The organism is Streptomyces dangxiongensis, from assembly GCF_003675325.1.
Lineage (GTDB): Bacteria > Actinomycetota > Actinomycetes > Streptomycetales > Streptomycetaceae > Streptomyces > Streptomyces dangxiongensis.
This window is the reverse complement of the sequence record NZ_CP033073.1, coordinates 5571565-5628008: the sequence shown is the minus strand read 5'-3', so window position 1 is coordinate 5628008 and position 56444 is coordinate 5571565. Positions and strand designations below refer to the sequence as shown.

53 protein-coding genes and 5 pseudogenes (1 of these 58 running past the window's edge) are annotated in these 56444 nt (G+C 70.7%); 31 read left to right on the top strand and 27 right to left on the bottom strand.

Annotated elements, in window-relative coordinates; translation table 11 throughout:
* Window positions 1–564: the final stretch of a cytochrome P450 gene (locus tag D9753_RS25370; RefSeq protein WP_121789090.1), read on the top strand. The gene continues 651 nt to the left of window position 1, outside the view; the window shows 564 of its 1215 coding nt (coding positions 652–1215); its start codon lies off the left edge, out of view; its stop codon occupies window positions 562–564.
* Window positions 565–1063: 499 nt separating this feature from the next.
* Here D9753_RS25370 and D9753_RS25360 read toward each other — a convergent pair whose 3' ends face one another.
* The 4 genes from D9753_RS25360 to D9753_RS25345 form a co-directional block, all read right to left on the bottom strand.
* Entirely contained in the window at window positions 1064–2278 is a 1215-nt protein-coding gene (locus D9753_RS25360) for an MFS transporter (protein WP_121789089.1), read from the bottom strand.
* A gap of 141 nt (window positions 2279–2419) precedes the next feature.
* Window positions 2420–3457, bottom strand: coding sequence for an endonuclease/exonuclease/phosphatase family protein (locus tag D9753_RS25355; RefSeq protein ID WP_121789088.1), 1038 nt, complete (start codon window positions 3455–3457; stop codon window positions 2420–2422).
* 182 nt (window positions 3458–3639) lie between these two features.
* Window positions 3640–4275 carry a TetR/AcrR family transcriptional regulator gene (locus D9753_RS25350; RefSeq protein ID WP_121789087.1) on the bottom strand — a complete coding sequence of 212 codons (636 nt, stop codon included), beginning with the start codon at window positions 4273–4275 and terminating at the stop codon, window positions 3640–3642.
* Between the two features lie 76 nt (window positions 4276–4351).
* On the bottom strand, window positions 4352–5938 hold the full coding sequence (locus D9753_RS25345; protein ID WP_205614256.1) for an MFS transporter: 1587 nt from the start codon (window positions 5936–5938) through the stop codon (window positions 4352–4354).
* A 169-nt stretch (window positions 5939–6107) separates the two neighbouring features.
* Between D9753_RS25345 and panB the strand changes: the two genes are divergently transcribed.
* From panB to D9753_RS25315, 6 genes are all read left to right on the top strand, one after another.
* On the top strand, window positions 6108–6974 hold the full coding sequence (panB, locus tag D9753_RS25340) for a 3-methyl-2-oxobutanoate hydroxymethyltransferase (RefSeq protein WP_121789085.1): 867 nt from the start codon (window positions 6108–6110) through the stop codon (window positions 6972–6974).
* Between the two features lie 225 nt (window positions 6975–7199).
* A complete protein-coding gene (locus tag D9753_RS25335) occupies window positions 7200–8735 on the top strand; it encodes a zinc ribbon domain-containing protein (protein ID WP_121789084.1) in 1536 nt (511 codons plus the stop codon).
* 37 nt (window positions 8736–8772) lie between these two features.
* Window positions 8773–9156: a hypothetical protein gene (locus tag D9753_RS25330; protein WP_121789083.1), complete on the top strand. Its 384-nt coding sequence runs from the start codon at window positions 8773–8775 to the stop codon at window positions 9154–9156.
* Between the two features lie 15 nt (window positions 9157–9171).
* On the top strand, window positions 9172–9876 hold the full coding sequence (locus D9753_RS25325) for a hypothetical protein (protein ID WP_121789082.1): 705 nt from the start codon (window positions 9172–9174) through the stop codon (window positions 9874–9876).
* Between the two features lie 167 nt (window positions 9877–10043).
* Complete coding sequence (locus D9753_RS25320; protein ID WP_163010787.1) at window positions 10044–11069, top strand: ATP-binding cassette domain-containing protein; 1026 nt, start codon at window positions 10044–10046, stop codon at window positions 11067–11069.
* Entirely contained in the window at window positions 11066–11887 is an 822-nt protein-coding gene (locus D9753_RS25315; RefSeq protein WP_121789080.1) for an ABC transporter permease, read from the top strand. Before D9753_RS25320 ends, D9753_RS25315 begins: the two co-directional genes overlap by 4 nt.
* 13 nt (window positions 11888–11900) lie before the next feature.
* Here the strand turns inward: D9753_RS25315 and D9753_RS25310 are convergent.
* Window positions 11901–15195, bottom strand: a pseudogene (locus D9753_RS25310) (BTAD domain-containing putative transcriptional regulator).
* The gene (locus tag D9753_RS25305) at window positions 15182–15706 is read right to left on the bottom strand and encodes a DUF6578 domain-containing protein (RefSeq protein ID WP_205614255.1); all 525 of its coding nucleotides are present in this window, start codon (window positions 15704–15706) and stop codon (window positions 15182–15184) included. Before D9753_RS25305 ends, D9753_RS25310 begins: the two are co-directional and overlap by 14 nt.
* Window positions 15707–15813: 107 nt before the next feature.
* Between D9753_RS25305 and D9753_RS25300 the strand changes: the two genes are divergently transcribed.
* Entirely contained in the window at window positions 15814–16614 is an 801-nt protein-coding gene (locus D9753_RS25300; protein ID WP_121789079.1) for a site-2 protease family protein, read from the top strand.
* Here the strand turns inward: D9753_RS25300 and D9753_RS25295 are convergent.
* The 3 genes from D9753_RS25295 to D9753_RS25285 form a co-directional block, all read right to left on the bottom strand.
* A complete protein-coding gene (locus D9753_RS25295; RefSeq protein WP_121789078.1) occupies window positions 16604–16822 on the bottom strand; it encodes a hypothetical protein in 219 nt (72 codons plus the stop codon). The genes D9753_RS25300 and D9753_RS25295 overlap by 11 nt on opposite strands.
* Window positions 16823–16886: 64 nt before the next feature.
* A complete protein-coding gene (gene npdG / locus D9753_RS25290; protein WP_121789077.1) occupies window positions 16887–17591 on the bottom strand; it encodes an NADPH-dependent F420 reductase in 705 nt (234 codons plus the stop codon).
* A gap of 37 nt (window positions 17592–17628) precedes the next feature.
* Window positions 17629–18702 carry a sialidase family protein gene (locus tag D9753_RS25285; protein ID WP_121789076.1) on the bottom strand — a complete coding sequence of 358 codons (1074 nt, stop codon included), beginning with the start codon at window positions 18700–18702 and terminating at the stop codon, window positions 17629–17631.
* A 108-nt stretch (window positions 18703–18810) separates the two neighbouring features.
* Between D9753_RS25285 and D9753_RS25280 the strand changes: the two genes are divergently transcribed.
* Window positions 18811–19413, top strand: coding sequence for a hypothetical protein (locus tag D9753_RS25280; RefSeq protein WP_121789075.1), 603 nt, complete (start codon window positions 18811–18813; stop codon window positions 19411–19413).
* Between the two features lie 139 nt (window positions 19414–19552).
* Here the strand turns inward: D9753_RS25280 and D9753_RS25275 are convergent, their stop codons facing one another.
* A complete protein-coding gene (locus D9753_RS25275; RefSeq protein ID WP_121789074.1) occupies window positions 19553–19786 on the bottom strand; it encodes a hypothetical protein in 234 nt (77 codons plus the stop codon).
* Between the two features lie 58 nt (window positions 19787–19844).
* Here D9753_RS25275 and map point away from each other — a divergent pair, with 58 nt between their 5' ends.
* Entirely contained in the window at window positions 19845–20702 is an 858-nt protein-coding gene (map, locus tag D9753_RS25270; RefSeq protein ID WP_121789073.1) for a type I methionyl aminopeptidase, read from the top strand.
* A 17-nt stretch (window positions 20703–20719) separates the two neighbouring features.
* Here map and D9753_RS25265 read toward each other — a convergent pair whose 3' ends face one another.
* Window positions 20720–21367, bottom strand: a complete 648-nt coding sequence (locus tag D9753_RS25265; protein ID WP_121789072.1) for a PhzF family phenazine biosynthesis protein — start codon at window positions 21365–21367, stop codon at window positions 20720–20722.
* 220 nt (window positions 21368–21587) lie between these two features.
* Between D9753_RS25265 and efeO the strand changes: the two genes are divergently transcribed.
* Genes efeO through D9753_RS25245 form a run of 4 tightly spaced genes read left to right on the top strand, consistent with a single transcriptional unit; the run spans window position 21588 to window position 25837 of the window.
* Window positions 21588–22733 carry an iron uptake system protein EfeO gene (efeO, locus tag D9753_RS25260; RefSeq protein ID WP_121789071.1) on the top strand — a complete coding sequence of 382 codons (1146 nt, stop codon included), beginning with the start codon at window positions 21588–21590 and terminating at the stop codon, window positions 22731–22733.
* Window positions 22734–22749: 16 nt separating this feature from the next.
* Complete coding sequence (efeB, locus tag D9753_RS25255) at window positions 22750–24009, top strand: iron uptake transporter deferrochelatase/peroxidase subunit (protein WP_121789070.1); 1260 nt, start codon at window positions 22750–22752, stop codon at window positions 24007–24009.
* A 3-nt stretch (window positions 24010–24012) separates the two neighbouring features.
* A complete protein-coding gene (gene efeU / locus D9753_RS25250; RefSeq protein ID WP_121789069.1) occupies window positions 24013–24885 on the top strand; it encodes an iron uptake transporter permease EfeU in 873 nt (290 codons plus the stop codon).
* Window positions 24845–25837, top strand: a complete 993-nt coding sequence (locus tag D9753_RS25245) for a hypothetical protein (RefSeq protein ID WP_121789068.1) — start codon at window positions 24845–24847, stop codon at window positions 25835–25837. Before efeU ends, D9753_RS25245 begins: the two co-directional genes overlap by 41 nt.
* Window positions 25838–25864: 27 nt before the next feature.
* Here D9753_RS25245 and D9753_RS25240 read toward each other — a convergent pair whose 3' ends face one another.
* The 5 genes from D9753_RS25240 to D9753_RS25220 form a co-directional block, all read right to left on the bottom strand.
* Window positions 25865–26602, bottom strand: coding sequence for a bifunctional DNA primase/polymerase (locus D9753_RS25240; protein WP_121791278.1), 738 nt, complete (start codon window positions 26600–26602; stop codon window positions 25865–25867).
* A gap of 203 nt (window positions 26603–26805) precedes the next feature.
* Window positions 26806–27420: a TetR/AcrR family transcriptional regulator gene (locus D9753_RS25235; protein ID WP_121789067.1), complete on the bottom strand. Its 615-nt coding sequence runs from the start codon at window positions 27418–27420 to the stop codon at window positions 26806–26808.
* 31 nt (window positions 27421–27451) lie between these two features.
* On the bottom strand, window positions 27452–28453 hold the full coding sequence (locus D9753_RS25230) for a small ribosomal subunit Rsm22 family protein (protein ID WP_121789066.1): 1002 nt from the start codon (window positions 28451–28453) through the stop codon (window positions 27452–27454).
* 23 nt (window positions 28454–28476) lie between these two features.
* Entirely contained in the window at window positions 28477–29646 is a 1170-nt protein-coding gene (locus tag D9753_RS25225; RefSeq protein ID WP_205614254.1) for a serine hydrolase domain-containing protein, read from the bottom strand.
* Window positions 29598–30887: a multidrug effflux MFS transporter gene (locus D9753_RS25220; RefSeq protein ID WP_121789065.1), complete on the bottom strand. Its 1290-nt coding sequence runs from the start codon at window positions 30885–30887 to the stop codon at window positions 29598–29600. Before D9753_RS25220 ends, D9753_RS25225 begins: the two co-directional genes overlap by 49 nt.
* Window positions 30888–30974: 87 nt before the next feature.
* Between D9753_RS25220 and D9753_RS25215 the strand changes: the two genes are divergently transcribed.
* Both D9753_RS25215 and D9753_RS25210 read left to right on the top strand, forming a co-directional pair.
* Window positions 30975–32030 (top strand): Gfo/Idh/MocA family protein, encoded by a 1056-nt coding sequence (locus D9753_RS25215; RefSeq protein WP_205614423.1) that lies wholly within the window; start codon window positions 30975–30977, stop codon window positions 32028–32030.
* Window positions 32031–32143: 113 nt separating this feature from the next.
* Entirely contained in the window at window positions 32144–32905 is a 762-nt protein-coding gene (locus D9753_RS25210; protein ID WP_121789064.1) for an SDR family oxidoreductase, read from the top strand.
* Window positions 32906–33034: 129 nt separating this feature from the next.
* Here D9753_RS25210 and D9753_RS25205 read toward each other — a convergent pair whose 3' ends face one another.
* Window positions 33035–34288, bottom strand: a complete 1254-nt coding sequence (locus tag D9753_RS25205) for a D-alanyl-D-alanine carboxypeptidase family protein (protein WP_205614253.1) — start codon at window positions 34286–34288, stop codon at window positions 33035–33037.
* 120 nt (window positions 34289–34408) lie between these two features.
* The gene (locus D9753_RS25200) at window positions 34409–34735 is read right to left on the bottom strand and encodes a nuclear transport factor 2 family protein (protein WP_121789062.1); all 327 of its coding nucleotides are present in this window, start codon (window positions 34733–34735) and stop codon (window positions 34409–34411) included.
* Window positions 34736–34865: 130 nt separating this feature from the next.
* Here D9753_RS25200 and D9753_RS25195 point away from each other — a divergent pair, with 130 nt between their 5' ends.
* The 4 genes and pseudogenes from D9753_RS25195 (at window position 34866) to D9753_RS25180 (ending at window position 38067) form a co-directional block, all read left to right on the top strand.
* On the top strand, window positions 34866–35411 hold the full coding sequence (locus D9753_RS25195; RefSeq protein WP_121791275.1) for a DoxX family protein: 546 nt from the start codon (window positions 34866–34868) through the stop codon (window positions 35409–35411).
* 53 nt (window positions 35412–35464) lie between these two features.
* Window positions 35465–35802 (top strand): annotated as a pseudogene (locus tag D9753_RS25190) (MazG-like family protein).
* A gap of 222 nt (window positions 35803–36024) precedes the next feature.
* Window positions 36025–37023, top strand: coding sequence for a hypothetical protein (locus D9753_RS25185; RefSeq protein WP_121789061.1), 999 nt, complete (start codon window positions 36025–36027; stop codon window positions 37021–37023).
* 204 nt (window positions 37024–37227) lie between these two features.
* A complete protein-coding gene (locus D9753_RS25180) occupies window positions 37228–38067 on the top strand; it encodes an SDR family NAD(P)-dependent oxidoreductase (protein ID WP_121789060.1) in 840 nt (279 codons plus the stop codon).
* A 13-nt stretch (window positions 38068–38080) separates the two neighbouring features.
* Here the strand turns inward: D9753_RS25180 and D9753_RS25175 are convergent, their stop codons facing one another.
* Window positions 38081–39274, bottom strand: a complete 1194-nt coding sequence (locus D9753_RS25175; RefSeq protein ID WP_240468284.1) for a M23 family metallopeptidase — start codon at window positions 39272–39274, stop codon at window positions 38081–38083.
* Between the two features lie 268 nt (window positions 39275–39542).
* On the opposite strand from D9753_RS25175, the gene D9753_RS25170 reads away from it, so the two are divergent.
* From D9753_RS25170 to D9753_RS25145, 5 genes and pseudogenes are all read left to right on the top strand, one after another.
* Window positions 39543–39689, top strand: a complete 147-nt coding sequence (locus tag D9753_RS25170; RefSeq protein ID WP_240468283.1) for a hypothetical protein — start codon at window positions 39543–39545, stop codon at window positions 39687–39689.
* Between the two features lie 18 nt (window positions 39690–39707).
* Entirely contained in the window at window positions 39708–40004 is a 297-nt protein-coding gene (locus tag D9753_RS38205) for a DUF6087 family protein (protein WP_121789059.1), read from the top strand.
* A gap of 662 nt (window positions 40005–40666) precedes the next feature.
* Window positions 40667–41465, top strand: a pseudogene (locus D9753_RS25155) (transposase).
* Window positions 41466–41536: 71 nt separating this feature from the next.
* Window positions 41537–41926, top strand: a pseudogene (locus D9753_RS25150) (pyridoxamine 5'-phosphate oxidase family protein); the annotation flags it as partial.
* 85 nt (window positions 41927–42011) lie between these two features.
* Complete coding sequence (locus D9753_RS25145) at window positions 42012–42641, top strand: DUF6082 family protein (protein WP_121789057.1); 630 nt, start codon at window positions 42012–42014, stop codon at window positions 42639–42641.
* Between the two features lie 449 nt (window positions 42642–43090).
* Here the strand turns inward: D9753_RS25145 and D9753_RS25140 are convergent, their stop codons facing one another.
* The 3 genes from D9753_RS25140 to D9753_RS25130 all read right to left on the bottom strand — a co-directional run bounded on the left by D9753_RS25140 (window position 43091) and on the right by D9753_RS25130 (window position 44568).
* Window positions 43091–43525 carry a hypothetical protein gene (locus D9753_RS25140; protein WP_121789056.1) on the bottom strand — a complete coding sequence of 145 codons (435 nt, stop codon included), beginning with the start codon at window positions 43523–43525 and terminating at the stop codon, window positions 43091–43093.
* A 165-nt stretch (window positions 43526–43690) separates the two neighbouring features.
* Complete coding sequence (locus tag D9753_RS25135) at window positions 43691–43996, bottom strand: hypothetical protein (RefSeq protein WP_163010786.1); 306 nt, start codon at window positions 43994–43996, stop codon at window positions 43691–43693.
* Window positions 43997–44076: 80 nt separating this feature from the next.
* A complete protein-coding gene (locus D9753_RS25130; protein ID WP_121789054.1) occupies window positions 44077–44568 on the bottom strand; it encodes a hypothetical protein in 492 nt (163 codons plus the stop codon).
* Between the two features lie 523 nt (window positions 44569–45091).
* Between D9753_RS25130 and D9753_RS25125 the strand changes: the two genes are divergently transcribed.
* From D9753_RS25125 to D9753_RS25110, 4 genes and pseudogenes are all read left to right on the top strand, one after another.
* Window positions 45092–46000 carry an ABC transporter ATP-binding protein gene (locus D9753_RS25125; protein WP_121789053.1) on the top strand — a complete coding sequence of 303 codons (909 nt, stop codon included), beginning with the start codon at window positions 45092–45094 and terminating at the stop codon, window positions 45998–46000.
* Window positions 45997–46866 (top strand): hypothetical protein, encoded by an 870-nt coding sequence (locus tag D9753_RS25120; protein ID WP_121789052.1) that lies wholly within the window; start codon window positions 45997–45999, stop codon window positions 46864–46866. The genes D9753_RS25125 and D9753_RS25120 overlap by 4 nt, the downstream gene beginning before the upstream one ends.
* A gap of 218 nt (window positions 46867–47084) precedes the next feature.
* Window positions 47085–47270 (top strand): transposase, encoded by a 186-nt coding sequence (locus D9753_RS39425; protein ID WP_205614252.1) that lies wholly within the window; start codon window positions 47085–47087, stop codon window positions 47268–47270.
* A gap of 245 nt (window positions 47271–47515) precedes the next feature.
* A pseudogene (locus D9753_RS25110) lies at window positions 47516–47979 on the top strand (transposase); the annotation flags it as partial.
* Window positions 47980–48197: 218 nt separating this feature from the next.
* Here D9753_RS25110 and D9753_RS25105 read toward each other — a convergent pair.
* A complete protein-coding gene (locus D9753_RS25105) occupies window positions 48198–48494 on the bottom strand; it encodes a helix-turn-helix domain-containing protein (RefSeq protein WP_121789050.1) in 297 nt (98 codons plus the stop codon).
* A gap of 468 nt (window positions 48495–48962) precedes the next feature.
* On the opposite strand from D9753_RS25105, the gene D9753_RS25100 reads away from it, so the two are divergent.
* Window positions 48963–49697, top strand: coding sequence for a hypothetical protein (locus D9753_RS25100; protein ID WP_121789049.1), 735 nt, complete (start codon window positions 48963–48965; stop codon window positions 49695–49697).
* 803 nt (window positions 49698–50500) lie between these two features.
* On the opposite strand, the gene D9753_RS25095 is transcribed toward D9753_RS25100, so the two are convergent.
* Both D9753_RS25095 and D9753_RS36690 read right to left on the bottom strand, forming a co-directional pair.
* Window positions 50501–51409 (bottom strand): squalene/phytoene synthase family protein, encoded by a 909-nt coding sequence (locus D9753_RS25095; RefSeq protein ID WP_121789048.1) that lies wholly within the window; start codon window positions 51407–51409, stop codon window positions 50501–50503.
* A gap of 77 nt (window positions 51410–51486) precedes the next feature.
* Window positions 51487–51819, bottom strand: a complete 333-nt coding sequence (locus tag D9753_RS36690; protein WP_163010784.1) for a hypothetical protein — start codon at window positions 51817–51819, stop codon at window positions 51487–51489.
* A 603-nt stretch (window positions 51820–52422) separates the two neighbouring features.
* Between D9753_RS36690 and D9753_RS25090 the strand changes: the two genes are divergently transcribed.
* Window positions 52423–53163: a helix-turn-helix domain-containing protein gene (locus D9753_RS25090; RefSeq protein WP_121789047.1), complete on the top strand. Its 741-nt coding sequence runs from the start codon at window positions 52423–52425 to the stop codon at window positions 53161–53163.
* Between the two features lie 315 nt (window positions 53164–53478).
* Here D9753_RS25090 and D9753_RS25085 read toward each other — a convergent pair whose 3' ends face one another.
* Together D9753_RS25085 and D9753_RS36685 are read right to left on the bottom strand one after the other, a co-directional pair.
* Window positions 53479–54798: an NAD(P)/FAD-dependent oxidoreductase gene (locus D9753_RS25085; protein ID WP_121789046.1), complete on the bottom strand. Its 1320-nt coding sequence runs from the start codon at window positions 54796–54798 to the stop codon at window positions 53479–53481.
* A gap of 159 nt (window positions 54799–54957) precedes the next feature.
* Window positions 54958–56244 (bottom strand): MAB_1171c family putative transporter, encoded by a 1287-nt coding sequence (locus tag D9753_RS36685; RefSeq protein ID WP_163010783.1) that lies wholly within the window; start codon window positions 56242–56244, stop codon window positions 54958–54960.
* Between the last annotated feature and the right edge of the window lie 200 nt (window positions 56245–56444).

Here is a 56444-nt window from a genome sequence, read left to right as displayed (position 1 = left end):
CCGGTGGCGCCGGGCGAGGAGCCGCTGACGGACGACGAGTTGGCGGTCATGGCCGTGACGCTCATCCTCAGCGGCAACGACACCGCGACCTGCCAGATCAGCAACATCGTCTACCTGCTGCTGACCCGGTCCGAGGAGCGTGCCGCGCTGGCGGGCGACGCCGGCCGGTTCCCCGGCGCGCTGGAGGAGCTGCTGCGGTTCATCCCCTTCCGCAAGGGCGTGGGCATCCCGCGGATCGCCCTGGAGGACGCGGAGGTCGAGGGGACCGCCATCGAGGCCGGCGACTACGTGCACGTGTCCTACCTGGCGGCCAACCGTGATCCGGCCGTCTTCCCCGATCCGCACACGCTGGACCTCGAACGGCCGGTGCGCCCGCACATGACGTTCGGGTGGGGCGGGCACCACTGCCTCGCCGCGCCGCTCGCGCGGGCGGAGCTGGAGAGCGCGGTCACCGGCCTGCTGACCCGCTTCCCCCACCTGCGCCTCGCCGTCGCGCCTGAGGACCTCGAGTGGGACACCGGCACCATCCGCCGCTTCCCGGTACGGCTGCCGGTCACCTGGTGAAGCCGGGGCGGCTCGCGGGTCGGTGCACCGGCCCGCGCCGGCGGTCGAGGAGGAGGACCAGGACGCCGGCGGCGAACAGCAGCACGCCGCCGGCCAGGAAGGGCACCCGGGGCGTACTCGTCGGCGCAGGTCTGTGCGACGGCCGTCGTGCGGCACCCGGTGCCCGGGCCGCCCCGGTCGGAGTAGGCGGGGCGGAAGAGCGGCAGCGCCGGACCGGCGAGGCTCCCGGCGACGGCGGTCCGGTGCCCCTGACGGAGCAGGAACACGGCGGCCACCACGGCCAGGACGAGCAGGACCACGCCGACCGACAGCAGGGCGGCCAGGCCGAGGGCGAAAGACGCGCCGACCGCCGGCCAGGCCAGGAACCAGCCCCACCGCGCATCCGGCCGGTCCTCGGCCGGGACCGTCGTCCGTTGCACCGTGCCTCCCGTGGAGGGTGAGCCCCGCGCGGACCCCGGGTGTGGAGCCGGGGCCCGTCCAGGGTAGCGCCGGAGGGTAATCAGCGGTGCAACGCGCCGGACTCCTCCGGCACATGGGAGGTGATCACGCGGCCCGCCGACGGGGTCGCCCGGCGCCGGTCCACCACGTGGGCGGCGCCCGCGACGCCCAGGCCCAGTACGGCCAGGGCCGCGCCGGCCAGCGCCGGGGACGTCGCGCCGAAGCCGGCCGCGAGGGCCAGGCCGCCGATCCAGGCGCCGCCGGCGTTGGCCAGGTTGAAGGCGGCCTGGTTGGCGGAAGAGGCGAGGGAGGGGGCCGCCGAGGCCTTCTCCATGACCATGAGCTGGAGCGGGGAGCCGGTGACGAACGCCGCCGCGCCGAGCAGGGTCACGGCGAGGGCCGCGCTCCACTCCGCGCGCATCAGCAGCGGGAACAGTCCGAGCACCACGGCCAGGGAGACCAGGCCGGCGAAGAGGGTGCCCCGCAGGGAGTGGTCGGCGAGCCGGCCGCCGAGGAGGTTGCCGGCGGTGGCGCCGACGCCGAAGAGGGCGAGGAGCAGGGTGACGTTCGTCTCGGCGAAGCCCGCGGTGTCCGTGAGCATCGGGGTGACGTAGCTGTAGGCGGCGAACAGCGCGCCGAAGCCGGCCACCGTGGTGCCGAGGGCCAGCCAGACCGGCAGGGACTTCAGTGCCGCCAGTTCGCCGCGCAGGCCGGTCCCGGAGGCGTGGGTGTGGTCGCGCGGGATCAGCAGGGCGAGCGAGGCTATGGCGACCAGGCCGATCGCGCTGACGCCGAGGAACGTGGCCCGCCAGCCGAGGTGCTGGCCCATGAGGGTGGCGGCGGGGACGCCCGCGATGTTGGCGACGGTCAGGCCGAGGAACATCAGGGACACCGAGCGGGCCTTGCGCTCCGGCGGGACCATCCCCGTGGCGACGACCGCGCCGACGCCGAAGAAGGCGCCGTGCGGCAGTCCGCTGAGGAAGCGGGCGGCGAGCAGGGAGCCGTTGCCGGGGGCGAACGCGGAGAGCGCGTTGCCCGCGACGAAGAGGGCCATCAGGGCGATGAGGACCGTGCGCCGGGACATCCGGGCCGTCACGGCGGCCAGCAGCGGGGCCCCGATGACGACGCCCAGCGCGTACGCCGAGACCAGGTGTCCGGCGCTGGGGATCGAGATGTGCAGGTCGTCCGCGACGTCGGGCAGCAGGCCCATCATCACGAACTCGGTCGTACCGATGCCGAAGGCGCCCACGGCGAGGGCGAGCAGGGCCAGGGGCATAAAAGGCCTTTCAGAGAGGTGACGCCGTACAGATCCGCAGTATGTTCCTGTACGGAACAAATCCTCTCGGGCCCAGTATTCCAGGAGGTGACGTCCGGGTTGCCGGTGTGGGTGCCGTCACCGCCTCGCCTGTGGGACGGCTCACACCTTCACGCGGGCCGCCACCGGCAGGTGGTCGCTGTTCGTGCGGGGCAGCGTCCAGGAACTCTGCGGCTGCACACCCTTGACCATGATCTGGTCGATCCGCGCCATCGGGAACGACGCCGGCCAGCTAAACCCGAAACCGCTGCCCGCCGCGCCCTGTGTGGAGCGGAGCTGGGAGGTGACGGCGTTGAGCGAACGGTCGTTCATCGTGCCGTTCAGGTCGCCGAGCAGCACCACGCGCTCGAGCGTCTCGTCGGCGATGGCCTCACCTAGCGCGTCGGCGCTCTTGTCGCGCTGCCGGGCGGTGAACCCGGCCTTCAGCTTCACCCGCACCGAGGGCAGGTGGGCGACGTAGACCGCGACCGGGCCCTTCGGGGTGGTGACCGTGGCGCGCATCGCCCGCTTCCAGCCGAGCTTGATGTCGACGGCCTCGACGCCGGCCATGGGGTACCTGCTCCACAGGCCGACGGTGCCGACCACCGCGTGGTACTTGTACGTCGTCGCGAGCGCCTTCTCGTAGACGGGGACGGCGGAGGCGGGCAGCTCCTCCAGGGCCAGGACGTCCGCGCCCGAGGCGGCCACGTCGCGGGCGGTCGCGGCCGGGTCGGGGTTGTCGGCGTTGACGTTGTGGGTGGCCACCATCAGGTCACCCCCGCCGCCCGACCGGTCGGTGAGCAGTCCGCCGAACAGGTTCAGCCACGCGACCGCCGGGAGGAGCACGGCGACGAGCGCGGTCGCCGACCGGCGTAGCAGGCCGAGGACCAGCAGCAGCGGGACGGCCAGGCCCAGCCAGGGCAGGAAGGTCTCGGTGAGACTGCCGAGGTTGCCCACCCGGTTCGGGATACGGGAGTGCAGCAGCATCACCAGGCCGAGGAGCAGGGCCAGCGCGGCGAGCACGAGGCCACGGCGCCAGATGCGTGGGTCGCCCCGCCAGCCGCCGGCCAGGCGGTGCGCCAGGCGTCGAAGCCGGGATCCCGGTCGCTCGGGCCCCGAGCCTCCGTTGTCCGTCTCCGTCATGTACGCCTGCTGCGTCATACCGTCTGCCTCACTGCCTGCCGTGCACACCGTTCGACCCCCGTCCGCTTCCGACCCTAGGGGATGATCGGCTCCGTTCCCGCCGTCCCGTGACGGCCTTACGGAAGAGGAGGACGAACGGGGCGGGACGAGGGGTTCCGGTTAGTCCCCGTCCGGGCGGGGTCTGTGACGAAACGCGCACATCAGCGTGACGTGGCCGTGGAGCTGACGGGCCGTAGGCCGGCCAGGACCGTGTCGACGATCTGCGCCGCCAGACCCTCGGGCAGGTCCGCGTCCGGGCGCATGACGGCGCGGACGAGCATGGGGCCGACGAACATGTCGTTGGCCAGTTCCAGGTCGACGTCCGCGCGCAGTTCGCCGTTCTCCCGCCCGCGGCGCAGCACGTCCAGGCCGATGACGCGGCGGGGCTCTATGACGCTGGCGTGGTAGGCGGCCCAGATCCGCGGACTGCTCTTCATCTGCGCGTACACGTTGTGCAGGATCGCCGAGGAGCGGCTGGCCAGACCGCGCCGGCGCAGGGACTCCAGCAGCACGACGAGGTCGTCGCGCAGGGAGGTGCCGGGGAGTTCGGGGTCGGGGGGCTCGGCGGCGCGGACGACGTCGACGAACAGCTCTTCCTTGCCGCTCCAGCGGCGGTAGATGGTGGCCTTGCCGACCCCGGCCGTGCGCGCGACGCGCTCGATGGACAGCTCGGCGAGGGGGACGCCCTCCTCCAGGAGCTTCATCACGCCTTCCAGGATGGCGCTTTCCACGGCTTCGCTGCGCGGCCGGCCCCGCGCGGGTCCCTCCGGCCGCGGCCGGCTGTCGGCAAGGCTCACGTCGTACCGTCCTCTCGATGACTGCGGGAATTGTCCCGCAACGACCCCCTTCCCCCGTGAACGTCGCGCCGGACCGTCAGTCCTTGGCGCCGACCAGTTCCGCTTCCCGGTCCTTCGACTGTCCGGCCGGCGGCCTGCCCGGCAGGAACAGGGCCACCACCACGGCTCCGACCAGCGCGACGCCCGTACCGCACAGGGCGGTGACGTGCATGGCGTGCAGGAAGGCGTCGTCGGCGGGGGTGACCAGGGCCCGGCCCTGGGGGCCCAGCTTCGCGGCGACGCCGAGGGTGGCCTCGATGGACTCGCCCGCGGTGTCGCGCAGGGCCGGCGGCAGGGCGCCGAGCTTGCCCTCGATCCCGTTGCGGTACGAGGTGGCGAGCACCGAGCCGAGGACGGCGATGCCGAGGGCGCCGCCGACCTGGCGGAATGTGTTGCTGAGCGCTGAGGCGGAGCCGGCCTTCTCGCGCGGCAGGGCCTGCATGATGACGACCGAGGTGGGCGTCATGATGTGCGCCATGCCGGTGCCCATCAGGAAGAAGACGACCTCCAGCAGCCAGATCGGGGTGTCGGCCTCGAAGCCGGCGAACGCGGCCAGCGTCGCCGCGATCAGCAGCAGACCGCCGGTGGTGGTGGCCTTGTTGCCGAACCGGTCGACCACCAGCCGGGCGCGCGGCGCGAAGATCAACTGGGCGGCGGCGAGCGGCAGCATCAGCGCGCCCGACTCCAGCGGCGAGTAGCCGCGGACGCTCTGGGTGTAGAAAACGCCGAAGAACGTGACGCCCATCAGCGCGAAGAAGACGAGCGCGATGGCGCTCATGGCGGCCGAGAAGACCTTGTTCCTGAAGTAGCCGACGTCCAGCGAGGGGTGGTCGCTGCGCTTCTCGAAGACGACGAACCCGGCGAGCACGACGAGGCCGGCGATGATGGTCGCCAGCACCTTCGGGTCGGTGAAGTCGGCCAGCTCGCCGCCCTTGATGATGCCGTAGACCAGCAGGACCAGGCCGACGACGGACAGGACCACGCCGATGGGGTCGAGGCGGCCGGGGCTGGGGTCGCGGGAGTCGGGCACCAGCCACACCATCAGGACGAGCGCGAGGATCACGATCGGCACGTTGACGAAGAAGACCGAGCCCCACCAGAAGTGGTCGAGGAGGGCGCCGCCGGTGATCGGGCCGATGGCGATGGCGAGGCCGACGCCGCCGGCCCACATGCCGATGGCCTTGGGCTGCTCGTCGCGCTCGAAGACGTTCATCAGTACGGCGAGGGTGGCGGGCATGACGAAGGCGGCGCCGACGGCCATCAGCGCGCGGAAGGCGATGAGCTGGGCCGGGGAGCCGGACTCGGCGGCGAGGGCGGAGCCGATGCCGAACACGGCGATGCCGCCGAGCAGCACCTTCTTGCGGCCGATCCGGTCGCCGACGAGGCCGGCGGTGAACAGCAGGCCGGCGAAGACGAGGGTGTAGGCGTTGATCGCCCATTCGATCTGGCTCTGGGTGGCGCCGAGGCCGGTGGGCGCCGGGGTCGAGATGGTCTTGATGGCGACGTTCAGGATCGAGTTGTCGAGCACCACGATGAGCAGGCTCAGCATCAACACGCCCAGGATCGCCCAGCGGCGCCGGTGCACCGCCTCCGGTATCCGGGGGGCAGGGACGGGACTTGTCATGGGTCCGAGCCTAGAACCATTTCGATACGGAACCGTCTCGTATCTTATTTTCTTTACCAAGGCCTTAAACACCGCCCCCCCTCTGGCCGTGCCTGGCACGAGGTGCCACCATGGAGACGATCCGGGGACGCCGTCAGGGCGCCTCGAGATGACTGAAGGAGCCGTTGCCATGACGCAGCTTTCGGCTGCCCCGAACAAGCCCTCCGACGGCAGCAAGGCGCTGTACGGGGGGAAGGGCACTCGCCGCATCACCGTCCGCGACATCGCCCTCGCCAAGGAGCGGGGCGAGAAGTGGCCCATGCTCACCGCCTACGACGCGATGACCGCGTCCGTCTTCGACGAGGCCGGGATCCCGGTGATCCTCGTCGGCGACTCGGCGGGCAACTGTCACCTCGGGTACGAGACCACCGTGCCCGTCACCCTCGACGAGATGACCATGCTCTCGGCGGCCGTCGTCCGCGGGACGACCCGCTCCCTGATCGTCGGCGACCTGCCCTTCGGCTCCTACCAGGAGGGCCCGGTGCAGGCGCTGCGCTCGGCGACCCGGCTGGTGAAGGAGGCCGGCGTCGGTGCGGTCAAGCTGGAGGGCGGCGAGCGCTCGCACGAGCAGATCCGGCTGCTGGCGGAGTCCGGCATCCCGGTCATGGCCCACATCGGCCTGACCCCGCAGTCCGTCAACGCGATGGGCTACCGCGTGCAGGGGCGCGGCGAGGAGGCCGCGCAGCAGCTTCTGCGCGACGCGAAGGCCGTACAGGACGCGGGCGCCTTCGCGGTCGTGCTGGAGCTGGTCCCGGCGGAGCTGGCAGCCGAGGTGACCCGGGTGCTGCACATCCCGACCGTGGGCATCGGGGCCGGCCCGGAGACGGACGCGCAGGTGCTGGTGTGGACCGACATGCTGGGTCTGACGTCCGGCCGGGTGCCGAAGTTCGTCAAGAAGTACGCCGACCTGCGTGAGGTCATGGGCACCGCGGTGAAGGCGTTCGCGGAGGACGTCGTCGGCGGAACGTTCCCGCTGGACGAGCACTCCGTCCACTAGCCACTGCGGCACCACCCCGGGCAGCCCGCCGATCATCCCCCGTCGGCGGGCTGCCCCCTTTTCCGGCCGGAACCGGTGAAGCTCTGGCCTCAACTTCCGCGTACGTAAAGGGAATTGTCGAACTCCACGTAACGGAGTGGCCTCGAAAACGCTCCTGGGGCCTCCCGGTCCTCCGTGAGTGGTGCACTGGGTGATGTGGGACGTCTCATACCCGGGGGAGCGACGATGGCCCAGCCGCAGACCACCTGTTCCGACTGCTCCGCCGCCACCGTGCCGGAGGCGGCCTTCTGCGGGGAGTGCGGGGCCACGCTGGCCGTCGCCGGACCGGCGCCGGCGGCCCGCCCGGCACGCGGCCTGGCCGTTCCCCGCTGGACCGGCGGCCGGGACCTGACCCGGTACATGTGCGCGGCCGTCTTCCTGGACCGGAGTTACGCCGACTCGCTGATCAGGGACATCGCCGCCGAACCGCATCTGGGCGTGGCACCGGCCCCCGGGTGCGACGTACCGGTGGTCCTGCGGTACGCCTACGAGGCCAACGCACGGCGGCACGCCAGGGACCTGCTGCTGGCGGCCGAGTTCCTGATCGCGGCCATCGGGCTGCTGGTGCTGCACAGCGGCCTGGCCGTGGTGCTGATGTTCCTGTTCGCCTGGTTGACGACGCTGGTCTTCGCGCTCTCCAGCCAGTACGGCGAGCGCCTGCAGCGGCTGCGGCCGGACCGGTTCGACCCGGCGCAGGCACCCCCGCCGCCCAACGAGTCCGCGGCCCGCCGGCTGCGCCAGATCGACGAGTACGCGCACGGCAACCTCACCGTCTACAGCGACTACTCCCCGTTCACCGGCTACGGCCAGGAACTCGACTCGTGGTCGCTGATCTTCGACGTGACCGCCTCGGGACGCGAGGGCGTGCGGCCGCGGGAGTTCGACGTCGCGGACCTGTACGCCCACATCGCCCGACGGGTCGGCGAGCTGTCGCTGCCCTGCCTGGAACTGGAGGAGCGGGTCTTCGTGGAGGGGGCGGCGCTGCTGGGCGACACCCGCTTCCTGCCGGACCCGCTCGGCCGCCCCGCCGCCCAGATCGGCCCCGACCGGCTGGACGCGCTGAAACGGGCTCCGGAGGAGACCGCGCGCGTCTACCTGGTCACGCACTCCTCGGGCTGGGGCGGGGAGCTGATCACCTCGATGTTCCTGCGGCTCGTGCGCTCGGACTCCAACCTGTTCGTGGAGGCCGTGCCCACCGTGCTGTGCCCGCTGCTGGACCGCTACCGGACGATCGACAGCCTGATGCCGTACCCCTCGCCGCGCGAGTTCCTCACGATGCTGTTCCAGACCCTGGCCAGCACGCCGTTCGTGCTGATCGCCTCGCCGGCGCGCGCGGTCATGGGCTTCTTCCCGGACTTCCGGCTGCGGAGCCGGCTGAAGAAGCAGCACCGGCAGATCACCCGGCTCGGGATGTTCGACTACGGGGCGCGTGACAGCGTGCGGCAGCTCGCCTCCGCCACGGACCACCGGCGGTACTTCCAGAAGGTCGACTCCGGCATGGTCCTCAAGACCGTGGAACGGCGCATCCTAGACGCCCTGGTGGAGTTCGCCCTGGAACACGACATCGACGCGGGCGATCTGATCAAGCGTCAGGAGACCATCATCAACAACGGCATCATCGCCACCGCGGGGGCGAAGGTCGAGTCCAGCTCGGTCGCCTCGGGCGACAGGTCCCGTATCTCGACCATCCTCAGCAAGATCCCGCGGCCCAACACGGACTGACGGCGACGGCACACCGAACGGACGAACGGGGAGCGGCATGGACGGACGCAGCAACGACGGCGTCATCGCGACGGGGAGCGCTCAGGTCAGGAACGCGGTGGTCGCGAGCGGCAGCAACGCGCGCGTCGACTTCCGGGTCACGGAACGGGCAGCGGCCGAGGGCGTAGACGGCCCCGCGCCGACCCCGCAGGAGATCAGCGAGCTGCTGGCCCGGTTCATCGGGGAACTGCGCGGGTCGGACCACCCGGAGCGGGAGGACCTGGCGGAGTTCGCCGAGGACGCGCGCGAGGAGCTGGCCGCACCGGAACCCCGTACGGGAAAGCTCCGCCGGGTCGCCAGGGCGCTGGTGGAGGCCGTACCCGGCTTCACCGCGCTGGCCTCCCTCGCGGTGACGATCGAAGAAGCCGTCCGGGGCCTGTAGACGGAGGACGGGGCCATGCACTTCTGTGTTCACTGCGGCGCGCGCGTCGAGGACACCGCGCGGACGGACTGTGCCCACTGCGGGGCGCCGCGCGCCGCCGGGGACCCGGCCGGCACCGCCGACCGGGTCACGTATCTGCGGGTGGGCGCCACGCGGCTGCCGGGCTGGCTGCCCTGGGCCCTGGTGGCCGTCCTGGCGGCCGGCGGCGTGACGCTCTGGGTGGCCGTCGCCGGCCGCCCCGACACCCCCTCGGCGGGTGCCCTCCCCACCGCTCCGCTCTCCCCCGGGCCCTCGTACGACGGCTCGGACGTCACCTCGTCCCCCTACGACGACGGAACCGGCACGTCGGAGACCTACCCCGCCGCCGACTCCCCGTCCGACTACAGCAGCGCCCCGGACACCGGGACGCCCGAACCGACGGCCGGCGTCCAGGACGCGCGCACGGTCGTGATGACGTACTACGACCACCTCAACGCCGGGAACTACTCGGCGGCCTGGGACATGGGCGGCTCCCACCTCGCCCCGGGCACCTACGCGGACTGGGTGACGGGCTTCGCCTCCACGGCGCACGTCGACGTCACCGCCTCCGACGACGGCAACGGCGAGGTGAGCGTCGACCTCCGGGCGAGCCAGTACGACGGCAGCGTGCGCGAGTTCCGGGGCACCTACACGGTGGCGGGCGGGGAGATCGTCAGCGGCCGCATCCGGGAGGTGTCGTAAGGGCCGGCAGGGCGGGCGCCGTAGCGGCCGGCAGGGCGGACGCGTAGCTGCCGGCGGGGGGTGTCGGGGCGGCCGACGCGGCGCCTACAGGTCTCCGACAGACGCCGGGCGAGCGCTGTAGGCGCTCTGTCGGCCGTTTGTCGGTGGGCCCTGGCACTGTCATCCCCATGACACGCATCGACGACAACCCCGCCGGCGTGGCCCACGCCGTGACCGTACGGGGACTGGTCAAGCACTACGGCGAGACCAAAGCGCTGGACGGTGTCGACCTGGACGTGCGCGAGGGCACCGTGATGGGTGTGCTCGGGCCGAACGGCGCCGGCAAGACCACCCTCGTACGCATCCTGTCCACCCTGATCACCCCCGACGCCGGACGGGCCACCGTGGCCGGCTACGACGTCGTCCGCCAGCCCCGGCAGCTACGCCGGGTCATAGGCCTCACCGGCCAGTACGCCTCGGTGGACGAGAAGCTCCCCGGCTGGGAGAACCTCTACCTGATCGGCCGGCTGCTCGACCTGTCCCGCAAGGACGCCCGCACCCGCGCCGACGAGCTGCTGGAGCGGTTCTCGCTGACGGAGGCGGCCCGGCGTCCGGCGAGCACGTACTCCGGGGGCATGCGGCGCCGGCTGGACCTCGCCGCCTCGATGATCGGCCGCCCGGCCGTGCTGTACCTGGACGAGCCGACGACCGGCCTCGACCCCCGCACCCGCAACGAGGTGTGGGACGAGGTGAAGGCGATGGTCGGCGAGGGCGTCACCGTGCTGCTCACCACCCAGTACATGGAGGAGGCCGAGCAGCTCGCCTCCGAGCTGACCGTCGTGGACCGCGGCCGGGTCATCGCGGGCGGCGGCATCGAGGAGCTGAAGGCCCGGGTCGGCGGACGCACCCTGCGGGTCCGCCCGCTGGACCCGCTCCAACTGCGGCCCCTCGCCGTCATGCTGGACGAGCTGGGCATCACCGGCCTCGCGTCCACCACCGTGGACCACCAGACCGGCACCCTGCTGGTGCCGATCCTGAGCGACGAGCAACTGACCGCGGTGGTCGGCGCCGTCACCGCGCGCGGCATCACGATCTCCGCCATCACCACCGAACTTCCCAGCCTGGACGAGGTGTTCCTGTCCCTCACCGGCCACCGTGCCAGTGCCCCGCAGGACGCCGTCCCCGCCGATGACCGTCAGGAGGTCGCCGTATGAGCGCCGCCACTCTCGCGCCGGCCCCGCACGCGGCCGACACGCCCATCTCGCTCCGCGCCCATCTGCGCCACACCGGCGCGCTGATCCGCCGCAACCTGCTGTGGATCCGGCAGGACCCGGAGTCGATGTTCGACGCCATCCTGTTCCCGGTCGTCTTCACGCTGCTGTTCGTGTACGTCTTCGGCGGTTCCATCGGACAGTCGCTGGGCGGCGGCCAGGACCAGTACGTCCAGTACGTGGTGCCCGGACTCATGGCCATGATGGGCATGAACATGGCCCAGGGCGTGGGCACCGGCTTCAACCAGGACTTCAACTCCGGTGTCATGGACCGCTTCCGCTCGCTGCCCATCGGCCGCGGCTCCGTGCTCTTCGCGAAGATCGCGGTCGAGCTGATGCGGATGCTGTTGGCGACGGCGGTCCTGATGGTGGTCGCCGTGCTGGTGGGCTACGACATCAAGCACTGGAGCGGCCTGCTCGCCTCCGTGGCGCTGTCCGCGCTGTTCGGCTCCGCGCTGATGTGGGTGTTCCTCACGCTCGGCGTGATGATGAAGAGCGCCCAGTCCGTGCAGGCCATGGGCTTCCTGGTGCTGATGCCCCTGCAGTTCGGCTCGTCGATCTTCGCGCCGACCGCCTCCATGCCGGGCTGGCTCCAGTCGTTCACCGACTACAACCCGCTCTCCGCGCTGGCCGACACCGCCCGCGGCCTGATGGAGGGCGGCCCGGTCGCCCACCATCTGTGGGTGACGCTGATCTGGTCGGTGGGGCTCACCGCGGTCATGGCGCCGGTCGCGATCCACAAGTTCCGGACGAAGAGCTGACGTTCGCGTTCGCTCACACCAGGGCGGTGGCCTCCGCGAGGGAGAGGCCACCGCCCTCGGCGTACGCGGCCTCGTACCCGGGGCCGAGCGTCTCGCGGACGCGGGCCTCGGTCATGTCGTACGCCCGCTGCTCCACCCGGGAGGCGACATGGCCGGGCGGCAGCAGCGCCCGGGCGGCGGCCAGACAGCGGGCCGCGTCCGAGGTGCGGCGGCCTCCGCCGGCGTCCCCACCGGCGCCCGCGAGGGCCATCGCGGCGACCGTCAGGCAGAGGGAGTGCTGGTGCGGGGCGATGGCTTGGGACAGCGGGTCGGCGGCGAGGCGCAAGGCCCTGCGGGCCTGGGCGAGGGCCTCCTCGGTGCGCCCGTCCAGGGCGTCCAGCCAGGCCTGCTGGCCGACGATCATGGCGTCGAACACGACGAAGTGCGCGACCGGCAGCTCCTCGCGCAGCAGCCGTAGCTGTTCGCGCGCCTCGGCGGTGCGGTCGGTCAGGCCGAGCCAGGCGGCGAGGCACAGCCGGGCGGCGGGCATCGCCTCGTGCAGGGTGCCGTCCTGGCTGTCGATGACCTCCCGGAGCAGCCGCTCGCCGCGTTCGGCGTCCCCCGACTCCACGAGCACGCCGCCCAGCCGGGCGCGGAGCACGGCCATCTGGGCGCGGGCACCGAGGCGTTCGGCGTGCTCGATGGCCGCCCGGTAGTCGGCGGCGGCCTCGCGGTAGGCGCCCTTGCGTTCGCCGGGCCTCGCCGCGGGCCGACAGGGCCTCGGTGGTGCCCCAGGCGTCGCCGAGACGGCGGTAGATCTCCAGGGACTCGTCGGCGTCGCGGGCGGCGTCACCGGCCCAGGCGGTGCGGTTGGCGAGGAGGCCCGCGCGCATCTGCAGCGCGCCGGCCAGCTCCCACTCGTAGCCCGGGGTGTCCCGGCAGGTCCGCACGCAGGCGTCGATGATGGTGTACAGCCGCTCCGCGCGGCCGGTCAGCAGCTCGGCGAAGAACCACAGCATGCCGGGGGCCCGGCAGGCCTGCGGCAGGCCTGGTTCGTAGGCCCGGGTGACCGCGCGCAGCTTCGCCTGCGCCTCGGGCGTCTGCCAGGTGTCGATTTCGGTGTCCATACAGGCCAGGTGGGCCAGATGGACACCGCGCCGGGCCTCGGCGAGGTTCTCGCCGGTGTACGGGGGCGGGGTGTCGGTGCAGCGCCGCCACACCGGACGGGCGCGGCGCACCGGTTCGGCGAACGGGTCGGGGCCGAGCGCCATGACCTCCTGGCACCAGGTGCGGGTCTCGATGCGCTGGTCGCGCATCTGCCAGAACCAGACCAGGGACAGCACCAGGCACAGCCCCTCCTGCTCGTCGCCCAGGGCGACCGCGGACCGCAGGGCGGTGCGCAGGTTCTCGTACTCCAGCTCGAACCGGTCGATGGCGGCGCGCTGTTCGGGCCCGCGCAGCAACGGGTCGGTGGTGCGGGCGAGTTCGCGGTAGTACGTCAGGTGGGCGCGGTCGGCCTCGGTACGGCGGCCGGTCTCGGCGAGCCGTTCCGCGGCGTACTCGGCGACGGTCTCCAGCAGCCGGTAGCGCATGCCGCCGCCGGGTGACGGGGCGGCCACCACGAGGGACTTGTCGACCAGGGAGCCGAGGGCGTCCAGAGCGACGGGCCCGCACACGGCCTCCGCGGCGGCCAGGTCGCAGCCGCCGGCGAAGACCGACAGCCGGGCCAGCACGTCCCGTTCGTCCGCGTCCAGCAGCTCCCAGGACCAGTCCACGACGGCGCGCAGCGTCTGCTGGCGCGGCAGTACGGTGCGGCTGCCGGAGGTGAGCAGCCGGAAGCGGTCGTCCAGCCGGTCCGCTATCTGGCGGGGGGACAGCATGCGCAACCGGGCCGCGGCCAGCTCGATGGCGAGGGGCAGCCCGTCCAGCCGGCGGCAGATCTCGGCACAGGCCTCGGCGTCGTCACCGACCCGGAACCCGGGGCGGGCCGCCGCGCCGCGCTCGGCGAGCAGCCGCAGCGCGACCGGCTCGGGCAGCGGCTCCACCGGCCGCACCAACTCCCCCGGCACTCCCAGGGGTTCCCGGCTGGTGGCGAGGACGGTCAGCTCCGGGCAGCGGGCCAGCAGCCGTTCGGTCAGCCGGGCGGCGGCGTCGACGACGTGCTCGCAGTTGTCCAGGACGATCAGCATGCGGCGCCGGGCGCAGTGCTCCACGAGCCGTTCGAGGGGGTCGCCGTGCCGGTCGGCGACCGCGCGCATGGTCTCCACGCCGGCGCCGTGCAGCACGGTCTCGCGGGCGCCGATCGCGGTGAGCACGGCCTGCGGCACGGCGTCCGGGTCGTCCACGGGGGCCAGTTCGGCGAGCCAGACCCCGTCCCGGACGGTGTGCCGAACCGCCGCCGCGGCCTCCTGGGACAGCCGGGTCTTGCCGGCGCCGCCGGGCCCGAGCAGGGTGACCAGGCGGTGCCTGCCGAGGTCGGCGCCGAGGGCCGCGAGGTCGGCCTCCCGGCCGACGAAGGAGGTGAGCCGGGCGGGCAGGTTGCCCGGGCCCGCCGCGGGCCGCGCCTCCATCGGCTCCTCGTCCAGCAACTCGGTGTGCAGGGCGCGCAGTTCGGGGCCGGGGTCGGAGCCGAGCCGGTCCGCGAGGAGCCGTCGTACGTCCTCGTAGGCGGCCAGTGCCCGGGCCGGGCGGCCGGTGTCGCGCAGGGCGCGCAGCCGCAGCGCCTGGAGCGGCTCGTCCAGCGGGTGTCCGTCGCACAGGGCGGTCAGCTCGGGCAGTGACTGCTCGGCCCGGCCGAGAGCGAGGGCGGCGGTGTGCCGGGCGCGCAGGGCGTCGAGACGGCGGGCGTCCCAGCGGGCCGCCTCGGCGCTGCGGTCGGGCAGGTCGGCGAGGGCCGGGCCGCGCCACAGGGCGAGGGCGTCGTCGAGGACGGCGGCGGCCTCGGCCGGGTCGCCGTCGGCGAGCGCGCGCAGCCCGTCGCCGGTCAGCCGGTCGAAGCGGGTGAGGTCGATGTCGTCGGGCGCGGCGGTGAGCCGGTAGCCGCCGTCGGCGGAGGCGACGGCGCCGGCACCGAGCGCCCGCCGCAGCCTGCCGACGAGCGCCTGGAGCGCACCGGCGGCGTCGGCGGGCGGGTCGTCGCCCCAGACCTCGTCCACCAGCACGGCCACGGGCACGGCCCGGCCCGCCCGGAGCGCGAGCACGCTCAGCAGGGCACGCAGCCGCGCCCCGCCGACCGGGACGGACGTACCGTCGGGGCGGAGGGCCTGGATGGTGCCGAGCAGCCGATAGCGCACCGGTCCATTGTCCCTGTGGCGATCAGCGGCGGTCACCGGGTCCGTCCGGCGTGGCGCCGGGGTCCTCGGGGGCGACGTCCCTGACCCTCGTGACGTCCAGCGTGACCAGGGCGCCCACGGTGCGCCGCACCCGTCGGGGGCCGGGCTCCGTGTCGGGTTCCTCGCCGCGAAACCACCTCGGGCAGGCGTCGACGGGCTCCAGGCTCCACGCGCCGGGCACCTGTTCCATGCGGTGGGGAGACGGCAGCAGGACCGTTTCCCCGGGCTCCGCGTCCGGATCCAGGGCACGGTCGAGCTGCTCGCCCAGGCGCGGGTCGGTGTGGACCAGGTAGTCCTGGTGCACCAGCTCGATGGCGTGGACGCGGCCGACGGTCTCGTGGTCGGGGCCGCCGTGGTTCTCCACCCACCATCCGGCGCCGCGGTAGTCGCCCTCGCGGTCGTGCGGGCCGACCGCGACGAGCCGCCAGCCGACCTCGTCCCCGACCGCGAACGGCGTGCCGCAGCACTCCATCTGCCAATCCTCGTAGAACACCCTCGTGCGTGGCATTCCCCCACCTTGAAGGAACCGGACGGCCACCGCGAGACGTTTTCCCCACGGGTCCGTGGCCGGTACGGTCGCCTGACCGACCGTCCCCGCACTCCAGGAGCGCGCCCATGACCACCGTCACCACCCGCCACGGCGACCGCAGGGTCAGTCCCGTGTTCGTCGGGATCCTGGCCGTGACGGCGGTGACCGGCTGGGCCACCTGGACCGGGTTCGCCGCGCAGCCGGGCATAGCGGTGTTCCTGTTCGTGACCGCGGCCTGGATCGTCTCCCTGTGCCTGCACGAGTACGCGCACGCCCGCACCGCCCTGCACAGCGGGGACATCACGGTCGGCGCCAAGGGCTATCTGACGCTCAACCCGCTGAAGTACACGCACGCGCTGCTCAGCATCGTGCTGCCCGTGGTGTTCGTGATCATGGGCGGGATCGGTCTGCCGGGCGGCGCCGTGTTCATCGAGCGGGACCGGATCAAGGGCCGCTGGCGGCACAGCCTGATCTCGGCGGCCGGGCCGCTGACCAACGTGCTGTTCGCGGCCGTGTGCACGGCCCCGTTCTGGCTGCACGCCCTGGACGGCGTGCCCAGCCTGTTCCGGAACGCGCTGGCGTTCCTGGCGCTGCTCCAGGTGACGGCGGCGATCCTGAACTTCCTGCCGGTGCCGGGCCTGGACGGCTACGGCGTCATCGAGCCGTGGCTGTCGTACGACGTGAAGCGGCAGGTGGAGCCGTTCGCGCCGTTCGGGCTGCTGTTCGTGTTCGCGGTGCTGTGGCTGCCGTCGGTCAACGGCGCGTTCTTCGACGTGGTCGACACGATCCTGGGCGGCCTGGGCGTGGACGGCTTCTCCCGGTACTGCGGCGAGGCGGTCTACCGCTTCTGGGAGGACAGCCCGGAGATCTGCTCGCTCAGCTCGTGACGGACGTGCCGTCGCCCCCGGCGGGCCGGCCGCGCTTGAGGTAGTACCAGGTCATGTTGGACGTCACACCGGCCAGCAGCACCCAGACGACGCCCAGCCAGCTCCCCTGGACGAAGGAGACGACAGCGGCGGCCACGGCGAGGAGGCAGACGGTCAGGGTGTAGAGGGCGAGTCGCCGGGACGGGCTGGGCGGGGGCAAGAGGGGCATGGGGCTCGGCTCCTTGCGGGGGACACTGCTTCGACGACCAGTGTCCCCCATGGCCCGCCCGGTCTCACACGTCGGTGACGCGGAGCCCGGCGTGCGCCTTGTACCGGCGGTTGACGGAGATCAGGTTCGCGACGAGCGACTCGACCTGGTGAGCATTGCGGAGCCGGCCGGCGAAGACGCCGCGCATGCCGGGGACGCGCCCGGCCAGCGCCTGCACGATCTCCACGTCGGCGCGCTCCTCGCCGAGCACCATCACATCGGTGTCGATCTGCTCGACCTCGGGGTCCTGGAGCAGGACGGCCGAGAGGTGGTGGAAGGCGGCGGTGACCCGGGAGTCCGGCAGCAGGGCGGCGGCCTGCTCGGCGGCGCTGCCCTCCTCGGGCCTGAGGGCGTAGGCGCCCTTCTTGTCGAAGCCGAGCGGGTTGACGCAGTCCACGACGAGCTTGCCGGCCAGTTCCTCGCGCAGGGCCTTCAGCGTGTCGCCGTGGCCGTCCCAAGGTACGGCGACGATCACGATGTCGCTGCGGCGCGCGGTCTCGGCGTTGTCCGCGCCCTCGACGCCGTCGCCGAGTTCCGCGGCGGCGGCCTGGGCGCGCTCGGCGGACCGGGAGCCGATGATCACCTTCTGGCCGGCCCGGGCGAGCCGGTGGGCGAGGCCCTTGCCCTGCGGTCCGGTGCCGCCGAGCACGCCGACGACGTACCCGGAGACGTCGGGCAGGTCCCAGGGGTCCTTGGCGGGGGCCTTCTGTGCGCTGTCGGTAGAGGTCATGGCCCGACTCTACGTCCGCCTGCGGGCCCGTACCGGATCAGGTCAGCCGCTGCACGGGCACCCGGCGGAAGGTGATCGTCTCGTAGGCGCCGAAGTCACCGGTCTCGTACAGCAGCCCGACCGTGTGCCGGTCGATGCGGACCAGGTCGGAGTAGGCGGCGGGCAGCCCGTCGACGGTGAACGCCGTGTGCCAGGTGGTGCCGCCGTCGGCGGAGGCGCGGATCGTCATCAGGGCGCGGGCGGCCGGGTCGGCCGGGCCGGAGCAGAGGAGCAGGTCGGGGTCGCGGAGCTGGAGGACGGAGGCCTGGCAGACCGGTGCGGGCAGCCCGGCCTGCGGGCGGAAGGGCTTCACGAGGGTCCGGCCGCCGTCCTCGGAGTGGGCGTCGGCCCGGTTGCCGGGCGAGGGCGAGTCGTTGCGGGTGTTGAGGTAGACGCGGCCGTCGGGGAGTTCGGCGGCGGTGGTCTCGTTGACGTTGACGTAGCCGTCGGTGTTCTCGTCCACGTAGCCGAGGTACCAGCTCGCGCCGCGGTCGTCGCTGAGCAGGCAGTGGCCGCTGTTGTACCGGGCCTCGGCGCCGGTGTCGGTGCCGGTGGGCGGCAGCGTGTGGTTGGCGGGGACGAGGACGCGCCCGCCGCTTAGCTGGAGGGCGTGCCCGGGGGTGGTGGCGTACCAGCGCCAGCCGGGCTTCTTCACCCGCGCGGTGATCTCCGTCGGCGTGGACCAGGTGAGGCCGTCGTCGTCGCTGTGCCGCACCCACACGCGGCGCCCGTCGGCGTCCTTGACCCGGCCGCGCAGGATGTCGGCCTCGGTGGCCCGGGCCGCGGCGCGTATGTGCACGAGCAGGATCCGGCCGGTGTCGAGCACGACGGGCGCGGGGTTGCCGGCGAGGTTCTTGCCGTTGCTCGCCGCGACCAGGAGCGGCCCCCAGGTCCGGCCGCCGTCCGTGGACCGTTTCAGCACGATGTCGATGCGCCCGTGGTCGGCCGAGGAGTCGGCCCGGCCCTCACAGAACGCGAGCAGGGTGCCGGCCCCGGTGGCGACGACGGCCGGGATGCGGAAGGCGGCGTATCCGTCGTGGCCCGCGCGGAAGGGGACGGTCGCGTCGGTCATGGACGGCTCCTCATGTCTGACGGAACGGGGCCCGTCCCCTTCCCCGGTCGGGCGAATTCCGGGTGAACTCCGTGTCACGAACGACCGGTTCCGGCAGGATGCGGTCGCATGGACGCCGTACGGGTCGCGTTGCTGCGGGATGTGCTCGCCGGGACCGAGTGGCTGGGCGCCACCCGCAGGTTCGCGGGGGCGCTGCGCGGGTCGGTGGTGGCGCACGGGGGCGGGCTGCTGCTGGTGGGCACGCCGGCGTACGAGCCGTGGCATCTGGCCGCGCATCTGGTGGACGAGGCCGCGTGGTCGGGCACACCGGAGCTGGCCCCGACGCTCGTACGGCATCACGTGCGCCCGGGTGATCCCGCGCACCTGGCCGTCGGGCCGGGCCGGATCGCGGCGGCGCGGCGCGGCGACACCCTGCTGGTCGTGGCGCCCGAGGAGCCCGCGCCGCTGCTGGAGCGGGTGCACGACGCCCGGCGGGCCGGGGTGACGGTGCTGGCGCTGGGCGCGGGCGGGGACGAGCTGGCCGCGCTGGCGCACGACACGCTGGCCGTGCCCGAGGGGGCGGAGCTGGACCTGGACAGCGTGCAGCACCTGGTCAGCGCGGCGGCCGGGGAGAACGCGGCCGGTGACCGCCCGCGGGCCCGGCGTCATCTCCGGGACCGTCTGTCGAGGCTGGCCGAGGCGTTGACGGCACCCCCACCGGCCCCCTGGTGACCCCGGCCCGGCCGGCCGGCTGCGGTGCGGGCCGGGGCCGGTCCGGACGCGGGGCGGGACCGGACGGGCGCGGAACCGGGGCCGGGCGGGCGCGGGACCGAGGCCGGCCGGGTGCGACGCGGGGCCGGTGCGGGGCGGGTCAGTCGTTCTGGGGGTCTCCGGCCGCCGGCGTGTCGTGCCAGCGCGGGTCGTTCTCCCACTGGAGGTTGCGCTCGCGGGCGGCCTCCATCGCGTGCCCGGCCTCCTGGGCGGACGCGTAGGGACCGAAGCGGTCCTTGCCCGGGCAGTCCGGGCCCTCCTCGACCTTCTGGTGCTCCAGGCAGTAGTACCACTCGCCCGGCTTGCCGGCGGTGTGCTTCTTGAACAGGGCCATCGACAGCTCCTCTCGCCACCGTCATGTTCCCCCATGTCCGCTGGATAGACTCGCCGGTATGTCTGGCCAGTCGCTGCTCGTACCAGGGGAGCTGTCCCCCATCCGTCCGGTCCCCGGAAACATCCGCCGCCCCGAGTACGTCGGCAAGCCCGCGCCGGCCCCGTACACGGGGCCGGAGGTGCAGACGCCGGAGACCGTCGAGGCCATGCGGACCGCGGGCCGGATCGCCGCGCGGGCGATGGCGGAGGCCGCGAAGATCATCGCTCCCGGGGTCACCACGGACCGGCTCGACAAGGTCGCCCACGAGTACATGTGCGACCACGGCGCCTACCCGTCCACGCTGGGCTACCGCGGTTTCCCCAAGTCGCTGTGCACCTCGGTCAACGAGGTCATCTGCCACGGCATCCCGGACTCGACGGTCCTCAGGGACGGCGACATCGTCAACCTGGACGTGACGGCGTACATCGGCGGGGTGCACGGCGACAACAACGCCACCTACCTGGTCGGTGACGTGGACGAGGAGTCACGGCTGCTGGTGGAGCGGACGCGGGAGTCCCTGGAGCGCGCGATCAAGGCCGTCAGGCCCGGCCGGCAGATCAACATCATCGGCCGGGTCATCGAGTCGTACGCCAAGCGCTTCGGCTACGGCGTCGTCCGGGACTTCACCGGGCACGGCATCAGCTCCGCCTTCCACTCCGGCCTGATCGTCCCGCACTACGACAGCCCGCACGCGACGACGGTCATGCGGCCCGGGATGACCTTCACGATCGAGCCGATGCTGACGCTGGGGACCCACGAGTACGACATGTGGGACGACGGCTGGACGGTCGTGACCAAGGACCGCGAGCGGACCGCGCAGTTCGAGCACACGCTGGTGGTGACGGACACCGGCGCGGACATCCTGACCCTGCCCTGACGCCGCGCGCGCACGGGTCAGCGCTCCAGGTGCACCCGTCCGCCGATCTCGGTCCAGCCGTGCGGCTGCGGGGCGGTGAGGAGCTGGGAGCCCGCGCCCTGGGCGATGTTCAGGGCCCGGCCCAGCCGGTCGGTGAGCAGCAGCGCGGCGGCGCCCGTCGCCTCGTCCTCCCCGGTGCCCTCCTCGCCGCCCGGGAAGGCGCGGGCGCGCACGCGGCCGGCCGCCTCGTCCTCCCAGGCCCAGGCGTAGAGGCCCGCCTCCGGTGGCTCCTGGGCGCCCAGCGCGTCCACCCCGGCGGCGCCGGTGTACCGGCGCAGGGTGCGTGGCGGCGCCCACTCGGCGCGGGCCTCGATCCAGTTGAACTCGCCGTCCAGCCGCGCCCCGACGGCCCCGGCCGGTGTGACCAGCTCCGGCACGTCGAGCAGCCAGGCCGTGCCGACGCAGGCGTGCACGGCGAAGGGCACGCGCCGCACAGGGGTGTAGAGGTCGAGCACGCCGCGCTCGGGATCGTCCACGAACACGGTGGTGCCGAAGCCGAGCTTGGCGGCGAAGGCCTGCCGCTCGTCGCGCTCCGGCATCCGGGAGCCGTCGCGGACGACACCCAGCTCCTTGCCGTACCCGCCGTACGGCCCGCAGAAGACCCGGAGTACGTCGTATGCAGTCACCGGGAGATTGAATCACCGCATCCGCGTCGGCCGCGTCCCACGCCCGCTTCGGTGCATGACCGTCCGTTGACCCCCTCGTGGCGGGGCATGGGGACCGACGAGACCGGGCCGTGGCGGTGATCCTCCGATGAGAGCTGAATCACGACCCGCACGGTTATGAGTGAGGTAAGCCTCATGTAAGTTAGGGCAGCCTCACCAATCAGATCCGCTGGGAGCCCGCATGCGAGCCGTCCGACTGACCGTCACCGCCGCCGCCACCGCGGCCGCTCTGACCGCCCTCTCGGCCTGCACCGCGAAGAGCGACGCCAAGGACGGGGACGCCGTCCGGGTCACGGCCGCCGACTCCAGGTGCGAGACCTCCACCAAGTCCGTGCCGGCCGGCCAGGTGACGCTGAAGATCGAGAACAAGGGCTCCCAGGCGACCGAGGTCGAGATCCTCTTCCCCGACGACCGCATCGTCTCCGAGAAGGAGAACATCGGGCCGGGCACCCGGTACACGCTCACCGCCGAGGTGAAGGCCGGATCGTACGAGGTCGCCTGCCGGCCCGGCATGAAGGGCCACGGCATCCGGCAGAAGCTCACCGTCACCGGCGGCGGCGGCAGCGCCGAGCGCGACCCGAAGCTGGACACGGCGGTCGCCGAGTACCGCCGGTACGCCCAGGACCAGGCCGACGAGACGCTGCCGCGGACCGAGGCGTTCGTGAAGGCGGTCAAGGCCGGCGACCTGGACGGCGCGAAGAAGGCCTACGCCCTCTCCCGCCTCGGCTGGGAGCGCACCGAGCCGGTCGCCGAGTCCTTCGGCGACATCGACCCGAAGGTCGACGTCCGCGAGGACGGCCTGGAGGACGGCCAGAAGTGGACCGGCTGGCACCGGCTGGAGAAGGCCCTCTGGCACGACAAGAAGATCGGCGCCGAGGAGAAGGCCCTCGCCGACCGGCTGGTGACGGACCTGAAGGACTGGCAGAGCCGGGTCGGCAAGGCCGAGATCACCCCGACGTCCATGGCCAACGGCGCCAAGGAACTGCTGGACGAGGTCGCCACCGGCAAGGTCACCGGCGAGGAGGACCGCTACGCGCACACCGACCTCGTCGACTTCAAGGGCAACGTCGAGGGCGCCCAGAAGGCGTACGAGCTGCTGAAGCCGGTCGCCGCGCACAACGACCCGGCGCTGACCCGGGAACTGGACAAGCAGTTCAGGACCCTGGACGCGCTGCTGGACACCTACCGCACGGACCCGGCGGACAGGACGGGGTACGACTTCATCTCCTACGAGAAGGTCGGCAAGGACCGCCGCAAGGAGCTGTCGGACGCGGTCAACGCGCTCGCGGAGCCGCTGTCCAAGCTCGCCGCCGCGGTCGTGAAGTAAGCAGAGGGGCAGGGCGATGACCGAGACCCAGAGCAGCACTCCGTCGCGTCGCGCGCTGATCGGCTGGGGCGGGGCCGGGCTCGCGCTCGGGGCCGCCGCGGCCGGCGGTGCGGTGGCGATGACCAGGACGGGCGACGACGTGGACCCGGTGGCCGCCGAGACCGGCGGCGCGGTGGAGTTCCACGGCGCCCACCAGGCCGGCATCGCCACACCGGTCCAGGACCGGCTGCACTTCGCCGCGTTCGACGTGAAGACCGACGACCGCGACGCGTTCGTGCAGATGCTGAAGGACTGGACGGCGGCGGCCCGGCGGATGACCGCGGGCAAGCCGGTCGGCGAGGGCGCCTACGGCGGGCTCGCCGAGGCCCCGCCGGACGACACCGGTGAGGCACTCGGGCTCAAGCCGTCCCGGCTGACGCTGACCATCGGGTTCGGGCCCTCCTTCTTCGACCGGTTCGGGCTGAAGGACCGGCGCCCGGAGGCCCTGGCCGACCTGCCCGCGTTCCCCGGCGACAACCTGGACCGGTCCCGCACCGGCGGCGACCTGTGCGTCCAGGCGTGCGCCGACGACCCGCAGGTCGCCGTGCACGCGATCCGCAACCTCGCCCGCATCGGCTTCGGCAAGGTCGCCATCCGCTGGTCGCAGCTCGGCTTCGGCAAGACGTCCTCGACCACCCCGGGCGCGCAGACCCCCCGCAACCTGATGGGCTTCAAGGACGGCACCCGCAACATCGCGGGCGGCGAGACCGACCGGCTGAAGAAGTTCGTGTGGGTCGGCGACGGCGACGGGGACGCGCGGACGGACTGGATGACCGGCGGCTCCTACCTGGTCGCCCGGCGCATCCGCATGAACATCGAGACCTGGGACCGCAGCTCCCTGCAGGAGCAGGAGGACGTGTTCGGCCGGGACAAGCGCGAGGGCGCCCCCGTCGGCAAGGCCCACGAGCACGACGAGCCGTTCCTGAAGGCGATGAAGCCGGACGCGCACGTGCGGCTCGCCCACCCCGACTCCAACAACGGGGTCACCATCCTGCGCCGGGGCTACTCGTTCACCGACGGCACCGACGGCCTCGGCCGGCTCGACGCGGGCCTGTTCTTCCTGGCCTACCAGCGGGACGTGCGCAAGGGCTTCATCCCGCTCCAGCGCAAGCTGTCGGCGCACGACGCGCTCAACGAGTACATCCAGCACGTGGGTTCGGCGGTCTTCGCGGTGCCCCCCGGCGTCCGGGACTCCGGCGACTGGTGGGGCCGCACGCTGTTCTCGAAGGAGGCGTAGCCCGTGTTCTCCAACTACCTGATCGGCCTGCGCGAGGGACTGGAGGCGTCGCTCGTCGTCTGCATCCTGATCGCCTACCTGGTCAAGACCGGCCGCAGGGACGCCCTGAAGCCCATCTGGATCGGCATCGGCATCGCGATCGCCATCGCCATGGGCTTCGGCTTCGCCCTGGAGTTCGGCTCCCAGGAGCTGACGTTCCAGGCGCAGGAGGCGCTCGGCGGCTCCCTGTCGATCGTCGCGGTGGGCCTGGTGACCTGGATGGTGTTCTGGATGCGGCGCACCGCCCGGCACCTCAGGTCGGAGCTGCACGGCAGGCTGGACGCGGCCCTCGCCCTCGGTACGGGCGCGCTCGTCGCCACCGCGTTCCTCGCGGTCGGCCGGGAGGGCCTGGAGACCGCGCTGTTCGTGTGGGCGTCGGTGCACGCGGCCTCCGACGGCACCCCGCGCCCGCTGGTCGGCGTCGCCCTCGGCCTCGCCACGGCCGTCCTCCTGGGCTGGCTGTTCTACCGCGGCGCCCTGAAGATCAACCTGGCGAAGTTCTTCACCTGGACCGGCGGCATGCTCGTCGTCGTCGCGGCGGGCGTGCTGGCGTACGGCTTCCACGACCTTCAGGAGGCCGACTGGGTGCCGGGCCTGACCCACCTGGCCTTCGACATCAGCGACACCATCCCTCCGGATAGCTGGTACGGCACCCTGCTCAAGGGCGTGTTCAACTTCCAGCCGGACCCGACGGTCGTCCAGGTCACGGTGTGGGCGCTGTATCTGGTCCCGGTGCTCGCGCTGTTCCTCTCCCCGGTAGGGTTCGCCTCCGGAAAGGGGAAGGTGAAGCAGCCGGATGACCAGGGAACGCAGCCGTCGACGGCTTCGCAGGCGTGACCGGAACGCACTCATAGCGGCGTCGCTGACCGCTATGTCGGTGACGGCGAGCGGCTGTGTGGTGGTGCACGGGGAGCGTGTGGTGCTCCCGGCCGCCACCCGTACCGAGGCCGCCAGGGCGCTGACCGCGTTCACGGACGCGTACAACAAGGCCGACAAGGCCTACGACAGCTCCCTGGACGCGCCCTACGTCACCGGCGCCGTCGCCGACATCGACTCCGCCCGGCTGAAGGCCGGGCACACCAACAGCCCCTCCGGGAACGCCCGTCACGTCCCGCTGGCGCTGACGGACGTCACGTACACGATCCCGAAGAAGGCCGGCTGGCCGCGCTGGTTCGTCGCCGACGCCAGGAGCAACAAGGGCGGTGACGTCCGCTGGGTGCTGGTGTTCACCCGCCACGGCCAGGGTGAGCGCTGGCAGGTGGCGTATCTGACGCTCATGGCGCCCGGTGCCGTGCCGGAGTTCCGGACGGACGGGGACGGCTGGGCCGAGGCCGTACCGGCAGGCTCCGCGGGACTGGCCGTCCGGCCGGACGCGTTGAGCGCGTCGTACACGTCGTACCTCAAGAGCGGCGGCAGGACGTTCGCGGACGGGCGCGACACCAGCGTGCTGCGCGCGGACCGCAAGAAGGCGGCCGAGAAGCCCGGCCTGGTCCGCCAGTTCATCGACGAGCCGCTCACCCGCGGCGACTACGCGCCGCTCGCGCTGCGCACGGCGGACGGCGGGGCGCTGGTGTTCTTCACCACGCACCACTTCGAGAAGCGGACCGCCTACCCGGGTGCGACCGTGCCGATCCCCGGCAAGGACGTCCAGGCCCTCGTCAAGGGCGACGTGAAGCAGTCCCTGACGCTGGAGTCGATGGCCGGCGAGGCCGCACTGGACCCGCCCGCCGGCGGCCCGGTGCGGATCCTGGGCCGCGTCCAGGGCCTGACGGCCGGACAGGGCTCATGACCCCGGCGCGGGACCCGGCCGACGGGATCAGTGGCGCGGGGGCCAGGCCGCGGCCGGGTGTGCGGGCTCCTCGGCCGCGTACCGGGCGCACGCGTCGGTGAGGACCTCCAGCAGGGTCAGCGGGTCGGGCAGCGGCTGCTCCGGGCCCCGTACCCAGCGCACCCGCCGGTCGTCACCGGGGAGCCGGGCGGGCGGCACGAGGACGTAGGAGCCGCGGCAGTGCCAGCGCAGACCCGGGTGCTCGTCCATGGTCTCGGGGTGGCAGTCCAGCTCGCAGGGCCACCACTCGTCCTCGTCCTCGGGGGTGCCGCGGGTGAGGGTGAAGAACAGCATGCGGCCGTCGTCGCTCTCGGCGACCGGACCGACCTCGACACCCGCGCCGAGCAGCCGCTCCACGGCCTCGCGGCCTGCCTCCAGCGGCACGTCCAGGACGTCGTGCACCATACCGGTGGCGGTGATGAAGTTGGCCTGCGGCTGGTGCCGGGCCCACTGCTCGATCTGGCCGGGCTCGGTGGTGGACTGGGTCTGCCAGGCGAACGACACCGGGTGCCGGGCCGGGGTGGGACAGCCGACGCGGTCACAGGAACAGCGGTAGCCGGGGGCGGGGTGCGCGGCCGGGGCCAGCGGCAGGCCCGCCCCGGCGGCGGCGAGCAGCAGGGCCTCACGGCCGTCGTCGCCGGCCGCGGCTCCCTTCGGGCGGCGCCCCGGCAGCCACCGGGAGAGTTTGCCCTGGAGACCGGTCCGGCCGCCGAACGTCGCGCTCATCTGTCCCCTCGCCTCGCTGTGTGCGGACAGCATGCCTCATCGCCCTTCCTATCTTCCCTCCGCCCCGGGGGCCCGGGGGACGGTTCGGGCCCAACCGGGCGAGACAACCCTCACAGCCGCCCCTCCAGCCACCCTCTCCGCCGCCCGGACCAGCCGTCCTCTCAGCCGCCCGGACACCGGTCCGGCGGGGCGGGGGCCGGGGCTCAGCGGGGTGCGATGCCGTGCAGCGCGTACTCGACCAGCGTGTCCGTGTACGCGTACGAGAGCGGACCGGTCCGCTGGAGCCAGCGCTGCGCCAGCGGCGAGACGAACAGCTCCAGGGCGATGCGCGGATCGACGTCGGCCCGGACCGCCCCGGCGTCCTGCGCCGAGCGCAGCCGGTCGGCGTACAACCGGAGCTGGGGTTCGAGGAGCTTCGTCACGAACTCGCGGCCGAGCTGCTCGTTGATCAGCCCCTCCGCGGCCAGCGCACGCGACGGCGCCTCGAAGCGCGGGTCGAGCAGCTCGTCCACCGTGGCCCGGAGCACCGCCTTGAGGTCGGCGGCCAGGTCACCGGTGTCGGGGATCGCGTACGGCTGTTCCGCCGCCCCCGGGGCCGGCTGCCCGGCGAGGTCCAGGAACGCCTCCAGCAGGACGTCCGCCTTGGACGGCCACCACCGGTAGATGGTCTGTTTGCCGACCCCCGCGCGGGCGGCGATCGCCTCGACGGTGGTCCTCGGGTAGCCGACCTCCCCGACCAGGGCGAGGGCGGCGGCATGGATCGCCCGGCGGGACTTCTCGCTGCGGCGGGCGGCGTCGGGGGCGGACTTGTCGACCATGGGACCGAACGTAACAAGGGGCGGCGGCGGACTACGACCCGGAGCCGTCCGGCGGCCACGCATCGCCCCAGTCGGTGTCCCGGGCCGCCCGGTACAGGGCGCCGTGGCGTTTGGTGACCGTCGTACGGCTCAGCCGCTCGTCGGCCTCGCACAGGTCGAGCAGCACCTGGCCCTTGCGGATCTGCGGGCGCCGGACCACGCGGGCGGGGGCCGGTGCGGCGGGCAGCCGGGTGGCGGCGACGTAGGAGAACTTCTCGTCCTCGTACGCCAGCGAGCCGCCCTTGACCTGGCGGTGCAGGGAGGAACGGCCCACCCGGGCGGAGAAGTGGCACCAGTCGGTGCCGGGGGCGATCGGGCAGGCGGCGCTGTGCGGGCAGGGCGCGGCGACACGGAACCCGGCCCGGACGAGCCGGTCGCGGGCCTCGATGATCCGCTCGTAGCCGGCCGGGGTGCCCGCCTCGACGATCACGACGGCCTGCGCGGCGTGCGCGGCGGCGTCGACGAGTGCGGCCCGGTCGGCCGCGGCGAGTTCGTTGAGGACGTACGACACCGTGACCAGGTCGGTGGCGTCCAGGGCGAGGTCGGCGCCGATCCGGGCGCGCTGCCAGCGGGCGTCCGCGAGGGCCGGGTTCGCGGCGGCCAGCTCCCGGCCGAGGGCGAGCGCGGGCTCGGCCCAGTCCAGCACGGTCACCGGGCGGGTGCCGTCCCAGGTGGCGGTGACCGCCCAGGTCGCGGCGCCGGTGCCGCCGCCGACGTCCACGTGTCCGGCGGGCGTCCAGCCGGGCACGGCGTCGGCGAACGCCGTCAGCGCCGAGCGGACCGCCTCGAAGGTGGCCGGCATCCGGTAGGCGGCGTAGGCGGCGACGTCGGCGCGGTCGCGGAGGATCGGCGCGTGGGTGGGGGTGTCGCCGCGGTAGTTGGCGATCAGCCGCTCCACGGCTCCGGCGGCCCGCGAGGGCGGCAACCCGGCCAGCAGCCCGGCAAGGGCCCCACGCAGAGTCTCGGCCGGGGACGGGGATACGGGGTGGTTCACCAGCCGATTGTACGAGGCCGCGCTCAGACCACCGCGCGCGCCAGCCGCGTCGCCAGGGCCGCCCTCGGGCCGCTGTCCGCCGGCCGTCGCCGTGGGTGGACGGTGTTCGCCAGCAGCACCAGGAACGTGTCCCTCTCCGGGTCCAGGACGAGGGAGGTGCCGGTGAAGCCGGTGTGGCCCGCCGCGCCGTGACCCGACAGCTCGCCCATGAACCACGGCTGGTCCAGGGCGAAGCCCAGCCCGGGCGGGGTGAACAGCAGCTCCACGAAGTCGGGGCCGAGGATGCGCGCGGGGCCGTAGGAGCCGCCGGCGAGCAGGGCGCGGCAGAAGACGGCCAGGTCGGGCGCGGTGGAGAAGAGGCCCGCGTGGCCGGCGACCCCGCCGAGCGCCCAGGCGTTCTCGTCGTGGACCACACCGCGCAGCATGCCCCGGTCCACCTTGGCCCAGGGCCGCCGCTGGTCCTCGGTGGCCGCGGCGCCGGGACAGGGCCCGAAGGCGGTGGCGGTCATGCCGAGCGGACGGGTGATGCCCTCGTGGACGAGGACGTCGAGGGTGCGGCCGGTGATGCGCTCCAGGACGAACTGGAGCAGGAGCATGTTCAGGTCGGAGTACCGGTAGGTGCCCGGTTCCGCCGTCGGGGCCGTGTTCCGCAGGAGGGCGAGGCGGGAGCGCTGGTCCGGGCAGTCGTACAGCGGGAGTTCGGGGCGCAGCCCGGAGGTGTGGGTGAGCAGTTGGCGCACGGTGACGCCGTATGCGGCGGCACCGCTGAACTCGGGCAGGTAGGCGCCGACCCGGGCGTCCATGCCGAGGGTGCCGCGCTCGATCTGCTGCACGGCGGCGACGGAGGTGAACAGCTTGGTGAGGGAGGCCAGGTCGAAGGGGGTGTCGACGGTGGCCGGGACCCGGGAGTCGGGCGGCAGCGCGACAGCGTTGTCGGTCTTGGGGTCGTAGGCGCTGTAGCGCACCGCCCAGCCCGCGGCCTCGGCCACGGCGACCACGGGTCCGCGTCCGGCCAGCACGACGGCGCCGGCCGCCCAGGGGCGGACGCCGGTGGTGAGGGCGTGCACGTCGTCGGTCAGACGCTCGAGTTCCGTGGGGTCGAGCCCGGCGCGCTCGGGCGTGCCGGTACGCAGTCTCGGTGCGCTCAGTTGTCCTCTCCCTCCGGCGCCGTACGGGTGTTCCAGGGACGGCACATTCCCACGAAGCAGGCCGCCGCGACCAGCGCGCCCGCCAGTTGGACGATCGCCATGGGGACGGCGGTGTGCTCGCCGGCGACGCCGACGAGCGGGGAGGCGACCGCGCCGACGAGGAAGGAGGTGGTGCCGAGCAGTGCGGAGGCGGAGCCGGCGGCGTGCCGGGTGCGCAGCAGGGCGAGGGACTGGGCGTTGGGCAGGGTGATGCCCATGGCCGACATGAGGACGAACAGGGCGGCGGAGACGGGCGCCAGGCCGACCTCGCCGAAGACGCCCGCGGCCATGAGGAGCAGGGCGGTGGCGGCGAGCACGATGACCGCGAGGCCGGTCGCGAGGACCTTGTCCAGGCTGACCCGGCCCACCAGCACCTTGCCGTTGAGCTGGCCCGCGATCATCAGGCCGACCGAGTTGACGCCGAACAGCAGGCTGAACGTCTGCGGGGAGGCGCCGTAGATCTCCTGGATGACGAACGGCGAGGCGGATATGTAGGCGAACAGCGCGGCGAAGGCGAAGCCGCCGGCCAGCGTGTAGCCGGTGAAGGGCAGGTCGGCGAGGAGGCCGCGCATCGCGCGCAGGGCCTGGCCGATCCCGCCGCCGTGGCGGTCGGCGGGCGGCAGCGTCTCGGGCAGCCTCCACCGGACGACGACGGCGAGCAGGACGCCCACGACCGTGAGGACGGCGAACACGCCCTGCCAGTCCGTCACCCGCAGGATCTGCCCGCCGATCAGCGGCGCCACGATCGGGGCGACCCCGGAGATCAGCATCAGGGTGGAGAAGAAGCGGGCCATGGCCACACCGTCGTACAGGTCGCGTACGACGGCCCGCGCGATGACGATGCCGGCCGCGCCCGCGAGGCCCTGGACCAGCCGGAAGGCGACCAGGGTCTCGACGTTCGGGGCGAAGGCGCACAGGGCGGTGGCGAGGACGTAGACGGCGAGGCCGGCCAGGAGCGGGCGGCGGCGGCCCCAGCGGTCGCTCATCGGACCCACGATTAGCTGGCCGAGCGCCATGCCGGCCAGGCAGGCGGTGAGGGTGAGCTGGACGGTGGCGGCGGGGGCGTGCAGGGAGCGGGTGACCTCCGGCAGGGACGGGAGGTACATGTCCATGGCGAGCGGGGGTGTGGCGGTGAGGCCGCCGAGGACGAGGGTGACGAGCAGGCCGGTCCGGCGGTCGGCGGGCGGGCCCGGCGCGGTGGACGAGCACTCCGTCCCGGGTGTCTGTGCCGCCGCGTGCTCGGGCATGTGTCCCTCCCTCTCGTACTGGACCGGCACCTATGCTCTCAGCTCGTACACACTGCCGAGGTACACATGAGCGAGGGTGGGGCCGGGATGGCGGAGCGGGGCGTGCGGTGGGGGATCCTGGCGACCGGCGGGATCGCGGCGGCGTTCGCGGCGGACCTGGTGGCCACGTCGGGCGCCGGCTCCGCGGCGGGGCCGGCGGCGGAGATCGTGGCGGTGGCGTCGCGCCGGCCCGAGTCGGCGCGGGCGTTCGCCGAGCGGTTCGGGGTGGCGCGGGCGTACGGCGACTGGGAGTCGCTGGCGGCGGACGAGGACGTCGACGTCGTCTACGTCGCCACCCCGCACACCGCGCACCGGACGGCGGCCGGGCTGTGCCTGACGGCGGGTCGGAACGTGCTGTGCGAGAAGCCTTTCACGCTGAACCTGCGCGAGGCGGAGGAACTCGTCGCGCTGGCCCGGGAACACGACCGCTTCCTGATGGAGGCGATGTGGATGTACTGCGACCCGCTGGTGCGGCGGCTGAAGGCGCTGGTGGACGACGGGGCGATCGGCGAGGTGCGCACGGTGCAGGCCGACTTCGGGCTGGCCGGGCCCTTCGCCGCGGAGCACCGGCTGCGGGACCCGGCGCTGGGCGGCGGGGCACTGCTGGACCTGGGCGTGTACCCGGTGTCCTTCGCACAGTTGCTGCTGGGTGAGCCGGACGGCGTCGCCGCGAGCGCGGTGCTGTCCCCGGAGGGCGTGGACCTCCAGACGGGGGCCGTGCTGTCCTGGGACAGCGGCGCGCTGGCCTCGCTGCACTGCTCCATCGACGGCGCTACGGCGGCCACCGCCTCGGTCACCGGCTCGCGCGGCCGGATCGACGTCCCGTCCGGCTTCTTCCACCCGGACCGGTTCGTGCTGCACCGGGACGGCCGTGACCCCGAGGAGTTCGCCGCGGACCCGGCCGACGGGCCGCGCGGCAGCATGCGGCACGAGGCGAGGGAGGTCATGCGGGCGCTGCGGGCGGGCGAGAAGGAGTCGCCGCTGGTGCCGCTGGAGGGCACGCTCGCGGTGATGCGCACGCTGGACGCGGTGCGGGAGCGGACCGGGGTGCGGTATCCGGGGGAGACCGGGGCGCGGCAGTCTGGGGGATCCGGGGTGCCGTAGCCCGGGGAATACGGGGTGCGGCAGCCGGGGCGAGAGGTGGCCGCCGACGTCGGATAACCGTATGGCGGACATCCGATTCCGTATGACGGACTTGCCGCCTAGGCTGCGGAGCCATGACCGACAGACGATCGAAGATCGCGGTGGTGACCGGGGCGGGCTCCGGCATCGGACGGGCCGTCGCCGTGGAGCTGCTGCGCCACGGCTGGTCGGTGGCGCTCGCCGGCCGTCGCGCCGGGACGCTGGAGGAGACGGCGGCGCTGGTGCCGGAGGGCACCGCGCTCGCCGTGCGCACCGACGTGTCCCGGCCCGAGGACGTGGACGCGTTGTTCGCGGCGGTGGTGGAGCGGTTCGGACGGGTGGACCTGCTGTTCAACAACGCGGGGACCTTCGGGCCCGGCGGGGTCCCGGTCGAGGAGGACCTGCCGTACGACGCCTGGCGGCACGTGGTGGACACCAACCTCGACGGCGCGTTCCTGTGCGCGCAGGCGGCCTACCGGCGGATGAAGGAGCAGGACCCGCAGGGCGGCCGGATCATCAACAACGGTTCCGTCTCGGCCCACACGCCCCGCCCGCACTCGGTCGCCTACACCGCGACGAAGCACGCGCTGACCGGGCTGACCAGGTCGCTGTCGCTGGACGGGCGGCCGTACCGCATCGCGGTGGGGCAGATCGACATCGGCAACGCGGCGACCGACATGACGGCACGGATGCGGACCGGTGCGCTCCAGGCGAACGGGGAGGTGGCCCCGGAACCGGTCATGGACGTGGCCGACGTGGCGCGCACGGTGCGGCACATGGCCGAGCTGCCGCTGGAGGCGAACGTGCAGTTCGCGACGGTGCTGGCGACCGGGATGCCGTACATCGGGCGGGGCTGAGCCCGCGACGCCGATTCAATCCCGCGCCCGCGTGCTCAACTTTTCGCCAGCTCTGCACAGTTGACGCACCGATGGATGGAACGACCGCCGCACACACCGCGCGGCTCCGGTGACGGCCGCACGCGCCGCTCAGTTCCGGTGACGGCCTCTCGGGCCGCCCTCGCGGGCCACGCCGCCTTCGCCAGCGACGCCGCCCTCGCGGGTCTCGCTGCCCTTCCGGCCCCCGCCGCCCCCGCCGGTCACCGGCGTCCGTGACCGGCGTCGGCGCAGGGCCCAGGCTCCGGCGCCCAGCAGGGCGGCCGTCCCGGCCGAGGCCTCCGCCAGCCCCCACCCCGAGCCGCTCCCGGACCCGGTACCGGGCGCGCCGGCCGCCGGACGTGCCGGCTTCCGCATGGGCGGCGGACTCGCCTTCACCCCGCCCTCGCTGAGCGGCGCGACCAGCAGGCCCACCGCCTGCGCCGAACGCCCGTGCCCGAAGCCCCAGTCGAGCAGCGCGGCGGTCTCCTCGTAGACGGCGTTGCCGCCGGCCCCGGGGTGCATCACGGTGACCAGCAGGGTGCGCCCACCGCGGGTGGCGGCACCGGTGAAGGTGTTGCCGGCGTGGCTGGTGTAGCCGTTCTTGACGCCGATCAGCCCGTCGTAAGTCTTCAGGCCCCACGCCCCGGTCAGCAGGCGGTCGGTGTTCTGGATCTGGAAGGTCTTCTTGCCGCCCGCCGGGAAGTCGGCGGTCCGGGTGCCGCAGTAACGGCGGAACGCGGCGTCCTTCAGGCCGTGGCGGGCGAAGAGCGTGAGGTCGTACGCCGAGGAGAGCTGTCCCTTGTGGTCGAAGCCGTCGGGGCTGACCACATGGGTGTCCAGGGCCTGGAGGTCCGCGGCTCCGGCCTGCATCTGGGCGACCGTCCGGGCGATGCCGCCGTTCAGGTGGGAGAGGACGTGCACGGCGTCGTTGCCGGAGCGCAGGAACACGCCCTGCCACAACTGCTCGACGGTGTAGGTGATGCCGGGCTTGACGCCGACGAGGCTGGAGCCGGCCGGGACGTCGGCGAGGTCGGCGTCGGTGACCCGGTACCGCTCGGCGGGGTCCAGCCGCTTCAGCACGGTGTCCGCGAAGAGCATCTTCAGTGTGGACGCGGGCGGGAGGCGCCGGTGCGCGCCGAACGAGGCGAGGACCTCCCCGCTGTCGAGGTCGGCGACCAGCCACGAGCGGGCGGTGAGCTTCTTGGGCAGTCCGGTGGCACCGCTCACCTGGACACCTGGACGGGCCAGCCGCCCGCCGCCGACGACCGCGGTCGCGGCGGCGGCCCCGGTGGCCGTGGAGAGGGGGAGGGCGGCGGCCGTCAGCCCGAGGACGGCACGCCGGCTGAGCCGGGAACTTTCACGCACCCGGGGACCGTACACCGAGCCGGACGCGGGTCCGGTGCACGGGTGGGGCGCGGGGCCGGGGAACGCGCCGGCGGAGCCAAGTCCGGTCCACCGGCGCCGTTTTCGGCGTGCGGGTGCCTGTCAGGCCTGCCCGGTCTCGAACCGCGAGATCCGCCCGTCGTCCTCGACCGTGAAGACCCACTTGGTGCGCATCTCGCCCCAGGTGTCGTTGCGGTAGCGGGCGAGGACGGTACGGCCGCCGTCCGACTCGTTGTCGACCTCCAGGTGCCCGTGGGAGGAGAAGATCTCCCGGTCGGTCCACTCGGCGAGGTCACGGTCGGAGCCGTCGTCGCACATGGTCGCGCCGGGCGCCAGGAGTGACATGAAGCCCTCCAGGTCGTGGGAGTTGACGGCGTACACGAAGGCCCTGACGGCCGGATCACTGAGCCGGGACGGCTGAATCGTCATGGCGTCAGGCTCACACCGCTCCCCCGGGCCCGCCACCCGAACGGCAGCCAGCGGGGGCCGGACGGTGTCGGGGGTGCCAGGCTGACACACGCGGGAGGGGATCTGTCCGCCTGTCTGCATGGGAGTCACCGTGAGCTGTTACGACCGACGTGATCTGGGCCTGCTGCTGCTCCGGCTGGGCACCGGCGGGGTACTGGCCGCCCACGGCACGCAGAAGCTGTTCGGCTGGTTCGGCGGACACGGCCTGGAGGGCACCGGCCAGTTCATGGAGTCCGTCGGCTACGCGCCCGGCAAGGCCAGCGCCACGGCGTCGGGCCTGGCGGAGACGGGCGGCGGCGTCCTGCTGGCGCTGGGCCTCGCGACCCCGGCGGCGGGCGCCGCGGCGGCCGGGGCGATGGCGGGAGCGGCGGCCGTCCACCTGCCCAACGGCTTCTTCGCCCAGGAGGGCGGCTACGAGCACGCGGTGAGCCTGGGTCTCGTCGGGGCCGGCCTCGCCGTCACCGGACCCGGCCGCCTCTCCCTCGACCACGCCCTGGGACACGTCCTCAACCGCGGCTGGATGGTGCCGGCCGCGCTCGGCGTGACGGCGGCGGCGACGGCCGTGGTGATCGGACTCCGGAACAAGCGGGTCCGGGCACAGGCGGTCGACGAACAGGACACCCTGTTCGAGGAGTGAACGGCGCCCGGGAACGGCCGGGCACCGCCTTGCGGGCATGGCAGGCTGCGGACATGAGCGATCAAGACTCCGCCGCCGGGCTCTGGCCCGCCGTCGACTCCCTGTGGGCCCGCCTGGAGGCCACCCGCGCCCAGGGCGGCCAGGACGGCGTCCTGCTGCGCATCCTCAAACTGTCCGAGGAGGTCGGCGAGGTCGCCGAGGCGGTCATCGGCGCCACCGGCCAGAACCCGCGCAAGGGCGTCACCCACACCTGGGAGGACGTACAGGCGGAACTGTGCGACGTGGCGATCACGTCCTTGGTGGCACTGCGCACCCTGACACCGGACGCCCGCAGGTCTTCGAACACCACCTCCGGAAGGTCGGCGCCCGCCCACTCGACCGGCCGGCCTGACGCCCGGTCCCGGCGCGGGTTCCGGCTGCCCGCCGGGTGTTCCGGCATCGCGGGAAGGGCGGCGGGAAGGGCGGGGCAACCTTCTGAGCCGGTGATGAGTCTTGTGATCGACCACGCCGTGGTCGGACTCACGAGGAGACCATCATCAGCGCCATACGCAAGACCCTGACCGCCACCGCCGTCGTCGGTGCCGTGCTCGCGGGCTCCGCCGCCTGCGGAACGGTGGAGCAGCTCTCCGCCGGCAAGAAGCTCGACCGCGCCTTCGACAAGCTCGGCAAGAAGGACACGCTCTCCTTCGAGCTCGACCTGGACACCGACGTCGCGTCCCTGAAGGCGCTGGACGCCAAGTCCGACCCCGCGCCCGGCGACGAGATCCCGGAGGACGCCGCCAAGCTGATCAGCGGCGTGAAGATCACGGTCACCGTGCAGTCGAAGAAGCCGATCGACGAATCCGGTGAGAAGGACCTCGTCGGCATGGCCATGAAGATCAGCAGCCCGGACGGCGACCTCGCCGAGTACCGGGTGATCGGCGACTACGCCTACCTGCGTGCCGACATCGACACCATCGGCAAGGTGACGGGCAGCCCCGTACCGGCCGCCGGAGACCTGCCGCCGGAGGCCGGGGCGATCAAGAACGTCTTCGAGGGCAAGTGGGTGAAGTTCAGCACCAAGGAGACGCGGGAGGCCGCCGCCGAGGGCCAGGGCTCCCAGGACACTCCCGCGCCCGGCCCGTCCCTCGACGCCAGGACGCAGAAGAAGCTCGTGAAGGCCCTCCGCGAGGTCGTCGCCCACAAGGTGCGGCTCAAGACGGCCGGCGGCGGGGACGGCACCGAGCACGTCATCGCCACGGCCCCCTTCCGCACGCTGGTCACCGAGCTGTTCGGCAAGATCCGCCCGCTGGTCAAGGACCTGCCGCCGGGCATGGAGCTGCCCACCGCCAAGGACCTGAAGGACGCCCCCGACGCCAAGGTGACGGCGGACTTCACGCTCAGGAACGGTGAGCTGAGCGAGGTGGACGTGGACCTCGCCAAGCTGGCCGAGTCCGCCGAGGTCAAGAAGCTGGGTCTGACACTGCGGGTGGGCAAGGGCACCAGGCCCACCGCCCCGGCCGGCGCCACGAAGCTGGACATGAAGGAGCTCATGCAGGGCTTCTTCGCCGGCGCGCCGACGAACGACTCCGGCTTCGCGGAGAGCGACCTCTCCGGCCTGGACGCGTCCTGACCACACCGGGCACGCAGGGAACGGGTGCGGCACCCGCACGGTGATCAGGCCGTGCGGGCCCCCGGTCCCTGTCGGTGTGGGGGAGGACGCCAAGGCCGCTCCCCCATCCGTGTCCGAGGTCCCTGGCCGGAAATCGCCGATGGCCGAGCCCCCGGTTCTAGAGTCGGATGCGCCAGATGATCTCGGTGAAGGGGTGCGACTGCGTTGGCGGACAAGCGGGTTGTCGTCGTGACCGGCGGAGCCACGGGCATCGGTGAGGCCACGGCCCGGCTGTTGCGCGAGGGAGGCCACCACGTGGTCGTCTCCGGCCGCCGGCCCGAACCCCTGCGACGCCTCGCGGAGGAGATCGGGGCGCTGGCGTACCCGTCCGATGTCGGTGAGCCCGACGCGGCCGAGGGGCTCGTCCGGGCGGCCCTGGCCGAGCACGGCCGGATCGACGGACTGGTGCTGAACGCGGGGATCGGACGCGGTGGCGCTGTGGGAGACCTGACGTTGCGGGACTGGGAGGACGTGATGCGCACCAACGTCACCGGTCCCCTTCTGCTGCTGCGCGCGGCGGTCCCGCATCTGCTGGAGTCCAGGGGAGCGGTGGTCGCCGTCGCTTCGGTCTCCGCGCTCCGCAACGGCGCGAGCAACGCCCCGTACGCCACCTCCAAGGCGGCACTGCTCCAGCTCTGCCGTTCCGTGGCCGTCGACTACGGGCGTCACGGGGTACGTGCCAACATCGTGTGCCCCGGCTGGGTACGGACCGAGATGGCCGACCGGCGCATGGCGCGCTTCGCCGAGGAGGCCGGTCTGCGCGGTGGGACGGAGGCCGCCTACGAGGAGGCGACCAGGCCGCTGCCCCCGGGACGGCCGGGCGAGCCGCGCGAGGTCGCGGAGGCGATCGACTGGCTGCTCTCCCCGGCGGCGTCCTACGTCAATGGCGCGGTGCTCACCGTCGACGGCGGCACGACGGCCCTCGACCCGGGAACGCTGGCGTTCGACTTCCACATGGCGCCCCGCGGCACCGACGCCCCCGGTCCCGCCGACGGGGGCTCCTGAAGCAGGCCGAGGCCTACGTGCGGACGGTCCGCCCCCGGCACAGTGGCCCCGTGATCCCGGTGAATTCCAGATCCAGCCCGACGCCGTCACGTTCGGCGTGGATGTGCAGGTGGGGCTCCGTGCTGTTGCCGGAGTTGCCCACTTCACCGAGCACCTGCCCGGCGCGCACGGGATCGCCCGTCGTCACCGTCACGGTGCCGCGGCGCAGGTGGGCGAGCTTGACGATTTCGGTGCCTGTGTCGATGAACACGTGGTTGCCGTAAGGGGGTTGGTACCGGATGGTGCCGGGTTCCTGGTCGTCGATGTGACCGGCGGCGGAGACGACCGTGCCGTCGCACGGTGCGTGCAGAACCTGCCCGTACACGAGATGGCTCTCGCTTCCTCCGCGGGTGCCCGCACCGCGTGCTCGCGCACCGCCCGGGCCGACCTGGATCACGTCCAGGGCGCCACGCTGCTCGGGGAAGGCCGTGTGATGGTTCAGGCCTCGCCCGCCGCCTTGTGCGATGTACCAGTTCCCGCCCTGCAGAGGGAAGGTGAGAGGCCGCGACACGGCGGTCCCCCAGCGATGGCGCCGCGCCCGGACCAGGAAGCATCCGAAGACGGCGATCAGGGCCACGCCCAGGAACAGATCGGCGTCCCCGCCGCCCGACCTGGGCAGTCCCGGCAGTCGGCACGCGGAGGCAAGGCCCACGAGCGCGCCCGCCTCCACGGCGCGGCGTATCCACCACGGCAGCCGGGCCGGGGTGCGCCAGCCCTCCACGATCAGGTACCCGGCCGCGACGATGAGCAGGCGGCCGCACCAGGCGATGCGGGAGGGGGCCTGCCAGCACGCGTCGATCCGCGCGGCGAGGAGCAGCACCCACACGGTCCACGCGAGGGCGGCGCGCGCCCCGAGAGGGATGCGCAGGCGCGGCGCGCGGTACGCGCCCGGTGCGATCAGGAGTCCATCGAGCACATGGCCGTCGCTGGTGGTGGCGAAGGCGAGGGCGCGTCCCTTGGTGCCTTCGATCACCAGCCCGTCGGGGTTGTCCCGTACGCCGGTGATCTCGCCGACGCGTTCGCGGGTACCGTCCATGATCTGGTCGAGCCGCTCACGCCCGACGGCGGCGACCACCCGCGGCGCGAGAGCCTCGCGGTGTGCGCGCTCGACAGTGAGGAACCGGTACAGGATGCCGGCCGCCGACTGCCCCGTTCGGCCGGAGTCCATCGGCTTCCCCGTTCCCTCACGCATCGGCCGCGCTGCCCCTCCCTGCCACCATCGCCACGGTGTCATGCCACGCGCCGGCAGCAGGGGCCGACGCGGCCTCACCCTGCGGCCCCTGACGGACCGGAAGTGCCGCTCGCTCGACTGTAGTCGCAGGCCGCTCCGACTGGACGTCCGTGGGGGAATATCCCCCTTCCGATCCTGGGGTGTGCGGCATCGCACCCCGCCGGGGGAAGCAGTTACGCCAGGACCGTCCCGTGAGCGCGGAGGTGTGACAGTTGTCGAGCGGTCCCTTGTCGCCTGGCAGAACGCCGGGGAACCGGACATCGACGCCATTCGCCTTCGCGCGACGACCGCGTCCCACCGGTACTGGATCGACCAGAGCCCGTCACTGCGCTGGGAACACCGGCTCTCCTGAGCCACTACCCTCCGAGGAATGGACGATGAACCCCTGTCCCAGTGGGCCGAGCGCCGTGACGCGAGGATCGGGCAGCTCCGCGCCGTACCTCTCCTGAGCGGTGACGGTCCGAGGGGATCACATCTGAACCCCGGCGCTCCGCGGGCGATCCAGCGGTGGAACGGGCACATGTGGGAGCCGCACGGCTTCGCGGCGAATCTCGCGGAGGCGCGGCGCCTCCTGTTTCCCCGGACCGAGGCCGCCCCGGCCCCGGAGGCAGCGCCGAGGCTCGGTCCAGGGACCGGCAGACGTCGGAGGCCTCAGGCCCCGCGATAGCCCCTACGAGGCGTGGCTACCTCGCTGGCTACTTTCGCTGCCGTGAGGTCCGGTTCGAGCCGGTGCGGAACGGGGTGAGACGAGGCCCACCGCTCCACGAAAAATGACCCATGACCTGCAATTATGCTTGTCAAGTGCCCGGAGGGGCAGACGAGTCGGGCTGTACGCCCGTACCAGCTCCTCCAGGTCCAGAGGCGGGTGAATGCCGAGGTCGCGCAGCTCTTGCCGCAGTCGGCAGTGGAGGTCACGCTCCACGGTCCGCCTCTCCGCGCGACGCCACCGCCCCAACCGCCGGCGGCTCGCTCGCTCCTGCGCAGGTACCGGAGATTCCGGAGCGCCGCGACGACTTTCTCCCGGAGACATTGGGCAATCCCTTCGTACCGGCCGATCGGGCCTCATGCTCGGAGCCGGGGGCGGCCACCACGGGTCAACGATGTTCGGGTCCCGAGACGGCGCTCTGAAAGTGATCACGGACGCCGTAGACCAGCACCGACCGAAGGGCGCACGCCAGCCTCAGCGGTCCCAATAAAACGCGCTAAACCCCCCATTCCGAGGTTGGGATCATGGCCCTGAACTGCTGATTCACTTATGGTCATTTTGGTCGCACGCACATGGTCGGCGCACAGTTCTGTTACCAGTCTGAGATATTCCTCCAGAACCTAATGCGGGCATATGAATACCAAAGCCGCATAGTCTCGGCACCTCTGGGCGTGGAGGCCGGTGATCCGAAGTGGATCGAGCCGTTTGCGGGTCTGACCGAGGTGCAGTTCGCCAGGCTGGTGGCACTCGTACGGCGTCGCGGTGGCGATGTTCAGCGTGGCCGGCCGTGGCGGCTGTCGCTTGAAGATCGGGTGTTGCGCGACGTACTGGCGCACGAACCTCACGTTGCGGCAGGTGGCGCCGTTGTTCGGAGTCTCGAAGTCCGCGGCTGACAGGATCCTCGACCACCTCGCACCGCTGCTGGCGGTCTCCCCGGCCCGCCGGCCACGCAAGGACACCGTCTACATCGTCGACGGCACCCTGGTGCCCACCCGTGACCGCACCATCGCGTCCTCGAGCAAGAACTACCGGTACTCGACCAACCTGCAGGTTGTCATCGACGCCAACAGCCGCCTGGTCGTGGCCATCGGCCTCCCGCTGCCCGGCAGCCGCAACGACTGCCGGGCCTTCACGGAGTCCGGCGTCGACCGGGCTTGCCGCGGAGCCCCGACCATCGCCGATGGCGGCTACCAAGGCACCGGTCTCCTCATCCCGCACCGCAAACGACGAGGTCAGAGCCGCCTCAGCCCACAGCAGGAAGCAGAGAACGCCGTCCATCGCCGGGCCCGTGCACGGGTCGAACACGCCTTGTCGCGGCTGAAGAACTGGAAGATCCTGCGAGACTGCCGACTCAAGGGCGACGGAGTTCACCAGGCCATGCTCGGCATCGCCCGGCTGCACAACATGGCCCTCATCCGATAACTCACACCCCATACGGGACAACCTCTAGCGACATATTCAGCCCGACGCCTGAGTACTAAGAGTTCTGGAGTGAGTACGACCTGTGCACGCTGACCACTCTTCGTCCCGACGGAAGCCCGCATGCAGTGCCCGTCGGTGTGACTCTTGATGTCGACGCGAGAGTCGCCCGAATTATCACTCGCAAATCAAGCAAGAAAGTCGCCAATATCCAGACGTTCCGCCCCGGCGAAGCCCGCGCGGCCGTCTGCCAGGTCGAGGGAGGCCGTTGGGCCACCCTGGAAGGCACTGCCGAAGTGCTGACCGACGCATCAGCGGTCGACAACGCCGTGGCCCGCCACGCGGACCGGTACGGGCGAATGCCGGCTCCGGATCCGGAGCGCGTGGTCATCGAGATCACGATCGACCGGGCCATGGGCCAGGTGAACGCCTCCCGGCCGAAGACCGCGAGCACTGCGGCCTGACCGCGAACCCGCACCACAGCCCCCGCCTCTCGGCCGGCGAGCCTGACTCCGGTACCGCTCGCGTGCAGCGACACTGGCGCTGTCCTTGCTCGCCGTCACGTGCTCGATGGGCCTTGTCGTTGTATCTCCCCTCGCTCTTCCCGCACTGGACGGCAACGGGGAGAACTGGGAGCGGATTGGCAACATCGCCCAGGCATACGGGGCCGTGTCCGCGCTCCTCTCCGGCTTGGCCGTCGTCGGCGTGGTGGTTTCGCTGGTACTTCAGGCCCGTGAAGCCAAGGCTGCCCGGGTGCAGAACACCCGTACCATGCATATGGAGTTCAGCAGGCTGGCCATCGAGAACCCCGAGTACCTCGACTGCTGGGGCGGCCCCGACGCCTCCCGGACCGTCCTCCTCCGGCGGCAGCACATGTACGTCAACCTGGTGGTGTCGCACTGGGAGATGTGGTTCGAACTCGGCGACCTCACGGACCACTGGCTGGCGTCGATGTGCGACGAGATCTTCGCGGGCGAGATCGGCCGCTCGTTCTGGGCACGGACCCGTGAAGCGCGTATCTCGACAGCATCGACACGGCGGATGAAGCACTTCAACCAGATCATCGACACCCGGTGCGTGGCGGCGCTCGGCATCCCGCCACGCACGGAGCCGGCGTTGCCAGATCTTGGAGTGCCGGGAGTCGTGCTCCCAGGCGCGGCTGATCAAGACCAGTCCTGAACTCCTCGCGCATCAGGCGGACGCGGGCAGCGGAGTTCACGCGTCGCCGACGTTCTGCGTCGTCTTGGTCCTCGCCCTGATGCGCTACGAGACAACTTGGCACGCTGGGAGGACACAAAAGCGGCTCTCCACCATGCACGGGGGACACGGTGGAGAGCCGCAGGGGGTGAACAGTGCCCGGCCCGGCCCTGCAGTGCGCGGGCAAAGACGAGGGCCGATGAGCCTGACCAAGGCTGGAGGGGGGTGATCCCCGGGCACCGTTCAGTCAGAGGACGCAGACCGATCACGTCGCGGCTTGCGCGTGCGCCCCGTCCTGCGCTCGGTACGGTCGGGCAAGAGGACGACGGAGACGGCCAGCCCAGCCAGCGCGGCGCCCAGCACGCACACCACACGCCACATCGCAGGCTCCATCACGAGTCCCCTCATCCCCGGCTACCGCCTGCGCTGGTTCAGCGCAGGAAGGTGATCACGACGTCGATCAGCTTCTTCCCGCCGATCTCCAGGATGATCCGGACGGGGTTGTTCGGCTTGAGGGACTTCACCCACTTCACGAACGCGGCGTAGCCCTTCTTCGCCGCCGCCTTCGCCTTGTTGTAGTCCGCCTTCGCCTTCTTCTTCAGGTAGTCCACGATGTCCTTGGCGAGTTCGCGCAGGTCATCGTTGATCTGGCCCTTGGCCGTCACACCGGCCGGAGGGGCGTCCACGCGGCCGGAGGTGACGACGGTGAAGGCGTTGACCGCACCGGCGTCCTTGACGGCCTGGGCCTGCACCGCGGCGACAGTCGGCGTACGGGCGGCCTCGGACGCCGACGCGAGCGGAGCCGCCACACCCAGAGCGATAGCGGCGGTCGCGGTGGCAGCGGCTATGCGCAGTTTCGTGTTCACGAAAGACTCCTCAAAGGGGGTTTGTCACCGCCACCGCGCCGCGGGATACATCCCACACGCGGCACGGTGGCGGCCTGACCGGAAGTGGCCCGATCGATCACCTGAAGTCTTCCGTCACACCCCGCCTCGGCGGTATCGGATCTTTGGGCATCAGCCTTTAGGGCATCAAAGCGGGAACGAACCCGGGTGCCTGGCCGCCAGGTTGACCACCGCCACCACCAAGACGAGCAGCAGCCACCGGCCCTCCTTCAGCTGCTTACGGTTGCCCTTGCGCCAGTACCACACGCCACCGCCCAGCGCTGCCACCCACGCCACCGCCAGAGCCGCCCACGCGGCCTTCACCGGACCCGCACCGCCCACGATCGACAGCACCGTCCCCGCGAGCCCACAGCCCATCGCCACAACCCACCAGCCGCTGCGCCACGGCGCTTCCTGATCCTTCTTCGCACGCCCATGTTCCTGAACTGTCAAGGTAGTTGACTCCTTCAAGTGCATGCCAATGGCCCCCGCTGCGGGCGGCAACGGGGGCCAGGGTAGACCACTCGGTCGGTTTACATGTGGTGGTAGATCCAGGTGATCGCGTCCCATAGCTGGGTGCCCCAGCCGGTGACGGCCACGATGCTCTTCCACACCCACTTCTTCGGGCTCCAGGAAGAAAGCTCGTTGATGGCCTTCTTGATGTAGGCCAGGCCCTTGGTCTTGCCCAGGGAGACGGCCTTCTTGATGAGGTTCTTCGACCAGGTCCAGGCCCCCGGAACCCTCTTCAGGGCCTTGATGATCCAGCCCCAGTTGGGGGCCTTGGCGACCGCCGAAGCGTCGTACGTCACCGCGGAGCCGTTGCCGGCGACCTGGGCGCTGATGCCCTCGCTGGCCAGCGACTGCGTCAGGATCCGCGCCTGCTGCGTGTTGGCAAGCTGAACCGTCTGCGAGGCGGCCACCGGCTTCGGAGCGGACTCGGTCGCGGCGTGGGCGGCAGGACCGGCAACCCCCAGAGCGACAGCCGCCGCCAGCGAGGCGGCCGTCATGCGGAGTTTGTTGTTCACAGCACAACTCCAGTGGAAGACAGGACACCTCACCCCTCATGAAAGGGAGAAGAGAGGCGACGCGGCCGAACTGGCCGCGCGGAAGAATCCTCACGTTGCGAACATCTGTGCCGCCATCAGATCTTCGGGCATCAGACGCAGGTGCGACGCCCGAAAGTCGCACACCACCCACGATCCCCCAACCTCCGATACGACGCTCACGGCTCGCGGGTTGTTTCACCCCGAGGAACAATGGCTCTGACGTCGTTCAGCGGCCCCTCGATATTGGCCACCTGGCCCCACCTGGCCAGCCTGCGGCGCCGGACGTCTCCAAGCGGCCCCACTGCCGCTTGCCTGCGGGTATGGCCACGGAGTGGGGCCACCGCAGGCCTTCATCGAACGCCTGCCGGCGCCAGTGATGGCCAATTTGTGGGGCCGATTGCCGACGTCGAAGCCAGAACAACTCAACGCCCCCGCCGCTTCATGCGTCTAGTGTGCTGGGCGCGCATCAAATGGGCTTCTACACACGGGAGTCACACCGCTCATGTCACATGTACTCGCTGAGGCACAGAAGTTGTCTCGCACTTTCGGGAAGAAAACCGTCCTCCATGACGTCTCTTTGACCCTCCACGGAGGAACGATCACCGGGTTCGTCGGCGCCAACGGAGCCGGCAAGACCACCGCCCTGCGGCTGATGCTCGGTCTCCTGCCCGGCCAGGGCACCACCCTGTTCTGCGGACGCCCTCTCAGTGCCTGGAAAGCGCCTGCCGCGATCGTCGGCTCCGTCTTCGGCGGCGTCGCAGGCCACCCCCGCCACTCCGTCCGCGCTCACCTGTGCATGGTCGCCGCAGGCGCAGGACACACCGACCGGCGCGCCGACGACCTGATCGATCTCATCGGCATGCGCGAGGCCGCCCGCACCTCCCTCGCCAAGCTCTCCCTCGGCATGGCACAGCGTGTCGGCATTGCCCAGGCCATGATCGCAAACCCGCGTATCCTCATCCTGGACGAGCCAGCCAACGGCCTCGATCCGCACTCTATCCACTGGCTTCGGGACTTCCTGCGCGCCCGCGCCGACGAAGGATGCGCGGTCCTCGTCTCCAGTCACCTCCTCGCCGAGATGGAGCAGTTCGCCGACCGCGTGGCTGTGCTGTCCAAGGGCCGCATAGTCAGCGAAGGCCCCATGCGTGACCTGCTCTCCTATGCCGACTCCCGTTCCGCCATCACCGTCGAAACCCCCCAGATGACCGAACTCGCCGCCATTGTCCAGGCCCACGGCGGCCGCCTCCAGATCAACCCCGACCACACCGGCCGCATCACCGGAATACCGCGCCGCAAGGTCGGCCACCTCGCCGCCGACAACAGCATCGTGCTGTACCAGCTGAGCGAGAACGCCACCACCCTGGAGGACTTCTACCTCACCATCGCCGAAGAGGAATACCGCGCCCGATGACCCCCATCGCCACCCCTGACGCCCAGCCCGCAGACATCAGCCGCACCGAAGCACTGCGCCGCGCCTGCCTGTTCGAGCTGCGGCACCTCACCGGGCTGCGCTCCACCTGGATCGTGCTCGCTCTCATCGCCGCCCTGTCCGCCTATCCCGGCGTAGCCTCGCTGTTCATTCTGCACCCCGGCGACAAGGTCACCACCGACGACCTTCTGTCCACCATTCTGTGGACCCCGCAGGTCGCCCAGATCTCCACGCTCGGCTTCTACCTGATGGTCCTGGCCACCGGGCCTGTCTCCACGGAACTCATCCGGGGAACCGCCCGCACCACCTGGCTGACCGTCGGCGGCCGGGAAATCGCCTACTGGGCAAAGTGTGCAACGGGCGCCGTCCTCGGTGCGGTCATCGCCTGGGCCGCCTCCGCCGCCGAGCTGCTCACCGTCGGCGTCGGCGTCCTGATCCGCCGCGCCCACTGGACCGGCTTCACCGACCTGCTCATGCCGATTGGCCGGCTGATGCTGTGGTCCGCATGCTGGATGGTCCTGTGCACCGCCGTCGCCTCCCTGATGCGCAACCGTGTCGGCCCCATCCTCATCCTCATCCTCGGCCCCCTCCTCGCCGAGCGCCTCCTGGCCGTCCTCATCGGGCAGATGCCCTGGAAGGCTCTGGACCACATCGCCGGCTGGCTGCCGTTCGCCGCAGGCCGCGCCATGCTCGTGGACGTCTCCTCCCTGCCGGAGGACCAACGGCTGTTCACCTCAGTTCTTGTCGGCAGCGACTTGTCCGCGCCCGTCGCCGCGCTGGTGTTCATGGCGTGGACCGCGCTCGCCGCCTGCGCGGGCTTCGCCCTCTACCGGCGCCGCCACGGCTGAGCAGCCCTCCTGAAAGCAGCGGGCCGACCCGCCGGGGGCGGCCCGCTGTGCTACGTCAGAAAGACCCTCCGCCGTTGTCCTGACTCAGGTCCATGTAGTGGGCGTACGCGAACAGTGCTGCCTCCGTACGGCTCGCGATCGGGCCTTGGGCCTTGACCCCGGATTTTGGACACTTGAGACGTGGATCTTGAGGATCTGAGAACGGACATCACGTGGTCATGAAGCACTACCCGCCGGAGTCCAAGGCGGAGACGGTCGCGCTGTACCAGTCGCGGCCCGGAGCTGCGATCAGGTCGGTCGCCGCTGATCTGGGAGTCAACCCGGAGACGCTGCGGAACTGGGTACGAGCGGCCGGGGCAAGCCAGCCCCGGGGACGCCGGACACCAGTCACGGGGCTGGTGTGAGTCGTTGATCGTGTGCTCGCGGTGGTCGCGGGCGGTTGTCAGAGTTCGAGATCGTCTGACATTTCGGTGATCACGGATCCATGGATTCCCCGGCGGGAGCGAAGACCTGTTAATTCGTCAGATGGCCAGGGATGCGGAAGTGCACCTTCGTGAGCTGATCACGGCCCGCAAGGAGGAACTGGAGTTGCAGCCAGAGAAGTTGAGCCAGCAAGCTCCAGGAGGTGCGTGTTGAGCTGGAGGAGTTCATCGCCGCCGACCAACTCGCCGAGGCGGTGGAGGACGCGTTCCCTCAGCATCCGGACGCTGAGATGCTGAGCTTCCCTGGGCTCGGCATCCAGCTCGCCGCCGGATCCTGGCCGAGTTCGGCGACGACCGCATCCGCTTTGCCGACGCCCGGGGGCTGAAGGCATAGGCGGGCTCCTCGCCCATCACCCGCGCCTCCGGCAAGAAGTCGAGCATCACGCGCCGCTGGATGAAGAACGATGGGCCCAACCACGCCGGCTACCTGTGGGCCTTCGCCGCTCCGAACGGATCACCCGGGGCCAAAGCTCAGTACCGGCGACGCCGCGACGACCATGGTGACTGGAACGCGGCCGCCCTGCGGAACCTGTTCAACCACATGCTCGGACAGCTCTATCGCTGTCTGCAGAGGCGCGAGTTGTTCGACGAATGCACCGCCTTCCCAACCGACCTCGCCACTGCCGCTTGACACGTTGACATCGCGAGATGTCTGGCGTCATCACCAAGCTTGTTGGCCCGTTACTCCACCACGCTGCTGCGGGCACTACTCGTCCTGACCGTTCACGCTGGCGGTGGCAGTAGCTGGGCATGCGGTGTATCTGTGCCGCACCGGCTGACCGAGCGTGAGAACGGACTTGCCGGCGCCCCCAGGAAAGGAGAATCCCTTCCCTGGGGCACGTTGGCGTTTCAGCCCGTGGGGCAGGGCTCGCCGTGGTGGATGTGGCGATGATGCGCAAAGGCAAACAAAGCCGCCTCCGTCCGGGAGCTGACACTGATCTTGGTCATGATCTTGGTCAGATGCGCCTTGACGGTGCGTTCCGCTATGCCGAGCGTACGGCCTATATCGCGGTTCGAAGCGGCCCTGGACAGCAGCAGGAGTACCTGACGTTCCCGTGGTGTGAGGTCAGTGATGGCATCTAGGTCCCCCGGTACCGGTGGTTGCCCATTCTGTACGGTATCCCCCTGATCATTTCCCTGTTGCACATTCTCCGCAGTGGTTGGCTTTTCATGCAAAGCAGTTCACCTTTCCCCGTTACGCACTTGGCCGGACTGCTTTGGTCGGTTCCCCCGTTTCACTCGTTCCCGTGTATGCGAGGCCCCGGCGCCGGCCCTTGTGTGCACATATGTTGCGCCCATGCGGGCCGAAATGTGCGCGGCCGGCTGGTCGGTGGCCCGCTCTGCCGGTGCACCTTACACGCCGCTTCACCCGGCATCAGAACGCGTAACTCGCTGCCGAGGGGCCCCTCATTGGGAATGAATCAGGATGCCCTGGCTCGCACACAACTAACCAAGAGAGATAAACGACCGCTAAACGACTGCATCAACATGGTGCCGATCGCCCGAAAGGGCATTGCCCGAAGGTCTTATGCTCCAATGGCCAATACCGGCCAGACTGCCCAGTCCGTAGCGTCGCTGCTGATCCAGATGCGATTCCATCGAAGAGGAGCAGCAATGCGCAACCGTTCCACCTGGCGGCGTTTCGGCACGGCAGCAGTTGCAGGTGCGGCAGCGGTCGCAGTCCTCGCCCCGGCCGCCTCGGCAGCAGACTCCGCCCCGCCCGCCTGGCAGACCCTGCACGCCGTCGGCAGCACGCAACTGCCGGCGCAACTGACCGTCGCCAGCTACCAGGCGTGGCTGAAGAACGCACACACCCCCGAGGCCGCAAAGACGCTGAAGGCGTTCACCGTGCTGCCGAACCTGAAGAAGTACCTGTTCGTACAGCACCTGCAGAACCGTTCCACCTACAAGGCCCTCCAGACCCAGCTCAAGGGCGGCCCCCGAGGCCTGCACACTGTCGTCCCCTACAACAAGTTCGTGTCCTTCGCGCACGACGTGAGGGTTGCCAAGACGGGCGGCAGGAAGCCGGCGACCACGGTGACGTTCAGCGTGACCGAGCGGATCTTCAACGTACCCGTCACCGCGGAAACCGTCTGGGTGACCTACCAGACGACCAAGGGCAAGCATCTCACCGTCACCGGCGGCGGCGCCAAGGTCGTCAACACCAACGCTGCCATCGCCATCCAGGCCCGCAACACCAGCACGGGCCAGACGGGAGGCTCGGCCCTCACATCTACCCAGTGGCACGCCACGCCGCGCGTCACGTCCTTCGGCAAGGCCGTGGACCAGCAGCAGACCATCGCCGCCGACGGCTACTGGAAGGCGCAGCTCATCACTACTTCCTCCTGAGCCTGAACCCTGCCCACCGATTTTGCCCGACAGAGAGAAAAGGGGGGCGGTGGGAAGCTGATCTGCGACGGGCTTCGGTGCCCGCCGTGCCGTGCGGGCGCGAGGGATCACCCGCTGCACCCGGCCCGCCCGTGCCCGGTCTCTCGCGTCGGCGGGCGGTTCCCTCGTGCCCGCCCCGCTGTGCGCTCTCCCCCTGTGTGCTCCGGGAGCCGGTTTGCGGACCCGGTCCTTTGGTGCCTGGCTCGTCGGCTGCGGAGCCGGGTGATGGGCGCACTCTACGATGTTCTTGACCGACAGGCCGTCAGCCGGAACCATGCTCTCCTCCTTGCCTTGTTGTGCACGACCACGGTCTTGATAGTCCGTCGCCGTGTCCGCACAACTTGTTCGGCGAACTCTCGACCCTCGTGATGTCGTCGCGCCGGCTTTGCAGCACTGCCAGGCGTCCGTTGAACACCTTGGCGTCCATGAGCCAGCGGCTCCTCCTTTGGGGTGCGCGATGGTGAGGGGGTGCTCCGGCCATACCGAGACAGTGACGTGACCGCCAGCACCATGGCGGTTGCCACCCCTGCGCGAGGCCGTGTCAGCTCCGAGGCGTCACGGGCCGACGCCCCTCGTTCCGCTGCTCGAGGTAGGCGACACGAGCACCTCAAGGGGAGTGCCCTCACCGGCTTCTGGATCCCAGGGGCGGCGGCGTGCAGGTGTTCAGCCACGGTGGCTGCTGGCCCCGAGCTCGATGTGCCTCTTTTCGTAAGGATTTGCCGTGGCTCTGGGTGCGGCGCTGCCCTTGGGGTGACGGCAGCTGATCAGCTCCCTTGGCGAGCGTCGCGTCGCGCGCCCAGCAGCACCCGTAGCGTGCCCACCAAAGGCGGCCTCGCCGAGCCGCGCAGCAACTTGGCGCCACGCGCCAGTACGGCGTCAGCGGTCAGCAACTCGACCTCGACAAGCGCACCGATCAGTGGGCGGTGGGCAGCCGGGGTCAGGGCGGGCAGCTCCCGAGCCGTCCGCAAGGCGGTACAGGCCTCCCTGACTTGGTGGCCCACCAAGTCCCGCACACCCGGAGTGTCGCGGCCTGCCGCCAAATCCTCCAGTTCGACCGAGAAGCATTTCAGCGTCTTCGCCGAGATGCCCAGCCGCCCCTCCCGCACGTCCTCGGCGATGTCGTTGACGAAGTCCAGCCGCTGGCTGCCGTCGATGAACGCCCGGCACATCGCCCGATATGGCCCGTCGTCGGCCTCCGGCCCCAGCAGCGCGCCAATCAGCATGAAAGCAGGCAGCGAATAGGCATCGACATAGGCCTGGTAGTCGGCCTCGTCGACGAACCCGGTGAAGTCCAGCTCCGCTGTCGCGGTGGACAGATACTCCTCAACCGACCTACCAACCCGCGGACATGTAGACATGGTGTGAGCCAGCGTCCGCAGTAGCGGGTCACCGCCCACCCCCGTCTCCAGCACCCGCCGCACCTGCTGTTCCCAAGACGCCCACCGCGCAACCCGCAGGGCCCTCTCACCGGTGTCCAGAAGGTTGTCCCCGTGGTGCATCACGGCCGTCACCGCCACCACATGGGGCAGCATCGACCGTGGCAGCAACATCCGGGCTGCCAGATATGAGGTGCGGCGGAAACGCGACACCAACTGGCGCTGGGCGTCGTAGTCCCTTCGCAACTCCGGCTCCCGGATCCCCGCTGCGCTCAGGCTCTCTTTCCACGCGTTCATGACACGATCGTAGGCGCGTGCCGCCCTGCGCCTTTGACGAGGAGGGCTGCGCGGTAGCGAGCGGAGCATCGATGACTTCAGGCGGCGTCATCGAGACCTTCCACGTCAGTCATTTGGGCAGCCCGGCTGTCGACGGTCGGGGCGGCAACGTCGATACTCAAGTGCCGCGCCATTTCATCCAGCGTGGCGTGCCAGTTTGACGGGCTGCTCCCCACAACGACCCAGGAGGCCAGCCGGTCGCCTGTCCCGGATTCAGAGGCCGTGGTGTGGTGCGGTAGGTAGGGCGGTGCCCAGGTCGGCGCGGTAGGACCGACGAGCACGATCGGGCGTGAGGCGGCAATCCGCGCAAGGTTGACTTCACCGCCAGCGGCTGTTGAGCCGACGCCAACGAGCAGCAGAGAACGGGACACTTGTCACCTCCGGGACGGATCAGTGTGAACCTGAGTCCCCGGCTCATGCGGGCGTAATGTGACCAGTACAAAACAGCTCATGCTTCGTCACTCCTGCTGCTGGACAGATGAAGGCACGACGGTGCCAGGCACGTGTCGGACTGTGCTGTGTCCCTCATTGCGCGCTGCGATCCTTCTAGGCCGAGCGCAACCTTGTCAACAATAGTTGATTCCATGGCGGCGGACCGCTCAGTATTCGCCACGATTGTGGAGACCGATGGCGCGACCGGCGCTCATCGAACCGGGAACAGAAATCCGCAGGGCAGTGGGTACGACCGCCTCGCGGCAGGCATCGCGGTGCACGGGCACGCCGTCTCGCCTGTCCGGCACCGCCCCCTCACCAGAGGTCGACCGGACACCCCCATCTCGGTTGCGCAACCCGACCCACTGTCAACTATTGTGGAATTCAATGACCGTCCGATGTCACGTCTGCGGCTGTCAACGCGCCAACCGCCACAATTGTGTCCAGGGCACGTGACGAAAGGTGCCTATGCCAGCTAACCTCAACGGGGCCGCCTGCACGCGGCCCGATCGATCGCCTACGAACCAGGGGAAGGCGTAGCTATGCATGCCGCCGCTGATGCGTCGCAGGCAGACGATCTCGCAGTGATCCTCACAGCCATCAATGAGCTGCTTTCCGTACTCGGCATGGGGCGCGACGCCATCGACCTGGATGATGTCTTCTATCAAACCGGCATACCTGTTGATCGGATCCATGCGGTTCTCAACGGCGAGGAGGCAGAGCCCGAGGATCTGCAAGAAGTCTTCAAGCAGCGACTTGTCTTCCTGCGTGAAACGCGTCTGAAGCCAGGGGGCAAGCGGTACACACTCGACGAGATCGCAGCGGGTGCTGGCATCTCGCACGGACAGGTCGGATATCTACTCAGCGGCGACCGCAAGCCTGGATTTACGGTGCTGGCCGGTCTCGAGAGGTTCTTTGATGTCCCTCCGGGCTTCTTCACTGCCACGGAGCGCCAGGCGCTGCACAGATCTCTCAAGCCCGTGCACGAGTCGCTGACGCATGTCGCGCTCCTCAAAGGCAAGGGCATCTCCCAACTGGCTCTGCGCAGCAGCATTGCCCATGGCACCTCGTCGAGCCGGCTCGGCCAGGAACTGCGCACGGCTCTCGAGACGGCACTGAGCCAGCCCGAGCCAGAGCCGGAGGACCCGGAAGTCCGCGAGCTTGCTGACAAGATGCTCTCGCTGCCGGCGAAGAGCCGACGTCGGGTCATTCCGCTGATCAAGGACTTGCTCGGCCTCATGCGACCGGAGGGCGAGTCGCCCACTGACAGCCCTGCTCAATAGATCCCGGACGTCTAGTGAGGCCGCCGGGCGGGAGGGCCAGCGGCGAGTTCCTGACAGCGGCTCGTCAGTACGCGGGTGGCCCTCAGAAGAGTGCGTGGCTTGGCGAGGGCGCGAGGATGCTTGCGCATGTTCACCACGGCCATGAACTCCTCGCCGACAGAATGCTGTCACTGCCCTTGAAGAGACGTCGTCGGATCACGCCGCTGATCCGAGACTTGCTCGGACTTGTGCGGTCCGATGGCGACGCGTCCACTGACGGCGCTTCCCAGCAGGTCACCCGAGACCTTCCTGAGCGCGTGGGCGAGAGCCGGGCTCTCAGCGCCTTGACAGGACACGGGCGCTGCGCAGCAGAAGCCGCGGCCTGGTGAGGGCGCGCGGATGCTTGCGCATGTTCACCACGGCCATGAACTCCTTGTTCACCGTGGGGTCGATGATGGATGCTTCCACGACTCTGTCGCTGGCCCAACGGATCAGCCGGTAGCCGGGAGGGTAAGGGCCCGACACGTGGGGCTGGGCAAGATCTGCGGTTGCCGACACATTCCACGCTGCATCCACAACGGCGCCGAGCCGTCGAAAGTAGTCCCACGCCGGTTCCCGGGGTGAGGCTCCCGAGCGCAAGTGAGCCGACAAGGAGGAGGCTGCCAGCGTTGCCAGAGTGAGGCCTTGGCCATAGGCAGGGTTCACAGAGGCGACAGCATCACCGGCCACAATGAGTCCTCCCGGAAAGCGCTTGAGACGGGTGAATCTCCGCCGCTGACTCTCACGGAAGTAGAACGTCCGAATGTCTCCATCCAGCTTGCACTGGTCAGCAACCTCACGAATCGGGGCGACGCACCGCCGCATGCGCTCTAGAAACGCCTCAGGGTCCCGCCCGGGGCGGTAGTCGTTGTATCCGACCATCACCACCGACCATCGGTTTCCTTCAACCGCCACCAGGGCCCCGGGTTCGCTGAGGTGCTGCCGATAGCCGCTGGCTGGACCAGGGGAGGCATGCGCGATCACCGTACCGGGGAGCTCGTTCCCACGGTGAAACTCAGCGGTGGCGTAACCGAGATCGACCCTCATTCGATCCATCGGCGCACTATCCCACCCGTTCCTCAGCAGCCAGGATCCAAGCCGGCTGGATCGGCCCATGGCATCGACAACCAGGTCGCCATCCAGTTCCGCGAGTTTGTCAGAGGTCATCGTGTCGCAGGCGGACGTGAAGCGGATCCCGCACACTTTGGCTCCATCAAAGATCAAGTCGCGGGCTTGAGCTCTCACCAAGCTGATGTTGGGTACGGCCAGAACGCGCCGACGCACGTGCTCCTCAAGGAACAGTCGTGTGGCACCAAGCATCGTGTTGGATGGCACGCAGGGCTTGAGGACTCCATCAACGTAGTAGCTGACCTCTGCTCCTACCCCCAGTCGGGCACCGCCGGCCAGGAGGTCCTCGGTCAGGCCGGGTAGCCAGCGGTCCAGTTGCGCGTGCCCCATGGACAAGAGCGCATGCAGTTGATGTCTGTGGGGCGCGCCATGGGACGAGCCGTTCGCACCATCGGGTTCAAGAACGACCACTTCACTCGCGTGATCGGCTAACACACGCGCCGCGAGTAGTCCGGCGAAGCTCCCGCCCATCACGATTGCGCGTCGCACTCAACCCCCTGGAGTGAGCCTCGTTGGTCGAGCTCACCTGCCGCCTTCTGCCTTCTGTCTTCTGCCTTCAAGCGATGTGGCGAACTCTAACGTCGGTGAACGCCTATGACACAGCTCATGGCCAGAAACCGCACCGCAGAGCTCAGTCCTATGCGAGGTCTAACCGTTGGCTCCCGCGCCTGCTTGGGGCAGGCCAGCACCGTTGGCCTCTCTCAGAGCAGCACTGACGAGGGGATGCGAGAGCGCTTTGGACACCCGAAGTAGACGGTCACGCTCGTTCGCTGCAGGCGTGTCGTCGCCTGGCAAGCGCACTACCGGCTCCGCATGGAGCTGAGATCGGCTTGTACGGCCAAGATGCCCTTGTTTTTGCCTGGCGGATTGGAGTCTTCTGACTGCATCGTGAAGTGACGCGGCGGTGACAGCGGCGTCCAGGTCCTGCTGCGCCAGGGGCGCCCAAGTGCTGCCCTGGGCGATGTGCTGATCGTGTAGGAGGTGGACAGCGCTCATGGGAGTAGGGGACATCCAAGGCCGCAGAACGCGGATGCCGTCGAGGATCTCGATTACCCTCCGATGTAGCTGAAATGTGACATTCACGGTGAGGTGGCGACTCTGGGCCGCTCTAACGCTGAAGGCAAGATTCTGATCGACGGTGGAAACAACCAGATCCCACAGGGGCTGAAGGAATTTGTAGTCTCGTCGCTCACGCCACCATGCGCTCGTGGCTGCCCCTGCGAGCCCGTAAAAGATGGCGACGGTGCCGATGGCGCCGCATGTGGACCCGAAAACACCGAGAGTGTCGAGGCTGTGATTTCCCAGAGCGGCTAGAGCTATGGCAGGAGCCGAACAGACCACGTAGCCGAAGATCGCGAGCATCGCAAGGGAAAAAGCGCGTACCGAGTGCTGAATTTGCGGGTCCGTCAGCTCCATTCGACGGCATTGCCTCCACGTGTTCAGTGTTCCGCTGGTGAGCATGACCAGAAAAACCAGCAGAAAGAGGAAAATCATGGGATTGTCAGCATAAGTTGTGTTGAAGCGCAGCGGGTCTACGGCGCCTGAAGGGTCGGCAAACAAGAAGAAGGTAGTCATGAGACTCGCGCCGAACGCATAGGTCAGGGTCCATGCAATCACCCGCCGCAGGCTGGACGTCGCCTTTCGCGCCTGGGGGTCCCAAAGGAGTGTGAGGATATGGGCATGCGCGAAACAGATCAGGATACCGACGTATACCGGCAAGGTGGCGAAGCTCGGCTGATGTGTCATCTCTCCTATAGCCCGGTAGCCAGCAGGTGACGCCATGGCGTAGTCAACCGCGCCACATGTCTGCATCGAGACAATGAGAGCCAATGTGGGTGTCGCATCGCGGAAGAGCGCCAGGGATTTCCAGGCAGCCATTACTAAGCCTACGACAGCCAGAAAAAGGTAGACGACGTTGGAAAGGCTCTCAGACACCAGTCCTCCGGTGCGCCAATGCTGATGTTACATACTCTGTGGCACGTTGGTTCCGCCGTAGTTCAAGGTGCCTTCCAAGCATGACGGTGGCGAAAGTCTCTGCGCGCCGTTCGTGATTTCGTCGATAGTTGGTCCGGCTCAGAACTTTCAGAATTGGTTGAGGTTTGAGCCCGGGGAGCAGTTGACGCACTAGATCGGGT

Bases quoted from the DNA above. Each gene is read 5' to 3' on its own strand.
- D9753_RS25360 (WP_121789089.1), bottom strand. From the start codon at position 2,278: ATGCCCCTGGCCCTGCTCGCCCTCGCCGTGGGCGCCTTCGGCATCGGT.
- D9753_RS25355 (WP_121789088.1), bottom strand. From the start codon at position 3,457: ATGACGCAGCAGGCGTACATGACGGAGACGGACAACGGAGGCTCGGGG.
- D9753_RS25345 (WP_205614256.1), bottom strand. From the start codon at position 5,938: ATGACAAGTCCCGTCCCTGCCCCCCGGATACCGGAGGCGGTGCACCGG.
- panB (WP_121789085.1), top strand. From the start codon at position 6,108: ATGACGCAGCTTTCGGCTGCCCCGAACAAGCCCTCCGACGGCAGCAAG.
- D9753_RS25335 (WP_121789084.1), top strand. From the start codon at position 7,200: ATGGCCCAGCCGCAGACCACCTGTTCCGACTGCTCCGCCGCCACCGTG.
- D9753_RS25330 (WP_121789083.1), top strand. From the start codon at position 8,773: ATGGACGGACGCAGCAACGACGGCGTCATCGCGACGGGGAGCGCTCAG.
- D9753_RS25325 (WP_121789082.1), top strand. From the start codon at position 9,172: ATGCACTTCTGTGTTCACTGCGGCGCGCGCGTCGAGGACACCGCGCGG.
- D9753_RS25320 (WP_163010787.1), top strand. From the start codon at position 10,044: ATGACACGCATCGACGACAACCCCGCCGGCGTGGCCCACGCCGTGACC.
- D9753_RS25315 (WP_121789080.1), top strand. From the start codon at position 11,066: ATGAGCGCCGCCACTCTCGCGCCGGCCCCGCACGCGGCCGACACGCCC.
- D9753_RS25305 (WP_205614255.1), bottom strand. From the start codon at position 15,706: ATGCCACGCACGAGGGTGTTCTACGAGGATTGGCAGATGGAGTGCTGC.
- D9753_RS25300 (WP_121789079.1), top strand. From the start codon at position 15,814: ATGACCACCGTCACCACCCGCCACGGCGACCGCAGGGTCAGTCCCGTG.
- D9753_RS25295 (WP_121789078.1), bottom strand. From the start codon at position 16,822: ATGCCCCTCTTGCCCCCGCCCAGCCCGTCCCGGCGACTCGCCCTCTAC.
- npdG (WP_121789077.1), bottom strand. From the start codon at position 17,591: ATGACCTCTACCGACAGCGCACAGAAGGCCCCCGCCAAGGACCCCTGG.
- D9753_RS25285 (WP_121789076.1), bottom strand. From the start codon at position 18,702: ATGACCGACGCGACCGTCCCCTTCCGCGCGGGCCACGACGGATACGCC.
- D9753_RS25280 (WP_121789075.1), top strand. From the start codon at position 18,811: ATGGACGCCGTACGGGTCGCGTTGCTGCGGGATGTGCTCGCCGGGACC.
- D9753_RS25275 (WP_121789074.1), bottom strand. From the start codon at position 19,786: ATGGCCCTGTTCAAGAAGCACACCGCCGGCAAGCCGGGCGAGTGGTAC.
- map (WP_121789073.1), top strand. From the start codon at position 19,845: ATGTCTGGCCAGTCGCTGCTCGTACCAGGGGAGCTGTCCCCCATCCGT.
- efeO (WP_121789071.1), top strand. From the start codon at position 21,588: ATGCGAGCCGTCCGACTGACCGTCACCGCCGCCGCCACCGCGGCCGCT.
- efeB (WP_121789070.1), top strand. From the start codon at position 22,750: ATGACCGAGACCCAGAGCAGCACTCCGTCGCGTCGCGCGCTGATCGGC.
- D9753_RS25245 (WP_121789068.1), top strand. From the start codon at position 24,845: ATGACCAGGGAACGCAGCCGTCGACGGCTTCGCAGGCGTGACCGGAAC.
- D9753_RS25240 (WP_121791278.1), bottom strand. From the start codon at position 26,602: ATGAGCGCGACGTTCGGCGGCCGGACCGGTCTCCAGGGCAAACTCTCC.
- D9753_RS25235 (WP_121789067.1), bottom strand. From the start codon at position 27,420: ATGGTCGACAAGTCCGCCCCCGACGCCGCCCGCCGCAGCGAGAAGTCC.
- D9753_RS25220 (WP_121789065.1), bottom strand. From the start codon at position 30,887: ATGCCCGAGCACGCGGCGGCACAGACACCCGGGACGGAGTGCTCGTCC.
- D9753_RS25215 (WP_205614423.1), top strand. From the start codon at position 30,975: ATGGCGGAGCGGGGCGTGCGGTGGGGGATCCTGGCGACCGGCGGGATC.
- D9753_RS25210 (WP_121789064.1), top strand. From the start codon at position 32,144: ATGACCGACAGACGATCGAAGATCGCGGTGGTGACCGGGGCGGGCTCC.
- D9753_RS25200 (WP_121789062.1), bottom strand. From the start codon at position 34,735: ATGACGATTCAGCCGTCCCGGCTCAGTGATCCGGCCGTCAGGGCCTTC.
- D9753_RS25175 (WP_240468284.1), bottom strand. From the start codon at position 39,274: ATGGACTCCGGCCGAACGGGGCAGTCGGCGGCCGGCATCCTGTACCGG.
- D9753_RS38205 (WP_121789059.1), top strand. From the start codon at position 39,708: ATGGACGATGAACCCCTGTCCCAGTGGGCCGAGCGCCGTGACGCGAGG.
- D9753_RS25125 (WP_121789053.1), top strand. From the start codon at position 45,092: ATGTCACATGTACTCGCTGAGGCACAGAAGTTGTCTCGCACTTTCGGG.
- D9753_RS25120 (WP_121789052.1), top strand. From the start codon at position 45,997: ATGACCCCCATCGCCACCCCTGACGCCCAGCCCGCAGACATCAGCCGC.
- D9753_RS39425 (WP_205614252.1), top strand. From the start codon at position 47,085: ATGAAGCACTACCCGCCGGAGTCCAAGGCGGAGACGGTCGCGCTGTAC.
- D9753_RS25100 (WP_121789049.1), top strand. From the start codon at position 48,963: ATGCGCAACCGTTCCACCTGGCGGCGTTTCGGCACGGCAGCAGTTGCA.
- D9753_RS25095 (WP_121789048.1), bottom strand. From the start codon at position 51,409: ATGAACGCGTGGAAAGAGAGCCTGAGCGCAGCGGGGATCCGGGAGCCG.
- D9753_RS25090 (WP_121789047.1), top strand. From the start codon at position 52,423: ATGCATGCCGCCGCTGATGCGTCGCAGGCAGACGATCTCGCAGTGATC.